Source organism: Haloprofundus halophilus, assembly GCF_003439925.1.
GTDB lineage: Archaea > Halobacteriota > Halobacteria > Halobacteriales > Haloferacaceae > Haloprofundus > Haloprofundus halophilus.
In genome coordinates this window covers 1841596-1898101 of record NZ_QQRR01000001.1, presented here as the reverse complement: position 1 = coordinate 1898101, position 56506 = coordinate 1841596, and the positions used below count along the sequence as shown (strand labels likewise).

Below are 56506 nucleotides of genomic sequence, written 5' to 3'. Positions count from 1 at the left end.
CGTGTCTTGTCTTTCCGCATTACCTCCGAATGCCCTGATACACTTAAGGGCATCGGATGCCGGTCGTCGCCGAATCGATATCCGGCGACGACCTGAGCGTACTTCGACGTGAACGCCCTTAGCATATAAGGGCGTCGTCTCGGGACTGCCACAGGGTTCGTGCAGAGCACGACTTCGGGGCAACCCCGGCCGCCCTGTCGGGGGCGACCTTCGCATTACCGGCAACGGCAGGGTCACATAAAAGACCGTCGAACCGAGTGCTCCCCGTCATGCGGTTTCACACCGCGAGAGAGTCAGAGACACGCGAGAGTGTCGAACGGCGACGTGACTCCGAAAGGAGTGTCGCACGGCAGGAGGTCGACCGGTCATCCCACGCATCGCACGTGCGGTCTGGTCGAGTGGTAGCCGCGCAGTTGTGCCTCTGAGCACGCGATAAAAAATCCTGTCGGAGAGCAGCGGCTTCAAAAGATGTCCGGACGGCGAATCTCCTACTCTTCGATGTGTTCGATGCCCTTCTTCGAGACGTTCGCCTCGGTGATGTCGTCGGGCATCCAGTCGGGTTTGTTGTCGGGTGCGGTCTCGTTCCACGCCCACCCGTCGTAGATGTGGACCTTGTCCGTCCCCTTCTCTCGGAGCCGGAGCTCGGTCCGGTCGGCGTCCTCCTCGGAACTCCCCGGTTCGAGCCGCCTCGCGGCCTTCAACGCCGCTTGTCGGGGGGTGTTACCCGAGAACACGCTCGACTCTGTTCCACTCGTATCTCGAAGGGCAAAATTGCGTTTACCGTCTTCACGTACCATGGTTTTCTGTTCTCCATGGCAACCGAACGCACGGTCCGATATAAATATATCGGCTAAATGAGCACTATCCGACGAAACTGTTAAATATTATCCCCGAGCGTGCTGGCGATTAGTGGCGGGTCGACCATCGTCGTCGCCGAATACTCCGCCTCTGTGTCGTGTTTTCCGCTCGCGCGCACGCGAGGCGCGGTGAGACAACACTTATGTATATCCTACGGCGAAGTTCGAGTAGACAACCGCGATGGTTCGGAAAAAGAAGCTCAGCCCGAGTGGTGCCAAAGACGAAAACGGCGAATACCACAACGTACACGTGAACCTCCACGAAGACGAACTCGCGGTCGCTGGTCTCGAGATCGGTGACGAAGTGTTCGTCCGCGTCCGCGACAACAAGATCATCATCCAGAAAGCCGACCCGGACGAAGTAGAACACGACTTCTGAGAGCGTCCAATTCTCGATGAGCCCACCCGTCGAGCGACGCGTCCGGCGGATTAATGCGCCAGCGTCGACAGGGTACGCACGATGCGACTGTACGACGCGACGAAACCGGCGCTGTTCACGCTGCCGCCCGAGACGGCCCACCGAACCACCCACCGTTTGCTCCGCGCCGTACAACACACCCGAGTGGAGGACGCTCTCGCGCGTCGGTACACCGTCGACGACGCCCGTCTGCGCGTGGATCTGTTCGACGAGTCGTTCCCCAACCCCGTCGGCGTCGCCGCCGGATTCGACAAGAACGCCGAGATTCCCTCGGTTCTCGCCGCCCTCGGCTTCGGCCACGTCGAGGTCGGCGGCGTCACCGCCGAGCGCCAACCCGGCAACCCCCGCCCGCGGATGTTTCGTCTCCCCGAGGACCGGGCCATCGTCAACCGGATGGGCTTCAACAACCACGGGGCCAACGCGGTGGGCGAGCGACTCGAATCGGGAGAACTCCCGGACGTACCCGTCGGCATCAACATCGGGAAGTCGAAGTCGACGCCGCTCACCGAGGCGGCCGACGACTATCTGTACACCTACGAACGCGTCGCCGACGCGGGCGACTACTTCGTTGTCAACGTCTCCAGTCCGAACACGCCCGGACTCCGTGACCTCCAGAACCGCGAGTCCCTGGAGCGTATCCTCGGCGGACTCGCGGACGCCGGCGCGTCGCCGCTGCTCGTCAAACTCTCCCCGGACTTGCCGGAACCGGCTATCGAAGAGGCGCTCGCCGTCGTCGACGACCTGTCCCTCGACGGTGTCGTCGCCACCAACACGACGACGGAGCGACCCGCCTCGCTGCGGAACCCGAACCGGGCCGAGCGCGGCGGCCTCTCCGGGAAACCCATCGAGAACCGCGCGACGAAGATGATACGGTTCGTCGCTCGCCGAACCAGTGTTCCAATAATCGGCGTCGGCGGCGTCTCCGATGCGGAGGGGGCCTACGAGAAGATACGCGCTGGCGCGAGTCTCGTCCAGTTGTACACGGCGCTCGTCTACGAGGGGCCGAGCGTCGCCTGCGACATCAACGCAGGGCTGCTGGAGTTGCTGGAGCGCGACGGTTTCGACAGCGTCGAAGCGGCCGTCGGCGTCGACCACTGAAGGAGCAGCGCCGCGCGGCGTCCGATTCAGTCGCCGGCCTCGCGCGCGCCTCTCACCTGCGCGACGTGGGTGAGGGTGACGAGTCCGAGTCCGCCCACGAGGTTACCCGCCGTGACCACGGCCGTGGTCGCCGCCAGCGCACCGAGGCCGATATCGACGCCGAAGAACATGCCGAACAGCACGTGCAGCACGGTGACGATGACGTGGTCGAAGGGGCCCAAAGCCAACAGGACGCCGACGATGTAGGCCAGGGAGATACGGCTTCCGACGCTGTTGACGCCCTGTAGGAGAAACGACAGCAGGGTCACGAGCGCGCCGCCGGTGAACGCTTTCACGAACTCGGCGACCGTCCCGCGGTGGATTATCTCCTCGGCGACTGTGCTCAGCGCCTCCGCCGAGCCCGCCGGCAGCGCGCCGTCGACGGAGAGGAGGAACACGAACGGGGCACCGCCGACGAGGTTGAACGTGAACGTGACGACCCACAGCCGAAGGAGCGGCCCGATAAGCCACGAGTCGGGGTCGAGGGCCGCCTTCGCCGCGGGGTCGAAGAAGTTCTCGTTGAACAGTTCTGCCCGTCCGACGATGAGGAACACGAGGCCGACGCCGAAGGCGAGCGCGCCGGCGAGGTGGCCGAGCCCCGGTCCGACCGCCGCGCGGACGATGCCGAGCGCGGCCAGGCCGAAGACGATGGTGAACCCGGCGATGAAACTCGTCGAGACGAGTTCGAGCAACGACTGGTCGAGGCGTCGGGCGCCCTCTTCGGCCGCCCGGTCGAAAATCTCGTCGGGAGCGGGAGCGACGGTCACACGTTCACAGTCGTCGGACGGCAGGAAAAAAGTGAGGTGAGGTTCTGCGCGCTCCGACACCGAAAGAAGCGGCGGGGACAGAAACGGGAGTGAAACGGGAGCGAAACCGGATGCGAGAGCGAGACGCGACCGACTCAGTTCCGCACGATGACGATTGCGTCGCCCGCTTCGAGCATCTCGCCCTCCCCGGTGTACCGGCGCTCGCGGTCGACCTCGAACATCTCCGAGTCGAGTTCGAGCCCCGCGACCGAGAGCGAGTTCTCGCCGAGTTCGTACTCGCCGGCTTCCAGTCCGGCTTCGATATCCGGAACCTGACTGCCGTACTCGGGGCCGACGACGGAGTAGTCGAGGTCGATGCCCGTCACGACGGACTCGATTTCGGGTTCTTCTTCGAGCGTCGACAGCGACTCGACGTGCATCACCCGCTGTATCTCCTCCTCGAAGCCGGCGACGTTACCGTACACGTCGACGGTGTCGATGGACGCGTTCAGCGACAACTGCGCGTCGCTCTTGTACTTGCGTAGCGCGCCGACGACGGCCATCGCCGTCTCGCCGGCCTCGTGGTCGGCGTCGAGGCCGAGCGGTTCGGGCCACTCGGTGTTGTGGACGCTGCGGTCGTCGTACATCTCGCGCCACAGTTCCTCGGCGATGTGCGCGAGGAACGGAGCGAACAGCTTCAGGAAGCGTCGGTGCGCCGTCTGGAGCGCGTACGCCGCCGACTCGTCGTCGCGCTCTTTGGCGATTTCGAGGTAGTCGTCGCAGAACGTGTGCCAGAAGAAGCTCCGGAGGTGATCTCGGGCCTTCGAGAACTCCCGGGCTTCGAGCTTCTCGGTGACGAATCGGACGGTGTCGTCCATCTCCGCGAGCAGCCAGCGGTCGATGGCCCGCAGGTCGTCGGGCTCGTCGAGTCGCTCGTCGGGGGTGAGGCTGTCGACGAGCTTCGAGGCGTTCCACAGCTTCCGCAGGAGCTTCTCGCCCGCGACGATGCCCTTCTCGTTGTACGGCAGGTCGTCGCCGACGGCGCTGCCGGCGGCCCAGTAGCGCGCGGCGTCGACGGGGTACTCGTCGAGCACCTCGTCGGGCGAGACGATGTTGCCCAGGGATTTGGACATCTTCACGCGGTTCTCGTCGAGCACCATCCCGTTGATCATCACCGAGTCGAACGGCACTTCGCCGGTGTGCTCGTAACACTTGACGACGGTGTGGAACAGCCAGAAGGAGATGATGTCGTGGCCCTGCGGGCGCACGTCGAACGGATATATCTCGGGTCGCTCCATCGCGTACTCTTCGCTCTCGGCGTCCCAGTCCCAGCCGGCGTTGATGAGCGGCGTCAGCGAGGAGGTGGCCCACGTGTCGAACACGTCGTCCTCGGCAACGAACTCGTCGTGGCCGCACTCCGAACAAGCGTCGACCGGGGGGTCGTCCGACAGCGGGTCGACCGGCAGGTCCTCCTTGCGGGCGATGACCTCGTGGTCGCACTCCGCGCAGTACCAGACGGGGAACGGAATCCCCGAGGAGCGCTGTCGGGAGATGGACCAGTCCCACTGCAGTCCCTCTATCCAGTTCTTATATCGAGTAAACATCTTCTCGGGGAACCACTCCATCTGGCGGCCCGCCTCCAGATACTCGTCGGTCTTGTCGAGCAGTTTGATGTACCACTGCTCGGTGACGAGGAACTCGACGCTCGTCCCGCAGCGCTCGTGGACGTTCACGACGTGGGTGATGCTGCGGCGGTCCAGAAGGACGCCCGCGTCGTCGAGGTCCGAGACGATAGCCTCGCGGGCCTCGTCGCGGTCGAGGCCGGCGTACTCGTCGGCCACCTCGGTCAGCGTGCCGGACTCGTCGATGGCGATGCGGAGGTCGAGGTCGTGCGCCTGGTACCACTCGATGTCGTTCTGGTCGCCGAACGTACAGCACATGACGATGCCCGACCCCGTCTCCATGTCGACGCGGTCGTCGGCGATGATCGGGACGGACTGACCGAACAGCGGAATCGTCGCCTCCTCGCCGACGAGGTGCTGGTTGTCGTCGTCGTCGGGGTGGACGAAGACGGCGACACAGGCCGGGAGGAGTTCCGGCCGCGTCGTCGAGATGACGAACGACTCGTCGGAGTCGGTCACCTCGAACTCGATGTCGTGGAAGTGACTCGGCTGTTCGTCGTCCTCCGTTTCGACCTGCGAAATCGCCGTCTCGCACTCGGGACACCAGATGGCGGGGGCGCGCTGGCGGTACTCGCGGCCCTGTTCGTACAGTTCGATGAAGGAGAGCTGCGAGGCGCGCTGGACGCGCGGCTCGATGGTCCGGTAGGTCCGGTCCCAGTCGATGGAGATGCCGAGCGCCTGCATCTTCTCGGTGAACTCCGACTCGTACTCGGCGCAGACCTCGCGGCAGAGCTGTTGGAACTCGCGGCGCTCGTAATCCTGGTGTCGGATACCGAGTTCGTCCTCGGTCAGTCGCTCGGAGGCGATGCCGTTGTCGTCGTAGCCGAACGGGAAGAAGATGTTCTCGCCGCGCATCCGCTCGAAGCGGGCGACGAAGTCCTGTAGCGTGAAGCCGTACACGTGGCCCCAGTGGAGACTCCCCGACACCGTCGGCGGCGGCGAGTCGATGGAGAAGACCGTATCCCCGTCTACCGCGGCGTCGTCGTAGTCGTACGTCTCCTCGTCGAGCCACCGCTCCTGCCACTTTCGTTCCGTGGCCTCCGGGTCGTATGCTCCACTGGGCATTCTCGTCGGAGTCTACTCCCCGGACCGCTGTTAAACGCCTCGGTTGGCAGACGGAAATCCCGGCCGCGCGGGGCCGAGACGGACGCGACCGGATTGTTTTGTGTTGCCACGACGTACGCACGGTATGCAGGGAATCCGCTGGGTGCAACTGAGCGCCGACGAACTGAACGAGTTCCTCGGGTCCGGGGGTACAGGCGTCATCTCCTTCGGCGAGGGAGTCGACGAGTCGCCGTTCACCGTTCCGGTGTCGTACGGGTACGACGCGGAGACGCGGAGCTTCTACTTTCGGCTCTCGTTCCGACCGGAGAGCACAAAGGAGGAGGTCGTCGACAGGCCCGTCACGTTCGTCGCGCACGCCCAGACCGACGATGGCTGGCGAAGCGCCGTGGCGACCGGCACGCTCGAAGACGTGACCGAGGCGTCCTACGAGTCGAGCGCCGTCCAGGGGTTGTGGGCGGTCGAGATTCCGGAAGTGGACATCTTCGAGCGGCCGCCGGAGGAGATCACGTTCAGGGAGTACCGCCTCGACCCGAAAACGCTCACGGGGCGAAAAGAGGTCGGAACCGACGAGTGACCACGGGAAAGCGAAGCGGGAAATCGAGACGGGAGAACGAAACGGGAAAGCGAGACGGGAGAACGAAGCGAGAGAGCGAAACGGCGAAGCGAACCGAGTTAGTCGTCGTCCGACGTCGCCGCCGCGTCGCTTCCCGCCGTCGAGTGTGACGCCAGCGCCGCGAATCCGGCCTCCAAGTCCGAGACGAGGTCGTCGACGTGCTCGACGCCGACCGAGATTCGAATCAGCGAGTTCGAGATGCCGAGTTCGTCGCGTTCGGCCTGCGACAGCGGCGAGTGAGTCATCGTCGCCGGGTGTTCAACGAGCGACTCCACGCCGCCCAAGCTCACCGCCAGCGAGAACTCCGAGAGGTGGCCGAGGAACTCGGCGGTGCCGTCGAGGTCCGCGTCCAGTTCCACCGAGAGCACGCCGCCGTAGCCCGACATCTGCCGATTCGCCAGCTCGTGCTGCGGGTGGCTCTCCAGGCCGGGGTAGTGAACCGCCCGAACGCGGTCGTGGTCCTCCAAGAACTCGGCGACTTCCATCGCGTTCTCGTTGTGCTGGCGCATCCGCAGCGGGAGCGTCTTCGTCCCCCGCAACACGAGATACGAGTCGAACGGCGAGAGCATGTTCCCCATACCGACGCGCTGGAGGAACGCGATCTCCTCCGAGAGGTCCGGACAGTCGGTGACGGCCGCCCCGCCCAGCGAGTCGCTGTGACCGTTCAGGTACTTGGTCGTGCTGTGGACGACCACGTCGGCGCCGAGTTCCAGCGGGTTCTGACACGCCGGACTGAGGAAGGTGTTGTCGACGCCGAGAAGCGCGCCGTGTTCGCGCGCAACCTCGACGATGGCTTCGATGTCGCAGAGACGCAGGAGGGGATTCGTCGGCGTCTCCATCCAGACCAACGTGGTTTCCTCGCGCATCGCGTCTGCGACGGCGTCGACCTCGCGGGCGTCGACGAACGACACGTCGACGTGGAGGCGTTCCTCGAACAGTCGAGTCAGCATCGTGCGCGTCCCGCCGTAGAGGTCGTCGAAGGCGACGACGTGGTCGCCGGGTTCGACGGCGGCCATCACCGTGGCGACGATGGCCGCGGTACCGGAGGCGAAGGCGAACCCGTGTTCGCCGCCTTCGAGCGCCGCCAACCGGTGTTCGAGCGCGTTCCGCGTGGGGTTCGAGAGCCGCGAGTAGAGGAACTGCCCCTCGTCGGGGTCCAGATCTTCGAGTCCCACGTCGGGGTTGATGTCGGAAATCTCGTACGTCGAACTCAGGTGGAGGGGGACGACGACGTCCTCGACGCCCTCGGCGGGGCGCTGGTCGCGTTCGCCGTAGGTCACCGACAACGTCTCGAACTGTTTTTCGTGAGGGTTCATGACGACTCGATGTGCGACAATCAGCCACATATACCCTTCGGAGCCTGACATTCCCAAGAAGAATAACGCAAAAATAGATATTCTTTCGAGTTATTTGTGTTCAGCCGAAGAGAATCGAGGTCGGATATACGGCAGACGCTGCGAGAACGAAGAGAGCGGAGAGAGCGGAGAGAGAGAACGAAGGGAGAACGAAGAGAGGAGAGAGAGAACGAAGGGAGAACGAAGAGAGGAAACGGAGATGTGAACGGCTTACTCCAGCGCCGCCAACTCGAACTCGAACGCGACGACGGGCAGTTCGAGGTCGTGTTCGACGAGCACCTCGGGGTGCACTTCGCCGACGACACCGACTTCCTCGCCGTCGACGACGACGGCGGCGGTCCGCCCGTCGATGAACGACGGGTGTTCGGCCGCGGGCGTCGCCAGTTCGACGCCGAAGTCGCGGCAGAGCGCCTGCAGTTTGGCTTTCGCGTCCTCGTACGTCGCGTCGTGGCGAGCGAGCACGCCCGCGACGCGGTGGCTCTCGGCGACGCCGGTGTTCTCCTCGCTATCCTCGTGGGCGACGAAGCCGACTTCCGAGAGGTCCTGCGGGTACGCGCGGTGCGTGTTGTTCTCCAACACCGTCATCAGCGACGGCAGCGCCCACGTCCGCAGCATCGTGTAGTCCTCGCTGTAGGGTTCGACGATGCGGACCGGCGGCGTCGCGCCGAGTGGGGTCTCGGCGTCGCTCTCCGAGTCGGATTCGATGCTCATCCGGTCGTAGTTCGTCGCCTCGTCGGTCATGTGGAAGTTGAGCATGTCCTCGAAGCCGAGGCCGACGAGTCGCTCGCGCACCGCGCGTTCGAGGTCCGAGCGCTCGTGGCGGCCGCCGACGGTCCCCACGTCGGGGTAGCGCGGTTCGAGCGTGTTGAACCCGTAGGCGCGGCCCACGTCGTCGACGAGGTCCACCGGGTGAAGCACGTCGACGCGGTACGGGGGAATCTCGACGTCGTAGCTCATCTCCTCGCCGAGATTCGTGGTGGCGTCCAGTCCGGAGCGCTCGAACAGGTCGACGACCGCCTCGAACTCCAGCTCAGTTCCCAAGAGCGTCTCGATGCGGTCGTGCTTCACGGTCTTGGTGTCGACGTCGAAGTCGGGGCGGACGAGCGTTCCGTCCGGCGTCTCGACTTCCACCTGCTCGACGGTCCCGCCGCGCGCCGACAGCGCGTAGCAGATGATGTTGCACATCTTGTCGATGGTCCACTGGTCGGTGCCGGTGAGTTCGACCAGCAGGTCGGTCGAGTCCTCGTCGACCTCGGTGCGGCGGCCGTTGATGACCGGCGGGAACGAGAAGAGACCGAGTTCGTCGTAGATAGCCGGGTAGCGCTCGTAGTCGGCGACGATGTCGGCGTACTTCTCGCCGGTCGGGTGCCGTTCGAGCACCTCGGCGGGCGTCAGTTCGGCGTCCGAATCGAGCGGGACGAACCGTTCGCCGTCGGGGTCGACCCCGCGGTAGGTGATGGAGTTCCCCCTCGTCGACGGACTCGACTCGCGCCGCTCGTTCACCTCCTCCGGGCCGCTGTCGGCTCCGACGTCGCGCTCGCCGAGGTTCGCCCCCTTCAACATCACCAGATCGTGGATGCCGATGGCGCCTTTGGCGCGCTTTCGACCCATCGTCGCGTGGAGTTTCTCCTGCAGTTGGATGAGCGAGTCGAGGGCGTCCGCGTCGAGGTCGACGCCGCGGACGACCGCGCCCGTCACGTACGGCCGCTGCTCGGGCACCGACTCGTCGACCTCGATGGTCCAGTCCGGCGCGTTCGTCTGCGGGACGTACACGCCGCGGTCGTCGCCGTACTGGTAGCGGAGCGACCGGGCGACGCCCTCGACCGAGAGGCGGTCGAGGCGGTCCGGACCGAACTCGAACTGGAGCAGGCCGTCCTCGGTCTCGCCCTCGTACTCGAGTCCGAGCGCGAACAGGTCCTCTTTGAACTCGTCGTCGGATTTCTCCTCGTGGCCGGTCAACCGGCGAAGTTCGTCGGTGTCTACGTCTACGACTGGCATTAGCGAATCACCTCCGCGTTCCGCAGGAAGTCGAGGTCGGCGAGCGTTCCGTGCAGGTCTCGGATGTCTTCGGCGCCCGTGACGAGCATGGCGAGACGTTCGAGCGCGAGCCCCCACGCCATCACGTCGCAGTCGACGCCGAGCGGTTCGAGCACTTCGGGACGGAACACGCCCGAGTTGCCGATTTCGATGAGTTCGCCCGTCGTCGGGTGGCGGCCGAACAGCTCGAAGCTCGGCTCCGTGTAGGGGTTGTAGTGCGGCTTGAACTGGACGTCCGTGATGCCGAACTGGCGGTAGAACTCCTCGAACGTCCCCATCAGGTCGCGCACCGAGAGGTCTTCGGCCATCACCCACCCCTCTATCTGGAAGAATTCGAGCAAGTGGGTCGCGTCCAAGGTATCGTTGCGGTACACCTTCTCGACGGAGAAGTACCGCTGCGGCGGTTCGAGGTCGCCCTCGGCGTAGCCCGAGAGGTAGCGCATCGACAGCGACGTGGTGTGTCCCCGGAGGTCGATTTCGCGCGCGACGTCCTCGGTCCACGGCGAGTGGTAGCCGTCGCCGTCGTCGCCGACGCCCTCGCGGTGCGCCGACTCGACGCGGTCGAGGAGGTCTTCGGGAATCTCCTTCATCGGCGGCACGTCGAGGGCGAACTGGTCCCAGTGGGTGCGCGCCGGGTGGTCCTGCGGCATGAACAGGCAGTCGTTGATCCAGAACTCCGCGTCGGCGTGCGGCCCCTCCATCTCCTGGAAGCCCATGCCGACGAGCGTGTCTTTGACGCGTTCGGCGGTCTGGCGGAGGACGTGGACCTTCCCGCCGCGCTCCTCGGGCGCGTCGGCTTCGACGTTGTACTCGGTGAACTCCACGTCGCGCCACTCGCCCGACGTGAGCAGTTCGGGAGTCAGGCGGTCGACCGTCTCGGCGACCTCCACGCCTTCCATCATCGCGGTGACGCCGTCGTCGGTGAGCGAGACGGAGCGAACCGTCGACTCGTCTCTATCGACGAGGCCGCGGCGGTCGAGTTCGTCGAGCGTCGCCTCGTCGTCGACCCTCTCGCCGGCGGCGAGGGCGGCCAGCGCGTTCGCTTCAGCGTCGGCGTCGGGGTCCGCGTCGGCGTCGACGACCAACTCGCCGCTGTCGATGCGGCCGTAACCCTTCCGCGCGAAGTTCGACAGCGCGATGTCGACCTCGGGGCCTTCGAGGCCCGACGCGCCGACGACCTGTCCCATCGGCACCGCGCCGTCGGCACCGCCCGCGTCGACGGCGGCGCGGTAGAGGCGAACCTCGGGGAGGCCCGCCTCGACGTACTGTTCTCCTTCGTCGGTGAGCGTCGTCGTCGTCTCCGTCCGCTCGTCGATGGCGACGAGGCCGTCGTCGCGCAGGTCGAAGGCGGCGCGCGTCACCGCCTCCGGCTTGAGTCCTGTCTCGTCGGCGAGTTCGCCGACGGGCTTTTCGTCCGTACTCGCGGCTTCCAACACCGCGACCTGTGATTCCGGGAGTCGCATACTGAGTGCTGATTGTCGTGGACACCGTTTGCCCGCCTGTTAGCAGTTCCGAACGCGCTTCGTCCGTCGGCGGTCCACCGCCGGTCGGCGGAAAGCCGGCGGATGGTCGGCGAACGGCCGACGAACGACCGGCCGACGCGAGCGGTTTCGTCGCCGCCGACGCCCTCGCGCCGGCGGGGAGTCCGCCGCTCTCAGGCGGCCGTAAAGAAGAAACCGAACCCGCGAAGCGACTGCGCTGGGCGTCTCCTCTGTCCGAGTCGGGGTTCGGATACCATGTGCGAGAGGTTGTGACACCCGAGTAAAAGCGTTGCGAGGTCGACGGGAGAGCGGCGTGGTCGACGGGTGAGCGGTGTGGTCGACAGGAGAGCGGTGTAGTCGACGTGAGAGCGACGGGAGAGTGCCCGCGAGCGGCGCGAACGTATCCGCGAGCGACGGGTCGAATCAGCCGCCGAGGAACTGGCGGCGGACCTCCTCGTCGTTCAGCAGCGCGTCGCCGGCGTCCTCGTAGCGGTTCTCGCCGCTCGCGAGCACGTAACCGCGGTCACAGCGCCGTAGCGCCTCCTTCGCGTTCTGCTCGACCATCAGCACGGCCGTCCCCGCCTCGTTGACCGCGTCGATGCGGTCGAACATCTCGTCGACGAGGTCCGGCGCGAGACCGGCCGAGGGTTCGTCCAACAGGAGGAGATCCGGGTCGAGCATCAGCGCACAGCCCATCGCGAGCATCTGCTGCTGTCCGCCGGAGAGCGCGCCCGCGGTCTCGTCGAGGCGGTCGGCGAGAACCGGAAACCGGTCGAACACGGCCTTGCGGCGCTCCTCCGGCGTGCCGTCGAGGATGTACGCGCCGATTCGGAGGTTCTCCGCGACGGTGAGCGAGGGGAAGACGTTCGCGGTCTGCGGGACGTAGCTCAACCCCTGACGGATGACGGTTTCGGGCGGGAGTTCCGCGATGTCGGCGCCGTCGAACGTGATCGAGCCGCCCATCCGGTCGGCGATGCCGAAGATAGCCTTCATCGCCGTAGACTTACCGGCGCCGTTCGGACCGACGACGGCGACGTACTCGCCGGAGTCGACCCGGAGGTCGATTCCCGACAACACCTGCAGGTCGCCGTAGCCGGCGTCGAGATTCGAGACGTCGAGCAGGCTCACGCCGCCACCCCCGTCGGCCGTCGGTCGGTGTTCAGCTGTCGGTCGGTGTTCGGCCGTCGGTCGGTGTTCGGCCGTCGGTCGGTGTTCGGCCGTCGGTCGGTGTTCGGCCGTCGGTCGTTTCCCGGCTGCCGGTCGGTAACCGACCGGCGGCCGCCAGTTCGGCTGTTCGTCCAGCGACCGGTGACGCAGCGCCGGCACGGACGAATCGTCGTACTGTCGTCTGTATCGTGTTCCTGCATGCTCACTCTCCAAGGTAGGCGTCGATGACGCGCTCGTCGGACAGCACCGCTTCGGGCTCCCCCTCAACGAGGAGGCTCCCCTGCTGTAGGACGACGAGGCGGTCGACGAGTTCGGTCAGCGTCTCGAGTTCGTGTTCGATGACGACGACGGTCATCCCCTCGTCGTTGAGGTCGCGGATTCGGTCCGCAATCTCGCGGGTCAGCGTGGGGTTGACCCCCGCGAACGGTTCGTCCAGCAGGAGCAGGTCCGGTTCGAGCATCAGCACCCGAGCCAGCTCCAGCAGTTTTCGCTGGCCGCCGGAGAGGTTGCTGCTGTACTCGTCGGCGAGGTGGCCGAGTTCGAACGCCTCGATGAGTTCGTCCGCGCGCTCGCGGACCTGACGCTCGCGCTCCCGCATCGAGTCGGTGTGCAGGAGGGCGGGGACGGTGCGTTCGCCCGGTTGGTCGGGCGCAGCGAGGCGTACGTTGTCCCGGACGGTCATCGTCTCCAGTTCCCGCGTGAGCTGGAAGGTGCGGACCATGCCGGCTCGGGCCAGGAGCTCCGGCGAGTCGCCGGTCACGTCCTCGCCGTTCAGAGTGACGCGACCGCTGTCGGGCGCTACGACGCCGCTCACGCAGTTGAAGAACGTCGACTTGCCGGCGCCGTTCGGTCCCATCACCCCGACGAGTTCCCCTCGGTCGACCGACAGTGACAGTTCGTCGAGCGCGCGAAGGCCGCCGAACTCCTTGACGAGACCGTCGGCACGGAGCAGGCTCACGAGTCCACCCCCAGCTCTCTGGCGTCGCCCCAGATGCCGGCCGGCCGGTAGCGGATGATCGCCACCAGAATCAGTCCGATTACGACGAGGCGAACGGAGGCGAACGCGTCGGCGGAGAGGGGCGCGACGTCGAGAGCGAAGCGCGACACCAGACGGAGACCCATGATGACCGCGAGCCCCGCCAACACCGCGCGGTGGTTCGACGCGCCGCCGAGCAGCATCCCGATCCACACTGTCACCGTCACGTTGATAGTGAAGAAGCCGGGCGAGATCGCGCCGGTGTAGAGCGCGAACAGACCGCCGGCGAACCCCGCGAGCGCGGCGCCGTAGACGAACGCCTGCATCTTGTAGGTGAACACGGACTTCCCGACCGAGCGGGTGACGAGTTCGTCGGCGCGGATCGCCCGCAACACCCGGCCGTACGGCGCCTCGGTCAACCGAGTCACCAGAGCGAACGCGAACGCGGTGATGCCGCCGAACAGCAGCAGCGTGGCCACGAGCGTGGTGTCGCCGTCGCCGGCGAGGTCCGCAATCGGCTGCGGAACGCCGAGAATGCCCGTGTCGCCCCCGAAGATTCCCCGGAAGTTGGCGAACAGCGTGTGGAAGATCTCCGCAGTCGCCAGCGTGACGATGGCCAGAAAGTCGTCGCGCAGTCGGAGTGAAGTGGCCCCGACGGTCGCGCCGAGGAGCGCCGCGACGAGGACGCCGGCCACCAGCGCCAGCGGCCACGGGTAGCCCAAACTGAGGCCGGCGAAGGAGTCCTGCGCGGACAGCATCGCGACGGTGTACGCGCCGACGGCGAAGAACACCACGTGGCCGAAGTTGACCAGCCCGGTGTGGCCGTACTGGAGGTCGAGTCCCAGCACCAACATCCCGTACACGACGAAGAGGATGCCGACCTCGAAGAAGACGTACAACACGCCGGGTACCGACGCCACCAGCGGCGTCAGCGCGAACAGCGCGGCCAGCAGAACGCAGCCGGCACCGAACAGGAACGCCCGCCCGGAGTCGTCCTCGGGGAGGCGGTCGGCGAGGCTCACGCCTCCCGCACCTCCTGGCCCGCGATGCCGCTCGGCTTGACGAGCAGGACGACTATGAGAATCAGGAACGCCACCGCCGAGGAGATACCGGTCATCCCCGTGGGGAGAAACGCAACGGAGAGCGCCAGAACCAGTCCGATGATGTAGGAACCGGCGATCGCGCCGTAAACGCTCCCGGCGCCGCCGAGGATGGCTGCCGACAGGATCTGCAGAATGTAACTGAAGCCCGTGTCGGCGTTGACGTTGGTCTGGATGCCGACGAGCACGCCCGCAAGCGCCGCGAGCACCCCGGCCAGTATCCAGACGCTGTCTCGAATCCGTTGGGTGTCGATGCCGCGGACCCGCGCGAGGCTCTCATTGTCCCCCATCGCGCGCATGGCGATGCCGACGTCGGTTCGTGTCAACAGCGCGTGGAGCGCGAGGAAGACGACGAGCGCGCTCACGACGACGACGAGTTGCTGGGAGGTGACGAACACGTCGCCCAGGAGGTTCACCGGGCCGACCGGAAGCTCCGGCAGGCCGTCGAACCGGTAGGTCGTGGTCTCGGTGTCGAAGTAGCGAGCGCTCCGGCCGGCCGAGAGGCGGATGGCGTTTCGAAGCGCCAGTCCGAGACCGATAGACGTCAGCAGCATCGGCACCGGGCCGGTGTCGTTGATCGGCGTGAAGAACGCGCGAGCAAGGACGAGGCTGACGAGACCGCCGCCCGCCATCGCCACGACCGCCGCGACCGGCAGCGGCAGCGGGAGCACACCGACGGTGAGGATGGCGATGAACGCGCCGACGGTGAGATACTCGCCGTAGGCGAAGTTGATCATGTTCACGATACCGTATATTAGCGTGAATCCGATGGCGGCGATGGCGATGTACGAGCCCGTAACCAGGCCGAAGACGAGGTTCTGTGCGAGCCCCATAGATCAGTATTCGTCCTCGGGGACGAGTTCGCGCACGTCCTCGGCGGAGATGGTCGCCTCCTCGGAGAACTCACCGCCGCGTGCGGCGCTTATCACCACCGGGCCGAACACGTTTCCGAAGTTAGTGAAACTCGCCGGCGTCGCAGCGCCCTGGTAGCTGATCTCGTCGCCGTTGGCCAGCGCCTCCTTCCCCTCTGCGAACGTGGCGACCTCGGTTCCGCCGTCGCGGCTAACCGGACCCAGATTCCGTTCGATGGCCTCGGGGGTCGCCTCGCCAGCCCGCTCGACGGCCAGCGCGGTCAGCTGTATGGCGTCCCACGCCGGCGGCGTCCACCCGTTGATCTCGGCGTCGCCGCCCTCCTCGTACGCGTCGAGGAACGCGTCGTAGGACGGTCCGCCCATGCCGGGGCTGGCCGCCCACGCGCCGTCGAGGTCGCTGCCGACCTGTTCGGCGAGGTCGTTCTGGGCGAGCGGGTCCGAGAGAATCGGTTGGCGGCCGTAGCCGCCGTCGGCCCAGTCGCTCAACAGCGTAATCGCGTCCTCGAGCGGGATGCTCACCGCGAACGCGCTGAAGTCGGACTGGAACAGGCGGTCGAGCGCGGACTGGTAGTTTGACTCGCCCAGGCTGACCTCGACCTGCTCCGCGACGGTGCCGCCGCCCTCCTCGTAGGCGCTGATGAAGCCGTCCGCCCAGCTTCGCGCCCCCTCGGTGTTGCCGTTGATGACGCCGACGGTGTCGTGGTCCTGGTCGAGCGCGCGCCGGGCGCCGCCGCCGGTGTGGACCGTGTCGCCGATGACGGTCCGCCAGACCCAGCCGTCGTCGTCGAGGTTCTCCGGGGTCCCCTTGTCGCCGCCTTGCGTGTCGAGGAAGCTCGACCCGGGCCACGGCGTTACGATCGGCGTCGCCTGCTCCTGCAGGAAGTCGAACAGCGGGTTGATCTCGCTGGAGAACAGCCCCAGTATCGCCGCGGCGTCGTCGTTTTCGATCAACTGCGTCACCACCGACCGCGCCTCTTGGGGGTTGACGGCGGTGTCGCGGCGGGACACCTCGAGCTCCCTGTCCAAGGGTCCCCCGGCGTCGTTGATCTGCTGGAGGGCGACGTCGGTCGCCTGCGAGACGCCCGGCTGGAGGAAGTCCCACTGCCCGGTCAGCGCCGCCGGCTGTCCGAACACGATGGGGCCCGACCCGCCGCCGCCGCCGCTGCTGTTGCCCCCGAATCCGACACAGCCCGCCGTAGCGACGAGTCCGCTCGTCCCGGTGACTTTGAGAAATGCCCTCCGATTTACGCGGTTCGTGTTATTAGATACCATGGGAGTGGCTACTCTTTACCACATCAGGTTATATATCTAACCGTCCGCAGTCTGGGCATCGTGTCGGCACGAGTTCAGCTTCGGCGACTCCGCCGATTCGTCGAGAACGTCCGGCTCGTCGACTCCGCTGAGCCGTCGAAAACGCTCGGCTCGTCGACTCCGCCGACCCGTCGAAAACGCTCGGCTCGGGCACTCGCCTCCCGGGATATCCCAGCCCCGACGGAACGCGGTCGAATCGAGGAGAGGCGACGACGAGGTCGAGCACCGTTTCGGAAGCGGGCGTCGTTCAGGTCTCCTCGGACGGGGAGGCGTCGTCCGAAGCGGGACGCTGTCACGCCACGTTTCGTTCCGCGAGACCGCCGCCGCGTTCGAAACGGTCGCTTGCGAGCGCCGACACGTCGACGTGCGACGCTTCGCCGTCGAGACAGAGTTCGGCGACGACGCGGCCCGTCGCGGGCGCGTGCTGAAAGCCGTGGCCCGAGAAGCCGGCGGCGGTGACGACGCCCGGCGCGCTCTCCTCGACGATGGGATGGTGGTCGGGCGTCACGGCGTAGAGACCGGCCCACCCGCGGACGATGCGCGTCTCGGGGCCGAAGTAGTCCGCGCAGTCGCCGGCGCGCTCGACGGCCGTCACCGCCCAGTCGAGGTCCATCGACTCCGAGAACCGGTCGGGGTCGACGTCGGGGTCGTCCTCGTCGAACTGCCCGCCGACGAGCGCCTGTCCCTCGCGTTCGGGACGGAAGTACGACCCCGTGTCGAGGTCGATGGTGAGCGGCTCGGCGTCCGCGACGGGAGTTTCGGGTTCGACGACGGCGATCTGTCGTCGCCGCGGCGAGATGGGGAGGTCGAGTCCGACCATCGCGGCCACCTCACCGGCCCACGCGCCCGCCGCGTTCACGACGTAATCGGCGTCGAGCGTCTCGGCTCCCCCCTCGTCCGACTCACCGCCCGTCTCGACGCGGAAGCGGCCTCCGGAGCCGGAACCGACGCGCTCGACCGACTCCACCGGCGTCTTCGTCCGGATATCGACGCCCGCCTCCCGGGCCGCGGTGGCGTACCCCTGCAGCGCGAGGTACGGGTCCGCGAAGCCGTCGAGCGGCGAGTAGGTGGCGGCGACGAACCGCTCGTGGCGGACGTGGGGCCACCGCTCGGCCACCTCCGCCGGCGAGAGGAGTTCGCTCTCCGCGCCGCAGTCGTTCTGCATCGCCACCTGCTCGCCGAACGCGTCGGCGGTGTCGCTCTCGCGGGCGAGAAACAGGTAGCCCGTCCGGTTGTAGGCGATATCGACGCCGAACCGCTCCTCGAACGACTCCCAGACCGGGAGGCTCGAAAGCGAGAGTTCGACGTTCACCCGCGTCGAGAACTGCGTCCGAATTCCCCCGGCGGAGCGGGCGGTGCTGCCGCCGCCGAGCGTCCCCGACTCGCAGACGGTGACCGCCGCGCCGCGGTCTGCGAGCGCGTACGCACAGGAGAGACCGACGATTCCGCCGCCGACGACGACTACGTGCATGGCGTGCGCATCGGTGTCGTAACACAAGCGTGTTTCGCCTTCGGCGGCGCACTCTGTCCGCGAAACGTTCACCACGCCGCCGGGAGAACTGCCGCCATGACTCCCAGCCCGGTTCGCGTGCTCTCGGACGACAACGTCTCTCAGTTACTCTCGCTCTCGGCGCTCCTCCCGGTCGTCGAAGCGGCGTTCGTCAAACAGGGCCGCGGCGAGGTCGAGCGCCCGCCGCGACCGCACTTCCCCGTCGGAACCGGCGAAACGGGTGAGAACCCCGCGGGAACGGCGCTGACGATGCCCGCGTACCTCCACGGTTCGGACACCTACGCGACGAAACTCGCGGCGGTCCACGGCGGCAACGCCGAACGCGACCTGCCGACCGTCAACGCCCAGATCGCGCTCACGGACGCGGAGACGGGACTCCCGCTGTCGTACATGGCCGGGACGCGCATCACGAATGCCCGAACTGGCTGTATCGGCGGCCTCTCGGCGAAGTATCTCGCGGCAGACGACGAACCGATTCGGCTCGGCGTCGTCGGGGCGGGAACCCAGGCGCGGTGGCAGACCCGCGCCGTCGCGGTGGCGACAAACCTCGACTCGGTACGCATCTACTCGCCGAGCGAGTCTCGCGAAGCGTGCGCGGCGGACCTACGGGACGCGAACGAACTCGACGGCGTCGACGTGCAGGCTGTCGATTCCCCCGAAGCGGCCGTCGCGGAGGCGAACGTCGTCGTCACCGCGACGACGAGCGAGGAACCGGTGTTTCCGGGGTCGGCGCTCGATTCGGGGACGCTCGTCGTCGCCGTCGGAGCCTACACCGCAGAGATGCGAGAACTCGACTCGGAGACGATGGAGCGCGCGGCGCGGGTGTTCGCTGACGTCCCCGAGGAGGCGGCGGAGACGGGCGACGTTTCCGGTGCTGGACTGTCGGCGTCGGAGCTCACGCCGCTGTCGGACGTGTTCGAGGGGAAATCGGGGCGCGAGAGCGACGAGGAGATACTGGTGGTCGCGAGCGTCGGGACCGCGGTTCTGGACGCGGCGACGGCGGCGCACGTCTACGAGGCGGCGGAAGAGGAGGGCGCGGGAAGAGAAGTCGGATTGTAGCTGACTGGAGTCGCTGGCGGTCGACGCTCAGGGGGCGATGCGGCCGATGGTGAGGTCGTTGCGGTCGACGGTCACGTGCGACATCAGCGGCTCGGAACGAAATTCGACGGATTCGCTCAGTTCGGGACCGTTCTCGACGGCGGCTTCGACGGTGTAGACGCCCGTCCCGGGGTACACCTCGTCGACCGTCTGCTGACGCTCGTCGTGGTTCGACGGGACGGTGAACCGGCGGGAGAACAGTTCGTCCTCTCCCCGAGTGACTCGGACGCGTACGGTTCGGTCGTAGCCGGAGAAGTTTCGAATCCGAAGCTGTGGCGGCGGGTCGGCCGCGCAGCCGCCGAGTGCAGTCGAAACGACGGCGACACCCAGCCGGAGGACGTGTCGACGGTTCATTCGAAAAGCGCTAGAACGCGAATAAATATAATTTTAGCTGTAAATCAAGTGTATTGGGAAGTTCGAGCGTCGGGCGTCGACCCGCTCAGTGCTCGCCGCCGGGACCCCTTCGCTTCGAGTCGAGGTCGATATCCAGCGAGTCGAGCAGTTCCTCGGCCTCCTCGCGTTTCTCCTGGTGGTCTTCGAGGAACTCGTACATCAGTTCGGCCGCCTGCTCCTTGCAACCGCCGCAGAGGCGTTCGCCGCCGACGCACTCGTCGTACACCTTCTTGGCGAACTCGTCGTCGTCGCCGGAGAGGAGGTAGGCGTACAGTTCGTAGACGGGACATTTGTCGGCCTCGCCGCCGAGTTCGCGCTGGAGTTCGGCCGTCTCGCGGCCGCCGGTCGTCGCCGACCGGACCTTGTCGTACCCCTCCTGCGGGTCGTCGAGCAGGCTGATGTGGCTCGCCGGAATCGACGAGGACATCTTCCCGCCGGTGAGGCCGGTCATGAACCGGTGGTAGATGGACGAGGGCGGCAGGAAGCCGTAGCCGCCGTTCTCGATTTCGACCTGCCGGGCGAGCTCTTCGGCCTCCTCGGCGGAGAGTTCGAACGTGTCGACGTGCTCGTCAAAGACGCGCTTCTCGCCGTCGATGGCCTCGACGAGCGCGTCGAACGCTTCTTCGGTGGCGTTGCGGTCGAGGAACCGGACGCGCGGACGAAGGGGTTCCATCCCAGCCTCGTCGAGTTTCGCCCTCGCCGAGTCGACGGTGGCCGAGTCGACGACGACGCCGAGTTCGTCGAGCGTCTCGGGCGTCGCGTCCTCGAGGAACTCGGCGACGTGGACGCAGCGCAGGTCGTGGTCGTCGAATTCGGCGGGGTCCAGCGCGTCGTAACAGGCGGCGACCAGCGTCTTCTCCTGCTCGTCGAGTTCGAAGCTCGCGTAGGCTTCGGTGACGCCGAAGAAACGCATCCGCGACGCGAGGTCGCGGGCGAGGCGGACGTGAGGGTCCTGGTCGGGGCCGACCGGGATGACCGTCGGCTTCGGGCTCTCCAACTGCGGGTAGAGGATGTCGGCCATCTGCGTGACGACCGACTGCATGTGGGAGACGCTCGTCTCGCCGCCGAAACCGTAGATGGCCTCGAACTCCGAGAAGTTCGCTTTCGAGCCGAGTTCGAAGGCGAGGTCCTGCAGTTCGCGGTTGTCCGACTGTCGGTACAGGTCGCCCGCCTCGGCGTCGAAGCCGAGCGCGATGAGCGACAGCAGGTAGTCGCGGGCGTGTTCGTCGATCTCGCCCCACGAGAGGCCGCGCGCGGAGTGGGCTTCGAGGTCGGCGATGAGGCCGTAGGCGTCGCCGCCCTGCCGTTGGTGCCAGATTATCTCGTCGAAGACGAGTTTGTGCCCGATGTGGGGGTCGCCCGTCGGCATGAACCCCGACAGGACGGCGAACTCGTCGCCCTCGCGCATCGCTTCCGCGACGGGACGGTAGTCGCGGTGGCCGAAGATGACGCCGCGGCGCATCAGGTAGTGGGGGTTCGGCACCTCGTCGAGCAGTTCGTCGAACTCCTCGATGCCGAACTCCTCGAACAGTTTGCGGTAGTCGGAGACGGTGGAGGAGCCCCACGGGTCGAGCGCGACGTCGTCGGCTCCGGCAGTGTCCGTCTCTGTCTCGCCTCCGTCTGTTCGTGCGCGTTCGTCGTCGGATCGCGCCCTCGTCTCGGACAGTTCGGGCGTCTCGTGCGTCTCGGGGTCGGTGTCGCGTGTCATGGAAATCGAACTCGTGAACGTCGGTGTCCGTCAGTGAACCCGGTGAGGTCGGTCGCCGAAGATCACGGCGTCAGGCGAGCGACCGACAGCCACTCTATGCCTTCGTTGGCGTCGGTCAGCGCAAAAACCATTCGCTTCCGGACCCCGCCCGCGAGGCGAACGTCCAGCGAGAGGTCGCGCGGCGCGAAGACGTGGTCCGGCTGTACCACGCGAACGAGCGTCTCCGAGTGACCGAGGTCGTCGACGGAGTCGACGGTCGCGTACGTCCGGAAGTCCGCGCCGAACTTGAACCCCGTCTTCGGGACGACGTTTCGCTCGCGCAGCGCCTCGTACACGCGCAGTCGACGGTCGAAGCGCTCGCCCTCGACCGTTCGACCGCGCTCGACGACGGCGGCGTAGTCGTCGTCGGTGCCGAGCGAGAGCGCGCCGTCGGCGGCCAGCGACGCCGCTTCGAGCAGCGAGAGCTGAATCGCGTCCTCGATGGCCGCGTCGCGACCCGTCAGCGGTTGGCCGTAGAACCCCGACTCGAAGAGCTCTTCGGGCGCGTTCCAGCAGACCGCTCGGTCGTCGAGGAGGTCTCCCTTCAGATTCGTCGGCGGGTCGAACGCCGTTCCGCCGTCGTAGGTGTGCTCGGTCGCCTCCAGATACGTCAGTTCGCTCTCCTCGTCGACGACGGCGAACACGTAGCCGGCCATCTCGGCGGCGGCGACGGCGGCGCGTTCGCCGACGACGCGGACGCGGTGTTCGACGACGCCGTCGTCGGCGTCCTTCCCGCGGGGGAAGACGACGAAGTCGCAGGCGGAGTCGGCCGCGGCGTCGGTCTCGACCCAGGGGTCGCGAGCGGGCGAGAGGTAGAACCCCCGCTCGCGGAGGTCCGCGTAGACGAGAAACTGGAGCGCAAACCGCGGCCTTTCATCGGCCGTCGAGACGAAGAACTCCCGGAAACCGCCGTCGTCGACGCTGTCGAGGTCGCCCCGATAGAGGAGGTGAGCGGCTTCGACCGGCGCGAGGTCAATCTCGTTGCCCCCGACCGGAGTGCCGTAGCCGCGCGCGTCGTGGAACTGCTGGCGAGCGTTCCCGCCGACGCGGACGGCGTCGTCGCGTACGTGGCCGTGCATACCCTACGGGCGGCGCGGCGACGACATAGGGCCTGCGGTCGGACAGCGTCGCCTCCCGACACCGGGTCAGGTCTCGGCTCGGAATCGCTCGCACGTGCCGTCGAGACAACGCCGGCCGCGCGCCGTCTCGAACACCGGGAGTCCGCAGTCGCAGTCGGCGACGACGACGCCCGCCGGAATCGTGAACGCGGTGTCACAGGCGGGATAGTCGTCGCAGCCGGCGAGCAGGGGACCGCCGCCCGCGCGCCGCACCCGGAGGTCCGACCCGCAGTCCGGACAGGTCCACTCGCGGTCGAACTCGTCGCGGACGAGGTCGTCCAGCGACTCGCACGAGTAGTCGATACAACACTCGAAGGTGGTTCCGCGCTCGACGCGCATCAGCGGGAGACCGCAGTCGTCGCACGTCTCGTCGAGCACCGCCGCTCCGGCGGGCAGCGAGTACGACGCTTCGCAGCCGAGACAGCGAACGTCGCCGCCGGCTCTGACGAGCGCGCCGCCGCAGGCGGGGCAGTCGCCGACCGGAATCCCGGCCGAAGTAGTGGGGTAGCTCGCGCGACCGGTCGCCTCGTTCGAGACGACGCGGAGCGTCTGGTCGTCGGTTCGAGCGGTGACAGCGAAGCCGGCGTCGTCGGCTTCGACGGTGACGGCGTCGGCGCGGGTGAGCCATGCGACCGGTTGGTAGCCGTCGGCGTCGTGCACGAGAACGGTCCCGTCGGATTTGACGAGGACGACGACGTGCCCCCGCTGGGTCTGCTCGCGTGCGCCTTCGAACGTCGTGGTACAGTCGCCGGCGAAGAGTCGCGTCTCCTCGGACATACGCCGGGTTGGTCCCGTCATCGGATTTGAACGCTCGCCCGGCCGCCGCCCCGAGTCAGTTCCGCCGGTTTTCGGCGGAATAGACGCCTCAAAGCCGTAAAAACGAGCGGTTCATACGTTCGTGGGTTGTACTGTCACGGATAGCTATGCCAGCAATCGAACTCCGCGGCCTGACGAAACGCTACGGAGGCGGAAGCCGCCTCCTGCAACGGGGGCGACGCGGGCAGCGAGGACGGCGCGGGCAGCGCGGGCAGCGAGGACAGCGCGAGCAACGAGAACGGCGTGGCCAGCGCGACGGCGAGGAGACGAGCGGAACGCTCGCTGTCGACGACCTCTCCTTCAGCGTCGAGTCGGGCGAGGTGTTCGGGTACCTCGGGCCGAACGGGGCCGGGAAGACGACGACCATCAGGACGCTATTGGGCTTTCTGTCGCCCACCTCCGGGTCGGCGTCGGTGTTGGGCGCGGACGTGACCGACGAGTCGGCGCTGCTGGAGGTGAAGCGGCGCGTCGGCTACCTCCCGAGCGAAGTCGAGTACGACCCCGATGCGACGGGGCGCGAGATCATCGACTACCACGCGGCGTTGAAAGGGGATGTACGGAGCGAGGCGTTGCTCGAACTGTTCGACGCACCCGTCGAACGCCGCGTCGAGGAGTACTCGACCGGTAACAAGCGCAAACTCGGACTGGTGCTGGCGTTCATGCACGACCCCGAACTCGTCGTGATGGACGAGCCCACCGCGGGGTTAGACCCGCTGATGCAGGAGCGCTTCTACGACTTTCTCGCCGACGAGAAGGCCCGCGGTGTCACCGTGTTCTTCTCCTCGCACGTGCTCGCGGAGGTCCGCCGCGTCTGCGACCGGGTCGGCATCCTCCGTGACGGGCGACTCGTCGCGCTCGAAGACGTCGAGACGCTGCTGGACCGCAGCGGCAAACGCGTCCGGGTCCGAACCGCCGACACGCTCGACGCGGACGCGTTCGCCCTCGACGGCGTCCACGACCGCGAGCGGTACGACGAACGGGAACTGGCGTTCACCTTCACGGGCGAGTACGACGCCCTCCTGACCGAGCTGACGCGTCATTCGGTCGTCGACCTCGACGTCCGCGAAGCGCCGCTCGAAGACGTGTTCATGCGCTTCTACGGCGAGGTAGACGCGGGTGAGAACGGGGGCGAGGGCGAAGGCGAGAGCCCACGGCCGCAAACGGCGACGGCCGAAGGTGAGTTCGATGACTGACGCCGAGACGGGGGTCTCTGCGGAGTCCGAACTCGGGGGCGGTCGAACGGCGAGCGGGAACCGTCTCCTCGCCGTCGCGCGATACGAGGCCGGTCGGAAGGTTCGCGGGAGCGTCGCGCTCTCGGCGCTCCTCACGCTCGTGACCGCGATGTACGTCGGTCTCTACCCCTCTATCACGTCCTCGGGCGTCGACCTGGACGCCTACATCCAGTCGTTGCCGCCGGCGTTCCAGGAGGCGTTCGGCGTCTCGACGCTCACCACCATCGAGGGGTTCCTCGCCGTCGAACTGTACCAGTTCGCGTGGGTGCTGCTGTTGGGCGTCTACTTCGCCTACAGCGCGGCGTCGCTCGTCGCCGACGACGTCGAACACGACCGGATGGACCTCCTCCTGTCGACGCCGACGCCGCGCGGAACCGTCGTCGTCGGCAAGTTCCTCTCGATGCTCGTGCCGATTCTCGTCGTCAACGCCGTCGTGTTCGCGGCCGTGTTCGTCGGAACGGCGCTCGTCGACGAGCCCATCGCCGTGATGGACCTGCTGGCCGCGCACGCGCTGTCGGTGCCGTACCTGCTCGCCTGTTCGGCTATCGGCCTCCTGCTGTCGGTGACGCTCGACCGTGCGAGCACGGCCCAGCGCGGTGCTATCGGCGTCGTTTTCGGTCTGTTCCTGTTGGAGACCGTCACCGCCAACACCGACTTCCAGTGGGTCGGCGCGCTCGCGCCGACGCGGTACTACGACCCGACGGCGATTCTCGTCGACGGCGAGTACGGCTTCGTCGGCGCGGCGGTGCTGCTCGGGGCCACCGCCGTCCTCGTGGCCGTGGCGCGGGCGTGGTTCCGACGGAGGGACCTCGCGTGAACCGCCCCGAGCGCCCTCGGGCGAATCCGGGCGAGAGACGACGCGGAGGACGCGGAGCGGCGGAGGCTGGGGAGTGAGAGGCTTCACCGACGCCGAGCGCGAGCGAATCGAGCGTGAACTCGTCGCCGCCGGACGCGAACTGTTCGCACAGTACGGTCTCGGAAAGACGACCATCGCCGAACTGACCGACTCGGTGGGCATTGCCCCGAGCACGTTCTACCAGTTCTTCGACTCGAAGGAGGCGCTCTACCTTCACATCCTCGAAGGCGAGGGAGAGCGACTCGTCGGGACGCTCCACGAATCGCTCTCGGACGTCGACGACGCCGAGTCCGGGGTTCGGACGCTGTTGGACGTACTCATGCGAGAACTGGAGACGAACCCGCTGGTTCGCACACTCGTCAGCGAGGAGGAACTAGGTCGACTCCGGGCGCAGTTCACCGACGAGGCCGCCGCCGACGCCCGCGCGCGGAAGACGGCGTTGCTACGGTCGTTTATCGAGCAGTGGGAGCAGACGGGACTGCTGGCCGAGGAGGACCCGGACGTCGTCGCCGATGTCCTCCGCGCGGCGACGTTCGTGACGCTGTACCGCGAGGAGTTCGACGACTACGACCGGGTCCGCGACGCGCTCGTCGACGTCGTCGCCGTCGGAGTGACCGCCGACCGCCGGTAGGTCGACGGGCGTGTCGACCTCCGCGAGCCGACTTCGATATCGTCACCGGGCTCACTCGCGCCGGAGCGCGAGCGCTGCAACCGCCAGCAGCGCCGCGAGCGCGACGCCGACCCCGAATCCGGGGACGCCCGTCGAACTCGTCGTCTCGGGTTCGTCGGTGGCGACCTGGGACTCGGTGACGGAGACGGTGGCGGTCTGATCGCCGACGCGAGCGGTGTGCTCGCCCGTCGCGAGGATGGTCCGGGTGAACTGAACCGTCACCGTCTCGCCCGCGGGAACGGTGACCGTCTTCACGTCCGCGATCTCACCGAACAGCCGGAGGCGGACGGTGTGGTTCGCCGGCTGCGGAGTCGGATTCTCGAGCGTCGCGACGAACGTCACCGGCTCGCCCGAGGGGACCGGCGATCGGCTCACCGAGAGGTTGACGACCCTGACGGCGTCCGAGGAGCTCTGATTCGGGTCGGCGGTCGTGGTGGGAGGGGGCGACTCGGTGGCCGTCGCGGTACTCGTCGACGTCGGTGTGTTCGTGGGAGTCGACGTGGCGGTACTCGTCGGTGTGCTCGTCGGCGTCGACGTCGGCGTACTCGTCGGAGTGGACGTCGGTGTCGACGTAGGCGTACTCGTCGGAGTGGACGTCGGTGTCGACGTCGGTGTCGCCGTAGGTGTACTCGTCGGAGTGGAAGTCGGCGTCGACGTCGGCGTTTCCTGCTGTTCCGGCGTCGACTGTAACGAGTTCGCCTGCGACTCCGTCTCGGCTTCTATGGGCGCTCCGACGGCGGTCGACTCGTCATCCCCCTCGTCTGCCGCGGCGGCTCTGTCGTCCTCGTCGTCGGGGTTGTTGGCGTGGTCCGGCGGGCCGTTACCGTTTCCGTTGGACGCTGCGTTCCCCGGACCCTCGCCTTCGTCGTCCTCGTCGTCACCGTCGTCGTCATCATCCTCGCCGTCACCGCCCTCGTCATCGCCGTCACCGCCCTCGTCATCGTCGTCACCATCGTCCTCCTCATCGTCGTCTTCGTCCTCTTCATCCTCTTCGCCCTCCTCGTCGTCTTCGTCCTCTTCGTCCTCTTCATCCTCTTCGCCCTCCTCGTCGTCTTCGTCCTCTTCGTCCTCCTCGTCCTCGTCGTCACCCTCGACTTGCTGTGCCACGGAGTCGCCGTCCATCCCGGGGCCGAGCGCCGCCGCCGACACTGCGGGCGAGAGCGAGACGGTCAAGCAGAGCAGCACGACGAGACAGACCGTTACGAGACGTGTTCGTGTCATTGATAGGGAGCGGTTGTTCGGCACGGGTCGCCGTACCGACCGGCAGTCAACTGTCGGAACGACCGTTGGCACGGGCTTTGTTATGGGCAACCCCACACCGTCGAACGGTCCCCAGAATCGCTTCGAGAGTGCGTCTCGTCCTCTGTCTCGGCTTTTTCGATAGAGAGATGTTGTTGGGGAACACTGTCTCGGACGAACGAACGAGTAAGGGCGGCTTATCACGGCCCCCAGAGCTATCACTTCGGGCCGTGTCCTGAGCGGTATGGATGCGGTTCTGTTCGACATGGACGGAGTCATCGTCGACTCCGAGGAGTTCTGGCACGAGATCGAAGACGAGGTCATCTTCGCCGACGTCGTCGCCGGCGCGCCGCCGCCCCGCGACGAGATTACGGGGATGAACTACCGCGAGATATACGACTACCTCGCCGCCGAGTACGAGGTGACCGTCGACAAAGACGAGTTCGTCGCCATCTACCAGGACGCCGCCGAGGAGATTTACACCGAGAACGTCTCCGTGATGCCGCGGTTCGACGCGCTGCTGGACACGCTGCGGGACCGCGGCGTCGCCGTCGCTATCGTCTCCTCGTCGCCGCAGTCGTGGATCGCGATGGTCCGCGAGCGCTTCGGTATCGAGCCGCTGGACCTCGTGCTGAGCGCCGAGGACATCGACGGCCCCGGCAAGCCCGAACCGGCTATCTACGAGACCGCCGCCGAGAGACTGCGTCTCGACCCAGAAGACTGCGCCGTCGTCGAGGACTCGACCAACGGCGCGCGGTCGGCTCGGCGCGCCGGCACGTACGTCGTCGGCTACCGGACGGAGACGAACGCCGACGCCGACCTCTCGCCGGCCGACACGGTGGTCGAAGGGCCGACCGAACTCAGAAAGGAACTGCTCGCGCGGACCGACTCCGAGCGCTGAGCGGCGAAGAGAGCGGAACGAAGCTACTCGACGACGACAGTCCGCGAGTCGACGACGGGCGCGAGCGGCAGTTCGGGAAACGCCGCTTCGACGCGGAACTCCAGTTCGTCCTGCGCGCCGAAGACGGCGACCGGAACCGTCGTCTGGTCCGAGAGATACGTCGTCTTCTGGCTCATCTCGACGCCGTTGACCGTGACGCGGAGCCCCGTCCGCGCCGCGCCGCCGACGTTTTTCACTGTCACCTCGTGCATCTCGTTTTCCCCTCTCGCGATGGACTCGGGGAACGCCCCCCACTCTATTTCGAGTCGCGGGAGCGACTTCGCTCGCTCGACGACGCGTTCGGCGACGCCGTCGGAGAGCCCCGCGCGGGTCAGTTCCTCGACGCCGGCGTCGACCACGTCCGCCGGCGACGCCAACCCCCCGGTCGCCAACTTGCTCGCGCGGGTCGGCCCGATGCCGTCGACGGCCGTCAGCGCCGCCGCGTCGCGGCTGACGCCGTGCTCGACTCTGGCTTCGATGCGCCGGGCGAGATTCGCCGCGCGCGGCCCGACGAACTCGTCGAGGAACTCCCGCAGCGCCGCGAGCAGTCGCAGCGCGTTCTGTCTGATGACCCACGCGTCGCTTCTGAGGTCGGCGGGCGTCGACCCGGCCATCCCCGCGTGGAGGATGGCGAGCACTTTCCGGTTGCCGTCCTCGAGAGTCGTGTCGACGCCGGCGAGCACGGAGTCGACGGCGTCCTGTTCGGCCTGTCGCGCCGACACGCTGTCGAACTCGGACGCGCCCGCAACGGCCTCCAGCACGTCGTCGACGGCGATCCGGTCGCGCTCGGCGAGGTCCGCGAACCGCCGCGAGGTCTCCAACCGGAGGTAGTACTTGGAGGCGAGGCGGCCGAGCGTCGTCGGGTTCACGGCGAGACTCTCGTCGGTCTCGACGAAGCCGCGGTCGACGAGCGTCTCCAGCGTGTCGCGGACGCGGTCGCGGAGCCCCTCGAAGTCGTAGTCCGCCGGTTTCGACCCCGCACGGACGTAGTAGAAGGTCGTCTCCAGCCACGACATCACGTCGTCCAAGTCCGCGATGGTGCCCATCGCTATCTCGGCGTTGAGATGCGAGTCGAGGTCCGAGGCGAGCCGCGACTCTATCTCCTTGCCCTCCTCCAGGAGCCGTCGGTACTTGTCGGCGTCCCCGCGGTCGCAGACGACCCAGCCGTAGCCGACGTCGTCGTACCCGGGCCGCCCCGCGCGGCCGAGCATCTGGAGCACGTCGAGCGGACTGATATCCACGTCGCCCTCCAGCGGGTCGTGGTGTTTGGTGTCGCGGATGACGACGCAGCGGGCGGGGAGGTTGACGCCCCACGCCAGCGTCGACGTCGAGAAGAGGAGCTGAATCTTCCCCTCTTTGAACCACTTCTCGACGCGGTTCCGGTCCTCCTTGGCGAGGCCGGCGTGGTGGAAGCCCACGCCGTCGAGCACTGCCTTCCGGAGGCTGTCGTTCTTCAGTTCCTTCGCGTCGGTGTGGAAGTCGTAGTCGCCGCGGGAGCCGATGGGGATGTCGCGCTGGCCGATTTCGTCGCGGGCCTTCGCGGCGGCCATCACGGCGTCCTGTCTGGAGGCGACGAAGACGAGCGACTGGCCCCCGTCGCGGATGTGCGGTTCGGCCAAGTCGAGCGCGCGGTAGAGACGGCGGTACTTGTCCTGAAACGGGTTGTCGCCGGGGCTGTACGTCTGGACGTTCGCGTGCAGGTCCACCGGGCGGTAGTCGTCGCCGAACTCGAACGTCGTCTCGGGGACGGCGTCGAGCCACGCCGCCACGTCGCCGACGTTCGGCATCGTCGCCGAGAGCGCGACGACGCGCGGGTCGCAGATGCGGCGCAGCCGGGAGATGGTCACTTCGAGGACGCCGCCGCGGGACTCGGAGTCGAGCAGGTGGACCTCGTCGATGACGCAGCAGGAGACGTCGGAGATGAACGAGTAGCGCGCGGAGTCGTGTTTCCGCGTCGCCGAGTCGGTCTTCTCGGGCGTCATCACGAGGATGTCGGCGCGCTCGGCGCGGCGCGGGTTCAGGTCGCGCTCGCCGGTGACGACGTACACCGAGTAGCCCATCGACTCGAAGCGGTCCCACTCGGCTTCCTTCTCGTTCGTCAGCGCGCGAAGCGGGGCGACGAACAGCGCCGTCCCGCCGTCGCGCAGGCACTTGCAGATGGCGAGTTCGGCGAGGGCGGTCTTGCCGCTGGCGGTGGGCGCGCTCGCGACGAGGTTCTCGTCGCGCTCCATGATGGCGGGCAGCGCCTCCCGCTGCATCCGGTTGAACTCCTCGAACCCGAACGCGTCGGCGAACTCCGGTATCGCCTCGGCGACCTTCATTCGGCGCTCACCAACGAGTTCGGGCGGCGGGCCGACTGTGCCGAGGGACGCGACGAGCGGGTCATAGCCGGAATCCGGCGCCGTGGCGACAAAGGCGTTTCCTTACTCGAATCGTCCACTCAGTCGGCACCGCCGGAGCCGGCGGCGGCCGAGGCCGCACGCTCGAACATCCCGTCGCTCGTCGTGTAGTAGTAGTACGCACCCGCGCCGACGGCGGCGGCGACGTTCGAGAGCGTCACCGCCCAGAAGACGGCGGAGACGCCCACGTCGAACACGTAGACGCCGAGTGCGGCGACGGGCAGTCGAACCCCCCAGTACTGGACGAGCGAGACGACGAGACTCGTCTTCGTCTTCCGCGCGCCGTTGAAGCCGCCGAGAAAGATGTACGTCGCGCCGAGCGCCCAGTAGCCGAGCGCGAGAATCTGGAGGTACTGCACGCTCAGCGTGAGCGCGGCCTCCGAGACGTCGGGGACGAACAGCGTCGTCAGCGGCTCGGGGACGACCCACTGGACGGCGCCGACGAGACCCAGACCGACCGCGGCGATGGCGACGCCGGTCCACGTCGTCCGATTGGCGCGCTCGGGGTTCTCCGCGCCGAGATTCTGGCCGATGATGCTCTGAGAGGCCTGCTGGAGGCCACCCGCGGGGATGAACGCGACGCTGGCGATTCGAGCGCCGACGGTGTAGGCGACGAGTCCGGCCGCGCCGCCGGCGACGGCGACGATGCCGACGACGAAGACGCGGACGGCGTCCTGTGCGATGCGCTGACCGACCAGCGGTCCGCCGACGTCGAGAATCTCGCGGTACTCGGCGGGGTCGAAGCCGACGTCGGCCAGCGACAGCGAGAACGTGTCTCGCGGGCCGACCGCCAGCGCGACGGCGAGCGTCATCCCGGCGGCGAACCCCGCGACCGTCGCCAGCGCCGCTCCTTCGACGCCCAGCTCCGGGAACACCCAGAGGCCGAGGATGAGAAACGGGTCGAGAACGAGGTTCGTCACGACGGTGACGAGGGTGACGTAGAGGGCGGCGCGGGAGTCTCCCCACCCGGTGAACGCGCCTTCGAGCGTGTCGCTGACGGCGACGAACGGCATCCCGAGCGCGTACGTGGCGAGGTACACCGCCGCCATCCCGGCGAAGGCGGGGTCGGCACCGACGAGTCGCACGATGGAGGGTGCGGCGACGTACGTGACCGCGCCGACGACGAAGGCGAAGGCGAGCGCCATCGTCGTCCCGTGGAAGGCGACGCGTCTCGCGCCGGCGGCGTCGTCGCCGCCGACGCGCTGGGAGACGATGACCTGCGTGCCGACGAACGGCGCGAGGGTGACGAGGATGACGACGATGCTGATTATCGGGTAGTTCAGTCCGACGGCGGCGACGGCGTTCTCGCCGTAGCGGCCGAGCCAGAACACGTCGACCAGTTGCTGGACGACCTGCGTGAAGCTCTGGATGACGAGCGGGGCAGCGAGGACGACCAATGCACGGGATATCGACCCCTCCGTGATGTCCTCTGTCGTGAGGTCGAACATCGTATTATCGTTCTCTCATTCTTCATGCATAATAAATCTCTGCCGGTCCGTGAGTAACCGTCTCGAATTGTGGAATAAAACACTGTGTCGAAAAGAAGACGATTCCCGACTCAGGAGTCGTCACCGAACGACGAGTCGCCGACGCGGAGTGCGCTCTCGACGAGCGTCTTGTGACCGCGGCGGAGCCGTTCGGAGAGCGCCTGCTGGGAGACGCCCAAATCGGCGGCGAGTTCGCTCATCGTCACGTCGCGCGGGACGTCGAAGTAGCCCCGCTCGGCCGCCGTCACGAGCGCGGTGTACTGGTTCTCCGTGAGTCCGAACTCGCCGCGACCCGTCGACTGCTTCAGGTCGTAGATGTTCTTGATGGAGAACGTCAGTCCCTTGTCGGTGCAGAACTCGTGGGTCGCAGAGAGCGCGTCCCGGGTCGGGAAGAGGATGCGGAGGTGCCACCGGGTTCCCTGTCCGTACATCTCCATGACCGTCCCGCCCTCGTCGAGGAGGACGTGCATGATGACGCGGATGTTGTCGACCCAGTTCATCCGGTAGAGCAGTTCGTCGTCGAGGTCGTCGAGCAGTTCGGCGTTCTCGATGCTCGGGTCCGCTTCCAGCGCCTCGGTCATCGTGTCAGCGTCGGTTCCGGAGACGCGGACGTACGGCATCACGTGGTCGGCGTCGTGGGCGGCGAGTCGGACGATCTCGAACTCCGCCTCCGGAACAGAGGAGAGTGCGTGACGAAGCGCGAACTCGTCTGCGGGGAATTCGACCTCCGCGATAGTGCTCATGTAGGGTCGGTAGGCGTGGACGGAATTGAACTTACTGGCGGACCCCTGCAACCGACGAGTATCGCCCGGCCGGACAGTCACGAAGACATATATTCACGATTGTTCTATGTGGTTGAAAGGGCGCGTATATACAGGCACAATCAGCATCCCCTTCGTCGGTGTGTTATAAAGTACCGTAATGGACGCGCTCAGAGAGTTTATCGAGGGACGAGTGCCGAACGAGTGGGTACGTGTGCCGGGCGAGGCGGTAGCGTTCGAACGAGACGGTCTCCGGGTGGAAATCGAACGGGTCGCGACGCCGCAGCGCTTCGGGCGGCGGTGGGAGATTCGGTGTCGCGAGTCCGCCGGGGAGGCGGTCGGCCAGCGGACGGTCCGATACGCCTCCTCCTGGGAGGGAGCGCTCGACGCGGTGTACGACTGCATGCGTCGACCGGAGGACGGAACGCCCGTCGGTGTCCTCTCCGACGGAAGCGTCGCGAGCACGACGACGGCGAAGTCGGACGCCCGAACCGCCGCAAGCACCGCGAACGTCGCAAGCACCGCGAACGCCGCAAACACCGCGAACACCGCGAACACCACGAACGCGTCGCCGCGGGTGGAACGAGGATGAGCCCCGACGAATCCGAGTCGGCGGGCGTCGCCGACACGCCTATCGACGCCTTCGAGTCCTCTCTGGTGTTGGTCTCGAACCGCCAGCCGTACAGCCACCGCCACGAGGACGGCGAAATCGTCGTCGACCGCCCGGTCGGCGGCCTCACGGCTGGTTTAGACCCGGTGATGCAGCAGATCGACGGCACCTGGATCGCCTGGGGAGACGGCGACGCCGACGCCGAAGTGACCGACGAGAACGACTGCGTCCGCGTTCCGCCGGACGACCCCAGCTACACGCTCCGTCGGGTGTGGCTCTCCGACGACGCCGTCGACGAGTACTACTACGGCTACAGCAACCAGGTGCTGTGGCCGCTCTGTCACGACCTCGTCGGTAAAACGAACTTCGAGGACCGCTTCTGGTCGCGCTACCAGGAGGTCAACGAGCAGTTCGCCGAGGCCGTCGTCGAGCAGGCCGACGAGGAGTCGGTCGTCTGGTTCCAAGATTATCATCTCGCGCTCGCGCCTTCGCACGCGCGGAAGGCGCTGCCGGAGACGACGCTGTTTCAGTTCTGGCACATCCCGTGGCCGACGTGGGACACGTTCCGCGTCTGTCCGAACCGCCGCGAACTGCTCGACGGTCTGCTCGCAAACGACCTCATCGGCTTTCACACCGAGCGCTACGTCGAGAACTTCCTCGCCTGCGTGGACGCGTGCTTCGACGACGCCCGCGTCGATACCGACAGCGGTGAGGTCGAGTACGACGGCGAGACGACGCTCGTCCGCGCCTTCCCGCTCGGCGTCGACGCCGAGCGCATCGGCCGGTTGGCCGGCGAGCGAGACGAGTCGTTCTGGTCGGAGTTCAAAACCGAGTACGGGATTCCGGACGACTCCCGCGTCGCCGTCGGCGTCGACCGACTCGACTACACGAAAGGGATTCCCGAGCGCCTCGACGCGCTCTATCACCTGTTCGAGACGCGTCCCGAGTGGCGCGAGCGGCTAACGTACGTCCAGAAGGCGACCGAGAGCCGCTCCGACATCCCCGAGTACCAGCGCCTCCAGTCGGAAGTCGACGAGCGAATCGACCGCCTCAACGAGCGGTTCGCCACCGACTCCTGGCGGCCGGTCGTCCGCATCGACGAGCACCTGACGAATCCGGAACTGTACGGCCTGTACGCCCACAGCGACCTCGCGCTCGTCACGCCGGTGCGCGACGGGATGAACCTCGTCGCCAAGGAGTACGTCGCCGCGCAAGCCGACGGCGACACCGACGACGGGGTGCTGGTGCTGAGCCGGATGACGGGCGCGCACGGCGAACTCGGCGACACGGCGGTGACGATCGAGCCGTACGACGAAGCGATGCTGGCCGACAGGATAGAGGAGGCGCTGACGATGCCGGACCACGAGCGGGAGCGGCGGATGGACGCGCTCAGGGAGTCCGTGTTCGAAAACGACCTCGACACGTGGCTGGCGTCGCTTCTGGGCACCGTCCAGGGGCTTCGACGGATGAACACCGAGCAGACCGACGACCGAAACCGACAGGAGACGAAATCGTGAGCGACCCGAACGGTACGGAACGGTTCCGACCCGAGGACGGCGTGACGGAGACGATAGGCGTGCTCCAGACGCGGTTGCCCGACCACGAGGGGCTCCTGCTCTGTCTGGACTTCGACGGGACGCTCGCGCCCATCGTCGACGACCCCGAGGAGGCGACGATAACGCCGACGAACGCGGAGTTAGTCGAGCGGCTCCGCGGGGCTCCGGGGATAAAACTCGCCGTCGTCAGCGGCCGCGGGCTCGAAGACGTGCGCGACCGCGTCGACGTGAGCGACGTCACCTACGCCGGTAACTACGGCATCGAGACCGACCACGGCGACGGCGACATCGAGGTCCACCCCGAGGCCGAGGCGGCCGAACCGGTCGTCGAGGAGGTGCGGACGCGGCTCGAAGACGAACTGGCCGACGAGGACGGCGTCGCCGTCGAAGACAAGCGCTGGACGACGACGGTCCACTTCCGACGCGCTCCCGACCGCGCCGAGGCGGTCACGGAGCGAGTCGAGGCGGTCGTCGACGAACACGGCGACGACCAGTTAGTGACCGCGTCTGGACGCGCCATCGTCGAGATAAAGCCCGACGTCGAGACGAACAAGGGCGAGGTCGTCGACGCGTTCGCCGCCGCCGCCGACGGCTACCTCCCGATGTACGTCGGCGACGACGTCGGCGACCGGTCGGCGTTCGAGGCTATCGCGTCCGCGGGCGGCGTGAGCGTCTACGTCGGCGACGAGGACATCGGCGCGACGACGACCGTCGAGAGCCCCGAGGAGGTCGCGGCGCTGCTCCGGTGGCTCGCCGACGACGGCGTCTCCTACATCGGCGGGAACGACTCGGACCGACCGCAGTAGGTTCCGAACGACGCTCGACGTACCGACGACACCCCGAGTATCATCACGTTTTTGCACGCCCACCCGTAGGGGTACGTATGGCTTACAGGCGGAAACCGGACTGGCTGAAGATGCGCCCGCCGTCCGGTCGCCGGTTCACCGAGATCAAGCAGACGCTTCGGGACCGCGACCTCCACACGGTCTGCGAGGAGGCGAACTGCCCGAACCTCGGCGAGTGCTGGAGCGGCCGAGACGGCCCGGGGACGGCGACGTTCATGCTGATGGGCGACCGCTGCTCTCGCGGCTGTAACTTCTGCGACGTGCAGACGGGAGGAATGGAGTCGCTCGACCCCGACGAGCCCGCGAACGTCGCCGAGGCCGTCGCCGAAATCGGCCTCGACTACGTGGTCCTCACCTCCGTCGACCGCGACGACCTCCCGGACCAGGGCGCGGGTCACTTCGCGCGGACGATTCGAGAGATCAAGCGACGCGACCCCGAGGTGCTCGTCGAGGTGCTGATTCCGGACTTCCAGGGCGAGGAGCGACTCGTCCGGAAGATAATCGACGCCGAACCGGACGTCATCGCGCACAACATCGAGACGGTCGAACGCCTCCAGTGGCCGATTCGTGACCGCCGGGCGAACTACGAGCAGTCGCTGTCGGTGCTCGAACAGGTCGAGCGCGAGTCCGACATCTACACGAAGACGAGTCTGATGCTCGGCCTCGGCGAGTACCACCACGAGATCTACCAGACGCTGTCGGACCTCCGCGAGGCCGACGTCGACATCGTCACCTTCGGCCAGTATCTCCAGCCCTCGCGCTCGCACCTCGACGTGTTCGACTACGTCCACCCCGACGCCTTCGAGACGTGGCGGCGCGTCGCCGAGGACGAGTTCGACTTTCTCTACTGCGCCTCGGGACCGATGGTCCGGTCGTCGTACAAGGCGGGCGAGCTGTTCGTCGACGCCCTCCTGCGTGACGGGAAGAGCGTCGACCAAGCGCGGGCGGAAGCGCGCGCGGCGGCCGGGAACTGAACCACCTCGAAGCCGCTCCCGCGCACCAACGGTCATATGCGTCGGGACCGAAGCCGAACCATGGCACGCACCCTCCTCCGCGTCGCACTCGTTCTCCTCCTGCTGTTCGTCGCCGTGAGCGTCCTCGGCTTTCTCGTCGGCCTCGTGGCGACCATCGTCAGAGCGACGCTGACGCTGCTCGTCGTCGGCGCGGTGCTCTACGGCTCGTACCGGCTGTTTTCGAGCGGTGGGCGGTCGAAGAGCCGACTCTGAGCCTCGCGGGAAGCGGACCGAATCGCCGGCGCGTGAGTGCTTATCACGGCCCGGCGCGAGCGTAGCGGCAGATGACGAACGAACCCGGCGAGTACGTCGGCGACGGCGAGCCGACGGTCGACGCCAGCCTCTGTGACCGCCCGGCCGAACTCCTCCAGGAACTGATTCGCTTCGACACGACGAACCCGCCCGGTGCGGAGCGCGCGTGCATCGAGTGGGCCGCCGACCTGTTGGCCGACGCCGGTATCGACTCCGAACTCTACGCGCAGACTCCGGACCGACCGAGCCTCGTCGCTCGCCTCCCCGGCGGCGACGCGCCCGCGCTGATGCTGTACGGCCACGTCGACGTGGTGCCGACCAGCGACCAGTCGTGGACGCACCCGCCGTTCGCGGGAGTGGAAGAGGACGGCTACGTCTGGGGTCGCGGCGCGCTCGACATGAAGTCGGGCGTGGCGATGTTCGTCGCGGCGTTCCTCCGCGCGGCCCGCGACGACGTCGACCTCGCGGGCGACCTCGTGCTCTGCCTGCTCGCCGACGAGGAGGCCGGCGGCGACGAGGGCGCGGCGTTTCTGGTGGACGAGCACCCCGAACTGTTCGAGGGCGTCGACTACGCCCTCGGCGAGTTCGGCGGTTACCCGATGGAGTTGGCGGGCGCGCGCCTCTACCCAGTGCAGGTCAACGAGAAGCAGGTGTGTTGGGTCCGCGTGAGCGCGACGGGGCAGGCGGGTCACGCCTCGCGGCCGAGTCGCGGCGACGCCGTCGGCCGTATCGGCGAGGCGCTCGTGACACTCGACCGCGAACGCCTCCCCTACCATCTGACGCCGCCGGTCGAGGAGATGCTCGACCGGATGGCCGAAGCGGTCGACGACGAGACGGCCGCGGTCCTTCGCGGGCTGAAAGAGCCGGAAACCGTGGACGACTCCTTGGCGGCGCTCGGCGACGAGGCGGGGACGTTCGAGGCGCTGCTGCACAACACCGCGAACGCGACGATCCTCAGCGGCGGCGACAAGATGAACGTCGTCCCCGCGAGAGCGGAGTTCACCGTCGACAGTCGCCTGTTGCCCGGCCAGACCGGCGAGGACGTGGCCGCCGAACTCCGCGACCTGCTTGGCGACGGCGTCGACGTTAAGGTGGAACGTTTCGAGGAGGGCCCCGAGGAGACGGATTTGGGACTCTTCGGTCTCTTGGACGACGTGCTCCGCGACGCCGACGAGGACGCGGTCCCGGTGCCGTACGTCCTCCCGGCGGCGACGGACGGGCGCATCTTGGCGCGAATCGGCGTCCAGAGCTACGGCTTCACGCCGATGAGTTTGCCGTCCGACTTCGACTTCCAGTCGCTGGTCCACGCCGCCGACGAGCGCATCCCCGTGGAATCCGTCGAGTTCGGTACCGACGCCGTCTATGACGTCGTTCGCCGGTACGACGGAGTTGCGGAGTAGCGACCGGAGCGAAAGTCGCGTACCAACGGCGCCTGACGCGCCGAATCGGCCGCCGCGAGTCGGGGCGTCAAGGGCGAAGACCGAGTAACCGTCTTCGGCCGGTAAGGGCCGTGAGAGGGTGTCACGCGGGAACTGCTGTCGTAGCACCTCGCAGATGCGAATCAATCTTTCCCATTTGTCCATTATACTCCGGAATGTGGTGAGATAATCACGCGAAGCGGCTAGTTACCCCCGAGAATATTTTGAAAGGGAAATTTTACTGCGTCGTCGTGGACAGATTCGGCGTGGGCGGCAGAATTTCTGACTATAGTAAATTATTTACGAAAACCCTATAACTCGGGCGGGAGACTGTTCGACCATGTGCAGGTGGGTACTCCCGTGAGCACGCTTCAGCGTGACCCCGACGAGATGGTTCGGGTACTGGACGAAGACGGTTCCGTCGTCGGCGAGGTGCCCGACCTCGAAGACGAGGAGTTCGTCGAGATATACCGGCAGATGCGGTTGGCGCGGCATTTCGACCAGCGCGCGGTGAGCCTCCAACGGCAGGGGCGGATGGGGACGTATCCGCCGCTGTCGGGACAGGAGGGCGCGCAGATCGGCAGTTCGTTCGCGCTCGCCGAGGACGACTGGATGTTCCCGAGTTACCGCGAACACGGCGCGGCGGTCGTCCGCGGCCTGCCGTTGAAGCAGACGCTCCTCTACTGGATGGGCCACGAGGCCGGCAACGAGATGGGCGAGGGCGTCAACATCTTCCCCGTCGCCGTCCCCATCGCGAGCCAGATTCCGCACGCGACGGGTGCGGCGTGGGCCTCGAAACTCAAAGGAGAGAACAACGCGTTCATCTGTTACTTCGGCGACGGCGCGACGAGCGAGGGCGACTTCCACGAGGGCGTCAACTTCGCGGGCGTGTTCGACACGCCGAACATCTTCTTCTGTAACAACAACCAGTGGGCGATTTCGGTGCCCCGCGAACGCCAGACCGCCAGCGAGACCATCGCTCAGAAGGCCGTCGCCTACGGTATCGACGGCGTACAGGTCGACGGCATGGACCCGCTCGCGGTGTACCAGGTGACGAACGCGGCCGTCGAGAAGGCGAAAAATCCCGAGGAGGGCCAACTTCGCCCGACGCTCATCGAGGCGGTGCAGTACCGTTTCGGCGCGCACACGACGGCGGACGACCCGACGGTGTACCGCGACGACGACGAAGTCGAGAAGTGGAAAGCGAAAGACCCCATCCCGCGACTGGAGGCGTTCCTCCGCGAGACGGGGCGACTCGACGACGAGTCCGTCGACGCCATCCGCGAGGAGGTCGAAACGGAAGTCGCGGAGGCCATCGAGGCCGCCGAGTCCGTCGAACGTCCGGAGCCGACCGAGATGTTCGAACACGTCTACGCCGAGATGCCCGCGGACCTCCGCGAGCAGATGGCCGACTTCGAATCGATTCGTGAACAGTACGGCGACGAAGCTTTCCTCGAAGACTGATGGCACAAGCAACACAATCGCAGAATCTCACGCTCGTTCAGGCGGTACGGGACGGTCTCTACACCGAAATGCAGGCGGACGACGACGTAATCGTCATGGGCGAGGACGTCGGCAAGAACGGCGGCGTCTTCCGCGCCACCGAAGGACTCTGGGACGAGTTCGGCGACGACCGCGTCATCGACACGCCGCTCGCGGAGTCAGGCATCATCGGCACCGCGGTCGGCATGGCCGCCTACGGCCTGAAGCCGGTCCCCGAAATCCAGTTCTCGGGGTTCATGTACCCCGGATTCGACCAGATAGTGAGCCACATGTCGCGGCTCCGAACCCGCTCGCGCGGCCGCTACACGCTACCGATGGTGCTTCGCGCCCCGTACGGCGGCGGCATCCGCGCCCCGGAGCACCACTCCGAGTCCAAAGAAGCGTTCTACGCGCACGAGGCGGGCTTGAAGGTCGTCATGCCGTCGACGCCGTACGACACCAAGGGCCTCCTCATCTCCGCGATTCGCGACCCCGACCCGGTCATCTTCCTCGAACCGAAACTCATCTACCGCGCGTTCCGCGGCGAGGTGCCCGAGGACGACTACACCGTCCCCATCGGCGAGGCGGCGGTCCGCCGCGAAGGCACCGACGTCTCCGTGTTCACCTACGGCGCGATGACTCGCGCGACGATGGAGGCCGCCGAGAATCTCGAAGGTGAAATCGACGTGGAGGTCGTCGACCTCCGAACCGTCTCGCCGCTCGACCGCGAGGCCATCGTAGAGTCGTTCAAGAAGACCGGCCGCGCCGTCGTCGTCCACGAGGCCCCCAAGTCGGGTGGCCTCGGCGGCGAAATCACCTCCATCATCCAGGAGGAGGCGCTCATGTACCAGGAGGCACCGGTCGAACGCGTCACCGGCTACGACGTGCCGTACCCGCTGTACGCGCTGGAGGACTACTACCTCCCGAACGCCGCGCGCGTCGAAGAAGGTATCCGCAACGCGGTGGAGTTCTAACCGATGGGAGTCAAGGAGTTCAAACTGCCCGACGTGGGCGAGGGCGTCGCCGAAGGCGAACTCGTCTCGTGGCTCGTCGAGGCCGGCGACACCGTCTCCGAGGACCAGGCTGTCGCCGAGGTGGAGACGGACAAGGCGCTCGTCGAAGTGCCGTCGCCGTACAACGGCACCGTGAAGGAACTGCTCGCCGAGGAGGGCGAAATCGTCCCCGTCGGCGACGTCATCATCACCTTCGAGGTCGAAGGCGAGGGCGACGACGCGTCGGCGGAGAAAGCCCCGGAACCCGAGACGGAAGCCGACGAGTCCGGCGACGACGAGAGCGACGACGACGAGAGCGACGACGAGAGCGAAGCCGTCGCCGGCGAGTCCGCCGAGAAGGGAGCCGACCAGCGGGCCGAGACGCCGAAAGGTCGCGTCTTCGCCGCGCCGAGCGCCCGACGCCTCGCGCGCGAACTGAACGTCGACATCCAATCGGTCGACGGCAGCGGCCCCGGTGGGCGCGTCACCGACGCCGACGTGCAGGCCGCCGCCAACGGCCAGGTGGAGAGCGGGGTCGAAGAGACCGAAAGCGAGAGCGACGCCGGACCGCGCGAGGTCTCGACCGACGAGAAGAAATCCGCCGTGAGCCGACGCGACGACGGTCAGTCGGCCGCGAACGGAGCGGCCGCGAGCGCCGAAGCCGCCGGACGCGACCGGACACTCGCCGCGCCCGCGACGCGCCGGATGGCCGAGGAGGAGGGCATCGATATCGACGACGTGCCGACCGACGAAACCCGCGACGGGCAGGCGTTCGTCACGCCCGAGGCCATCACGCAGTACGCGCAGGCCCAGCGCGAGGCCCGCGAGGCCGAGGTGCAGGCCGACGCCGAGGCGGCGGAAGCGGGCGGGGCCGAGTCCGCGACTGAGGCGGCCGAAGACGGTGTCGCCGAGCGAATCCCCTACCGGGGCGTCCGCCGCACCATCGGCCAGCAGATGGAGAAGTCGCTGTACACCGCGCCGCACGTCACCCACCACGACACGACGGTCGTCGACGAACTCGTCGACGTGCGCGCGGAGTACAAGGAACTCGCCGCCGAACGCGACGTGAAGCTCACGTACATGCCGTTCGTGATGAAGGCCATCGTCGCCGGGCTGCGCGAGCATCCGATACTGAACTCGACGCTCGACGAGTCCGACCCCGACGACGCCGAGATTCTCGTCAGAGACGAGTACAACATCGGCATCGCGGTGGCGACCGACGCCGGACTGATGGTACCCGTCGTGAAGAACGTCGACGAGAAGTCCATCCTACAGCTCTCCCGCGAGGTCAACGACCTCGCCTCGCGCGCCCGCGACCGGAAGGTGACCCGCGAGGAGATGCAGGGCGGCACGTTCACCATCACGAACTTCGGGGCCATCGGCGGCGAGTACGCCACGCCGATTATCAACTACCCCGAGACGGCTATCTTGGGACTCGGTGGCATCGAAAAACGGCCGGTCGTCGAAGAGAGCGAGGACGGCGACGACGTCGTCGCGAAGGAGACGCTCCCGCTGTCGCTCTCCATCGACCACCGCGTCATCGACGGCGCGGACGCCGCAGCGTTCACGAACACGGTGATGGAGAACCTCCGTAACCCCAAACTCCTGCTACTCGAATAACACAATGGTCGTCGGAGATATCTCAACCGGAACGGACGTACTGGTCATCGGCGGCGGACCGGGCGGCTACGTGGCCGCCATCCGCGCCGCACAACGCGGACTCGACACGACGTTGGTCGAGAAGGACGACTACGGCGGCGTCTGCCTCAACCGCGGCTGCATCCCCTCGAAGGCGCTCATCACCGGCGCGGACCTCGCCCACGAGGCGGGCAACGCCGAGGAGATGGGCATCCACGCCGACCCCGCCGTCGACATGGCGCAGATGGTCGGCTGGAAGGACGGCATCGTCGACCGCCTGACGGGCGGCGTCGAGAAGCTGTGTAAGGCGAACGGCGTCAACCTCGTGAAGGGGACGGCGAGGTTCAAAGACGAGAACAGCGTCCGCGTCGCCCACGGCGGCGAGGGTCAGGGGAGCGAGAGCATCGAGTTTGACTCCTGCATCGTCGCGACGGGGAGTCGCCCAATCGAGATTCCGAACTTCAGCTACGCGGACGACCCCGTCATCGGGTCGCGCGAGGCGCTCGACATGGACACGATTCCGGAGCGTCTCGTCGTCGTCGGCGCGGGCTACATCGGCATGGAGCTCTCGACCGTCTACGCCAAACTCGGTACCGACGTGACGGTCGTCGAGATGCTCGACGACGCGCTGCCGGGCTACGAGGACGACGTGGCGAACGTCGTCAAGCGCCGCGCGAAGGAACTCGGCATCGAGTTTCACTTCGGCGAGGGCGCGTCGGAGTGGCGCGACTCCAGCGACGGCGGCATCACCGTCGTCACCGAGACCGAAGACGGCGAGGAGTCGACGTACCCCGCCGACAAGGTGCTCGTCGCCGTCGGCCGCTCGCCCGTGACGGACACCTTGGGTCTCGACGCCATCGACCTCGAACCGAACGAGCGAGGGTTCCTCGAAACCGACGACTACGCGCGGACCGACATCGACCACGTCTTCGCCGTCGGCGACGTCGCCGGCGAACCGATGCTCGCGCACAAAGCGTTCAAGGAGGGCATCGTCGCCGCCGAGGTCATCGCGGGCGAACCCGCGGCGCTGGACTATCAGGCAGTCCCGGCCGCGGTGTTCACAGACCCCGAAATCGCCACCGTCGGCATGACCGAGGCGGAGGCCGAGGAGGCCGGCTTCGAACCGGTCGTCGGCCAGATGCCGTTCAACGCCAGCGGCCGCGCGATGACGACGGGTCACACCGAAGGGTTCTGTCGCCTCGTCGCCGACGAGGACTCCGGGTTCGTCCTCGGCGGCCAGATCGTCGGTCCCGAGGCGTCGGAGCTCATCGCCGAGGTCGCGCTCGCCGTCGAGATGGGCGCGACGCTCGAAGACGTCGCCGCGACCATCCACACCCACCCGACGCTCGCCGAAGTGGTGCAGGAGGCCGCCGAGAACGCCGAAGACCAGGCGATTCACACGCTGAACCGCTGAGCGAACACGCAGTTTTTTGACGGGTCGGTGCGCGTATCGCGCATGGGCCTGTTTGGTTCCCCCTCCGAAGCGGACGAAGACGTGAGCGGTCAGTTTCGACCGGTCGAAGAGGAAGAGACGGACGAGACAGACGAGCGCCAGCCCCAGTGGTGGGTGTCGGCGAACCCGCGCGACGACCAGTTCAACGGCACGCTCAAACGCGTCGTCGACGAGGACGCGGGCGTCGTCATCTACGCGTACACCAACGGCAACGCGGGCGGCGTCACGGCGGTTCCGCTCTCACAGACGGAACTCGACATCGGCGGCGACGAGGAGTCCGGCAACGAATCACGGTGACTCGCGGCACGGCACGCAGCGAGGGCCGGTGACGGACAGTCTGGTGAGTCGTCTCCGGAACGGCTTTCTTTCTGCCCGCAAGAGCAACCGCCAATGAAGTTGTTCGGGTCGAGTGGAACGCGCGGGGTGGCGAACGAACAGCTAACCCCCGAGTTCGTGCTCCGGGTGGCGAAAGCCGCCGGGACGGTGTGGAACGTCGACCGTGCCGCCATCGCACGCGACACCCGGACGACGGGCGAGCTGTTCTCGAACGCCGCCGCCAGCGGGCTGGCGAGCGTGGGCGTCGACGTCGACCGCATCGGCGTGACGCCGACGCCCGCCGCGACGCGCTACTGCGAAGTCGAGGGGATTCCGGGAATCGTCATCACCGCCTCGCACAACCCGCCGGAGTACAACGGCGTGAAACTGGTCGGCCCCGACGGCGTCGAACTCGTCGTCGAGCGCCTCGAACGCATCGAGGGCCACATCCTCGCCGAGGAGTTCGACACCGTCGCGTGGGACGAGGTCGGCGAGACGCGCCGCGTCGAGTCGGCGAACCGCGACTACGTCGAGGAGATGCTCGCCACCGTCGACCGCGAGAAGATCGCCGCCGGGAACCTCAAGGTCGCACTCGACCCCGGCCACGGCGCGGGCGCACTCACGAGCCCCGGATTCTACCGCGAACTCGGCTGCGAGGTCGTCACCGTCAACGGGCAGGCCGACGGCCACTTCCCGGGACGGAACCCCGAACCCGTCGAGAAGAACCTCGGCGACCTCGGGCGACTGGTCCGCGCGACCGACGCCGACGTGGGAATCGCCCACGACGGCGACGCCGACCGGGCCATCTTCTTCGACGAACGCGGCGAGTACATCGAGGGCGACGCCTCGCTGGCGGCGCTTTCGGCCGCCGGCCTCTCGGCGGGCGACACGACCGTCGCCGCGGTCAACGTCTCCCAGCGCCTCGTCGACGTCTGCGACGAGGTGGGCGCGACGCTGGAACTGACGCCCATCGGCAGCACGAACCTCATCACCCGGATTCGAGAGCTGTGGGCCGAGGGCGAGACCGTCCCCGTCGCCGGCGAGGGCAACGGCGGCGTCTTCTTCCCCGACTACCGCCTCGTCCGCGACGGCGCGTTCATCGGCGCGAAGTTCCTCGAACTCGTCGCCGAACGGCCGCCCTCCGAAATCGTCGAACCGTACACCGACTACCACAACGTCCGCGTCAACCTCGTGTACGACTCGGAGGCGGAGCTGAACGCGATGCTCGCCGCCGCCGAGACGTACGCCGAGGAGGCAGACGCGCAGCCGAACACTATCGACGGCTACCGCCTCGACTACGGCGACGCGTGGGTGCTCGTCCGCCCCTCGGGGACCGAGCCGAAAGTCCGAATCTACGCGGAGGCCCGCGACGCCGCCCGCGCCGAGCGGTTGGCCGAGGACGCCCGCGCGACGCTGACGGCCGCGCTCCCGGACCCCTGAGTCGAGCGACGGCCGCGAGGGACGCCGAGGAGAGACGAAGAGAACGGTGCCGACCGGGTCACGCAGACGGAGGGACGTCGAGCGGCGCTTCTGAGTCGTACCCGCACCGGTCCAGCGTGGTACGCAGGCGGTCACGAACTGTACTGAACGCGTCGAGCGACGCCGACACCTCGCCGCGCTGGATTCTCGACCGCTCCGCGTCGGTGAGCGACTCGCGGGCCTCCGCCGCCGTCCGGAGACGTTCGTAGTCGTCGCTCTCGGGGAGATAGCGGAGCTCTCGGCACCGAGCGACGACGTCCTCGGGGGCGAACCGCGAGACGACCGAGACGAGTTCGGGAACCAGACACCGGAGCTCGGCGGCCGACGGTGGCGGCCACGACACCGTCAGCGGCCCGCCGTCGAGGCGACTCAGATAGGTTCGGTTCACCGCGACGCGCGCCTTCAGTTCCGCCGGGTCGGAGACGAAGTGCGAGAGCTTCGAGTTCGAGTAGTCCGCGTACTCCAGCAGGTCCGGAATCGGCTCCCCGCCCACGTCGGCCGAATCGACGTACTCGCGGACGTCTGCGGGCGGCGTGTTGTAGTCGACTAACGGATAGCCGGCGGCCGTCTCGACGAACGAGAGCACCTCCCGGGCGCTCGCGTCGCGCTTGTACGTCTCGAACGCCGCTTCGACCGCGTCGCTGTACGCCCGAATCGGGTCACGGAGCCGGTCGACGGGCGCGTCGAGGTCGGCCTCGCCGAGCCGTTCGAGGCGTCGGAGCTCCGAGAGGCGGTCGTCGACGTTCGAGAGGCACCGTTCGGCGTCCCTCGTGGCGTTTCGGTGCCGCTCGCGGGCGGCGTCACGTTTCTCCAGGAGCGCGGCGACGTCGGCGGCGGGGGCGAGCGCGTCGCGGGCGGCGTCGAAGTGCTTCTCGCTCAAGCGGCGGCGGTCGAGGATGTCGTTGGCCGCGCCGAACGCGTCGGCGGCGGGCGCGTCGTCCTCGACGTCCTCGACGAGTTCGGCGAACTTCCGTTCGAACTCGACGAACGCGCTGAAGTCGCCGGTTCCGGTGGCGCGGCCCTCGTAGCGGTCCAGGAGCGTCAGCGCTCGGTCGTAGGCGTCGGCGACGAGTTCGACGGTTTCCGCACCTTCGTCGACGACGGCCGCCTCGGCGCGTCGGCGGTCCTCGAAGGCGGCCTCCAGTTCGTCGGCGACCGCCCCCGCGTTCGAGGGGTCCGAGGGGTCGACGGTCGGTTCGACGCTCTCACCGCTCTCGGAGTCGGCCGCAGAGTGGTGTGCGTCGGTCATGGGTCAGTAGACGTCGTCGGGGTCGAACACCCGCTCGCCGACGTTCTCGTCGTCGATAGTCCGGTAGAAACAGGAGCGGTGGCCGGTGTGGCACGCGCCGCCGGACTGGTCGACGAGGTACAGCAGAGTATCGGCGTCGCAGTCGACGCGAATCTCTCTCACGTCCTGGGTGTGGCCGCTCGTCGCGCCCTTCTCCCAGAGTTCGTCGCGGCTGCGCGAGTAGTAGTGCGCACGCCCCGTCTCCCGGGTGCGTTCGAGCGCTTCGGGCGAGACGTACGCCAGCATCAACACCTCGCCGGAGTCGGCGTCCTGGGCGACGGCGGGGACGAGGCCGTCCTCGCCGAAGTCCACGTCGACGGTCATACTCGCACAGAAGCGGGTCCGGCCGATATGTCTTGTGCGTTTTCGACGGTCAGACCAGTCCGACTGCGCCCAGCACTCCGAACAGGATGTCGCCGTAGAGGAGCGCAACGAGCAGGCCGACGAACATGGGGACGACGAACGGGAGGCCGGGCATCACCCACACCCGCTCGCGGGTCGTCACGAGGTCGAGGCCGTCGCGGAGTTTCTCGGGCGTCGTTCCGTAGGCGCTCCAGTCGAGCGAGTCGAGAAACGCCTCGGCGGCCCACGGGTCGTCGTACGCCGCCGGGGAATCGCGGTCGACGCTCCCGTCGTGGTGTTCCGCGAGCGTCGTTCCGCCGTCGGCGACGGCGGGACCGTCGCCGACCGACCCGTCGCCGACGGGGTGCGTCTCGCCGACGCTCGCCGGGTCGCGGTGTGCGTCGGGGTCGGCGCGGAGTTCCGAGAGCGTCGTCCCGCGCCAGCGTAGGTACATCCGGAGCGCGTCGAGGTCGAGGCCGTCGCGGGTGTAGCCGCGCGGCGTCTCGAACAGACTCCCGTGACGGGTCGGCAGCGAGGAGACGGTGACCTCCTGGCCGACGAACATCACCGACGAGAACCGCCGCGCCGCGAGGTTTCGCAGACCGAGCGCGACCGGATACGCGACGGCGACGAGCACGGCGTTCGTGAGGATGGTGAACGAGAAGACGCCGAGCGTCGTCTCCACGAGGGGGAGTTCGACGCCCGAGACGAGATACGAGGGGAACGTCGGGAACAGGAGCGCGAGGACGATGAGCGCCTTCGCGTCCGCCGCGCCGAAGCCGCCGACGTACCAGAACGCGTAGCCGAGAGGCGCGACGAAGAAGACGCTGATCGCGACCTGGAGGAGGAACAGCGAGTCGAGCGGACCGAAGGGGTACGCCGCCAACAGGTCCCACCCGAGCAGGACGATGCCGAGCGCCGCCAGCGGGGGCCACATGCGGTTCGGGAGGCGGCGCGTCTCTACGTCCCGCCACGCCGCCCACGCGAAGACGGGAACGACGAGCAGACGCAGCAGATCCGGCATCGTACCGAGCATGATTCGCCCTTGCGGGTAGGGAAAATAGGTGTTGTGGTCGTGACGAGTCCGTCAGTAGAAAAAACCGTCCGCCGAACGTCGGTCGGCGAGCAGAGACCGTCCGCCGAACGCTCCTCGACGAGTGGAGACCGCCCGCCGAACGTCCCCCGACGAGACGGAACTCCCTGCCGACTTCAGGCCAGCGGGAAGAACGTCGAGAGAACGATTACCGTCAGCAGACCGGTGACCGAGACGATAGTCGTCAACGCGGTCCACGTCTTCAGGGTCTCCGTCTGCGTGAGGCCGCCGATTTCCTTGACGAGCCAGAAGCCGCTGTCGTTGTACCACGAACAGATGTTACCGCCCGCGCCGATGGCCATCACGAGGTACGCCGGGTTGACCGACAGCGAAGCGACCGCGCCGGACCCGGCCATGATACCCGCCGTCGTGAGCATGGCGACGGTGGCCGACCCCTGCGCGATGCGGACGGTGGCGGCGATGAGCCACGCGGTGACGAGCACGCCGATGCCGAGTCCCGAGAGGAGATTCGTGATATAGTCGCCGATACCGGCGGCGGCGAGCATCGCGCCGAACGCGCCACCCGCGGCGGTGATAGCGGCGATGTTACCCCCGGATTTCAGCGCCTCGGTGAGTTCGTCGCCCCACGCCTCGTCGGAGAGCGCGCGCATCCGACGGTACGTGAGCGCCGCAGCGATGGCCGCGGCCGTCAGCGCGAAGTTCGGGTCGCCGAAGAAACCGGTGATAGAACGGATGGGCGCCTCCTCGCCGAGGAACGTCGTCGCCGCCGTGTCCGAGGCGACGAGGGCGACGGCGAGGAGAATCGGCAGCGACGCCTCGAGCACGCCCGGAAGTTGACTGTTCGACCGCTCGGCGAGTTCGCTCAGTTCGTCACCGGTCGTGTCCATCGCGTCGCGAAGCGGGATGTCCATCCGCCTGTTTATCCACCGGCCGTAGACGATGCCGCCGACGAACGCCGAGGGGCCGGCGACCGTGAGACCAACGAGAATCGTCATCCCCAGATTGGTGCCCGGAATCTCCTCGGCTACCGCCAACGGACCGGGCGTCGGCGGGACGAACACGTGCGTCGTCGCCGCGCCCGCACCGACGACGACGAGGTAGAGCGCGTAGTTCTTGCCGACGCGGGCGCGCATCGACCGCGCCAGCGGCGCCATCAGGTAGAACACGTTGTCGAAGAACACCGGGATGGCGAGGAAGGAACTGCTCCCCCAGAGCGCGAAGTCGGAGTTCTCGCTACCCGTCAGTGAGGTGAACCCGCGAACGATGCGTTCTGCGGCACCGCTGGCCATCATTGACTTCCCGATGACCGCCGCCATCAGGATGGGGATACCGATACCCGCCATCCCTTCGCCGAACGATTCGGCGACCCGCGCTGGAACCTCCGCGAACGCGACCTGAGGCGCGACGATGCCGACGACGAGCGTCGCGATGACCAGGCCGACGAACGCCGGAAGATCCCAGTACACGAGTAGAAGGATGACCGCGACGAGTCCCACGAGAAAAGCGATTAGCGGACTGTGCGCACCGCCGAGTTGTGCCACGTGTGGATTCGCGAAAACGTTCATGGGAAACTACGAGCGTAGTGACCACCCCCTTCGCACTTATTGATTGGGAATCGTTGAATACTGGTAAGGAACAAATATCATTGATTACTATTTTATTATCTTATACGACAAGTGGACAAGGCGTCGAACTGAGCGGCGGTGACGTGTCGAAGAGTCGTCGCCCGGTGTGGAAGCTCCGTTCGCGGGTGCGAGAAACACGACCGCTCTTCGCCGGAGAGCGGCGGCTACGACGGCTGATTCGGATAAAATATGCTGGGTGAGAACGGTCGACCGCTCAGATGACGCGGTTCTGCAGGTAGTCGAGGTGCTTCGCGTTGTACACGATGCGGACCTCCTCGGCCTGCGGCGAACCGATGCAGGTGAGACGGACGTTCTTCTCCTCGACCTCTTCGTCGGAGAGGATCTGCTGCATGTCCATCTCGATTTCGCCCTCGTACAGGATGGCGGCGCAGTTCGCACAGGCGCCTGCACGGCAGGAGAACGGCCAGTCGTAGCCCTGCGCCTCGGCGGCTTCGAGGATGTACTCGCCCTCGTTGACGTCGAGCGAACCGTAGTCCTCTTCGTCGAGGCCGGCGTCTGCGGCGTTGTCGAAGAGGTCGTCGTCGTCCATCTCCCAACCCTGGTCGTCCAGTACTTCGTAGTTAAGGTATTCTACCGTGGGCATCAGGCACAGGTTCGACACCCATACCATTAGACTTTGCTGTTCAGCCCAGAGTCGTGTGGTGGTTCGGGCCACAGGAACCGGAACTCGGAGTCGACCGGCGGTTACAGCGGGGCGAACGTAAAGAGCAGAAACGACGCAACCGCCGACAGCGACGGGGTGAGAATCCAGAAGAAGATGACCCGTCCGGTCGTCCCGGGGTCGAACAGGTCGTTGGCGGTGAGGTCGTCGCTCTCGTCGCCGACGCGCGGGACCTCCTCCTGCCGTTCGGCCGCCAGCGCGTTCACCGACACCTTCGGGCCCTCGCCGCGAACCGCCTGCCCGAGCGTCACCGTGCGGGTCGCCCGTCCCCACCCGAGTCCGACGATGCTCATCGTCGCGCTCACCGCGAGACTCGCCGGGATGCCCAGAGCCGACAACACGGTGATGAGCGTGGCGCTGACGACTTCGACGATGAGCGCCGCCAGGATGGGGAGGTCGGTGAGGTCGTTGCCGACGGTGTCGAGCGTCCGCCGCGCGATGGTGAACGCCCCGAGTGCTATCGCGCCGCTCGCCAGTAACACGCCCTGGTCGATGGGGACCGCGCCGTTGCCGACCAGCGGGGCGACGGCGTTCGCGACGTTCGACGCGCCCGCCGAGAACGCCATGTAACAGGCGATAACGACGACGAGCACCGCTCCGACGAGTTCGCGCAGCGTCGTCCCCGGGCCGAGGCGAGGCAGCGGCGTGTACTCGACGAGCGGCCCGTCGCTGCTGTCGATGACGAACCGGGCGTCGAGGTGCGGGTAGACGTAGCGACCGATGACGGCGCAGACCCAGAAGGCCAGAATCGGCGCGACGATCCACCACGAGACGATTTCGAGCATCTTGGGCTGGTTCAGCGTGTCGGTCGCCAGTCCGAGTCCGGCGATGGCACCGACGGCCGTCATCGACGTGGAGGCGGGAACGCCGAAGGTGTTCGAGACGAGCAGCGCGAGTCCGACGAACAGCAAGACGGCGACGCTGGCGGCGAGGGTGAACTGGCTCTGCGGGACGATTTCGCCGCCCATCGTCTCGACGACTTCCCGCCCGACGGTCCAGCCGCCGAGCAGCGCGAACACCGCCATCAACGCGGCGGCGACGAGTTTGTTCACCACGCCGCTGCCGACGGCGGGACCGAACGCGACGCCGGTGGAGGAGCCACCGATGTTGAAGCCGACGAAGACGGCGACCAGAACGCCGACGACGAGAAGCGCTTCTACCACGGTAGGGGGATACTCCCGTTCGACTGTTAAGCCGTCCGCATTCGAGCGAACGACGTGAGAGCCGAGTTACACGAAGGGCACGAACCGGAAGACGATGTAGGCCGCGGCGGTCGCGAGCGCCGGGACGAGATTCTGTAGCAAGACGATTCGAGCTGTCGTCGCCGGTCGGTACAGTTCGGCCGTCGCCGCCGTCTCCGTGGGCGCGAGCGGCGGTTCCTCGGTCAGTTCGCCGGCCGTTCCGAACCCGGTCGCGGCCGCCGCCGACTGCGCGGACACCTCCGTCGACCCGGTCGCCCCAGGTGTTCCGACGCCGGTGGGGGGCGTACCCGGGAGCGTCGTCCCTTCGGCGCGGGTCGCTCGCCCCCAACCGAGTCCGACGATGCTCATCGTGGCGATGACGACGAAACTCGCCGGGATTCCGAGCCCCGAGAGGACGGTGACGAGACTCGCGCTGACCGTGGCGACGACCAGCGCCGCCGCCAACGGGAGGTCGGTGAGGTCGTTGCCGACGGTGTCGAGCGTCCGCCGCGCGATGGTGAACGCCCCGAGTCCGATGGACCCCGCCGCGAGCAGGATGCCCTGGTTCATCGTCAGCGACCCGTTGCCGACCAGCGGGGCGACGGCGTTCGCGACGTTCGACGCGCCCGCCGAGAACGCCATGTAGCAGGCGATGGCGACGACGAGCGCCGTTCCGCCGAGTTCGCGCATCGTCGTGTTCGGTCCTAACTTCGGTCGGGGGGCGAACTCCAACAGCGGCCCTTCGGACTGTCTGACGGCGATTCGAGCGGCGATTTCGTCGTAGGCGTAGCGGCCGACGACGGCGCTCACCCAGAAGCCGACGATGGGTGCGACGAACCACCACGAGACGATCTCGAGGACGACGCCCGTGTTCAGACGGTTGGACGCGAGGCCGAAGCCGGCGATGGCGCCGACGGCCGTCATCGACGTGGAGGCGGGAACGCCGAAGACGTTCGAGGCGAACAGCGCGAGCCCGACGAAGAACAGCATGGCGATGCTCACCGACAGCGTGAACGGGTCGCCGGTGACGATGTCGCTGCCGAGCGTATCGACGACGCGACGGCCGACGGTCCAGCCGCCGAGCAGCGCGAACACCGTCATCAGGCCACCGGCGGCGAGTTTCGACACCGCACCGCTGCCGACGGCGGGTCCGAACGCGACGCCGGTGTTGGAGCCGCCGATGTTGAAGCCGACGAAGACGGCGACGAGAATCCCGGCGGCCAAGAGGAGGGTCGACACGCTACGATGGTTCGCGTGAAACCCACATAAGCGTCCGGTTCCGGCGCGCTCGTCGTGTTCGGGCGCGAACAGGTGTCCGACTCGGTCGGCCGAGTGTCGTCGGCCGAGTGTCGTCGACCGAGGCGTTTTACTCGCCGTGGCCCGCAGCGTCGGCTATGAGACAGTTTCCCGAGTTCGAGGTCGTGCCGGCTGTCGACGTGCAGGACGGCGAGGTCGTCCAACTGGTCCAGGGCGAACGCGGCACGGAGAAGCGATACGGCGACCCCGTCGAGGCGGCCCGCCGATGGGTCGACGAGGGCGCGGAGACGCTTCACCTCGTGGACTTGGACGGCGCGTTCGAGGGGCAGCGCGAGAACGCCGCGGCCATCGAAGCCATCGTGGAAGCGACGGACGTCGACGTGCAGGTCGGCGGCGGCATCCGAACCGCGGCGGACGCGCTCTCGCTGCTGGACGGCGGCGTCGACCGGGTCATCCTCGGCACGGCGGCCGTCGAAAATCCCGACGTCGTCGGCGAGATAAGCGACGAGTATCCCGACTCGGTGATGGTGAGCCTCGACGCGAAAGACGGCGAAGTCGTCGTCTCGGGGTGGACCGAGGGGACCGGATTGGACCCGGTGGAGGCGGCGGGCCGCTACGAAGCGCTCGGCGCCGGAGCCGTCCTGTTCACCGACGTCGACGTCGAGGGGCGGTTAGAAGGCGTGCAGGCGGACCGAGTCCGCCGTCTCGCCGACGCGGTCGACATTCCGGTCGTCGCCAGCGGCGGCGTCGCCACCGTCGACGACGTGCGGGCGCTCCGCGAGGCGGGTGCGGCGGCCGTCGTCGTGGGGACGGCGCTGTACGAAGGACAGTTCACGCTCCGCGAGGCGATGTCGGCGTAACGTTGTCCGTCAGCGGCGGAACCGACAGCGTCCGTGACGGAACTGGCAGTGTCAGCGACGGAATCGGCAGCGGCGGCGACGGAGCCGGCGCTGCCAGCGATGGCACCGTCAGTGACGGAACCGGCAGCCGACGCCGCGTTCGAGCGCGTCGACGGTGCCGACGGCCGCGAGCAGGACGAGGACGACACCGAGCACGACGCCGGTGAACGTCATCGAGGAGACGAACAGCACCCCCACGACGAGTGTGAGCGCTATCGTCAGTTCGCGCTTCATCGGTGCTCGCCGAGAAACACTTCAGACATATCAAAAGGTAGCAGACGGCCGTCTGCCTCGCGTCAGACGAGTGTAATCTCGGTGTCGGGTTGTGAGCGTGGCCGCGGTGACGCGTCGCGGGTGTGTGAGAGCGCAACGGTGATACGCGCGGCGTCCGAGGTGCGAGCATGAGCGACCGCACGGCCGCCGTGTTCCGCGAGACGGCGGAGACCACCATCGACCTCACGCTCGACGTCGACGGCACCGGCGAGGCCGACGTCGACACCGGCATCGGCTTCTTCGACCACATGCTGACCGCGTTCGCCAAACACGGCCTCTTCGACCTCGACGTGGAGTGCGACGGCGACCTGCACGTCGACGACCACCACACCGTCGAGGACGTCGCCATCGTGCTCGGCGAGGCGTTCGAGGACGCCCTCGGCGACAAACGCGGCATCGTCCGCTACGCCGACCGGAAGGTGCCGCTGGACGAGGCCGTCGTCGGCGTCGTCGTCGACGTGAGCGGCCGGCCGCACTTCGACTTCGAGGGCGAGTTCTCGCAGGACCGGATCGGCGACTTTTCGAGCGACATGGCGCGGCACTTCGCGTACTCGCTGGCGATGAACGCCGGCCTGACGCTCCACGTCGACGTCGAGCGCGGCGTCAACGCCCACCACGAGGTCGAGGCGCTGTTCAAGGCGCTCACGCGGGCGCTCGACGACGCGACCCGCATCGACGAGCGCCGCGCCGACGACACGCCGAGCACGAAAGGCGAACTGTGAGCGCGGAACCGGAACGTCCTCCTCAGTCGGTCCGTCGGAACAGGTCCGGGTAGTCGCGGACGACCCCCTCGGAGTCGACCGGAATCTCGGCCGAAAAGCCGCTCGTCAGGCTCTCGTAGCGGAAACGGCCGCCGTCGGCGTCGACCGGGTCCAGACAGGTGTACCGCTGCTGGACCGCTGAAACCTCGAACGCCGGAACCGAGACGTACACCATCGAGAGCGTCGCCGACTCGCCGGAAGCGAGGTTCAGCCGGCGAATCGGAAGCGCGTTCGTAAACGGCGTCGCCGAGATGTCCACGTCCAGACAGCCGTCGAGTTCGGGAATCGGCGCGCCGTCGCCGTCGGTCCACCGACCCTCGCCGTCCGCGGCGAGTTCGAGACCCGCCTCACCGTCGAACGACTCGACCGACACCGAGCGGACGCGTCCGTCGGCGTCGCAGTCGAGCGCGTACCGAATCCGGAAGCGGCCTCCCTCGTCGACGCCGAGGACGACCGAGTCGGCCGACAGCGGCCCGGTTTCGTACCGCAGATGTTCGAGTCCAGCGCCGTCGTCGGGTTCCCACAACACGTCGTTCATACTCGAATCGCGCGGACGAGCGCGAAAACGCGTTCGGTCCGTCGCGGGAGGGGGACTCGGGGCTCAGTCGCGGTGTAACTGTCCGTTTCGCTCGGCGAGCACGCCGCGGTCGACGGCGTGGTCGAGAATGTCGCGGACCTGCGAGTCGTCGAGGTCGTACGCGCCCGAGGCGAGCGACTCGATCTCCGCGCGGTCGACGGGGAACTCCCGATTGGAGAGCAGCCGCATCACGGTTCTGAACTCGGCGGGTTCCTCGGCGCGTGCGGCCGCGTCGTTCTCGTCGTAGTCAGCGTCGTCCTCGTCGTAGTCAGCGTCGTTCTCGTCGTGGCCGGCGTCGTCGCGGTCGTTTCCTTCACTGCCTTCGTCGGGGTCGACGCTCGCATCGCTCCCGTCGCTGTCGGGAGCGGACGTGGCGTCGTCGCCATCGTCGTCGTCGTTCGTCCCCTCGCCGACCGGCGTCCCGATAGTAA

Annotated in this window: 52 protein-coding genes (1 of these 52 cut by a window edge); 22 read left to right on the top strand and 30 right to left on the bottom strand. The window is 67.3% G+C overall.

Annotated elements, in window-relative coordinates:
* Positions 1–488: 488 nt before the first annotated feature.
* Positions 489–797 carry a non-histone chromosomal MC1 family protein gene (locus DV709_RS09535; RefSeq protein WP_117593992.1) on the bottom strand — a complete coding sequence of 103 codons (309 nt, stop codon included), beginning with the start codon at positions 795–797 and terminating at the stop codon, positions 489–491.
* Positions 798–1038: 241 nt separating this feature from the next.
* Between DV709_RS09535 and DV709_RS09530 the strand changes: the two genes are divergently transcribed.
* Both DV709_RS09530 and DV709_RS09525 read left to right on the top strand, forming a co-directional pair.
* A complete protein-coding gene (locus DV709_RS09530) occupies positions 1039–1236 on the top strand; it encodes an AbrB/MazE/SpoVT family DNA-binding domain-containing protein (RefSeq protein ID WP_117593990.1) in 198 nt (65 codons plus the stop codon).
* Between the two features lie 81 nt (positions 1237–1317).
* Positions 1318–2373 carry a quinone-dependent dihydroorotate dehydrogenase gene (locus DV709_RS09525; protein ID WP_117593988.1) on the top strand — a complete coding sequence of 352 codons (1056 nt, stop codon included), beginning with the start codon at positions 1318–1320 and terminating at the stop codon, positions 2371–2373.
* Between the two features lie 26 nt (positions 2374–2399).
* On the opposite strand, the gene DV709_RS09520 is transcribed toward DV709_RS09525, so the two are convergent.
* Positions 2400–3179 (bottom strand): formate/nitrite transporter family protein, encoded by a 780-nt coding sequence (locus tag DV709_RS09520; protein WP_117593986.1) that lies wholly within the window; start codon positions 3177–3179, stop codon positions 2400–2402.
* Positions 3180–3313: 134 nt separating this feature from the next.
* A complete protein-coding gene (locus tag DV709_RS09515) occupies positions 3314–5905 on the bottom strand; it encodes a valine--tRNA ligase (RefSeq protein WP_117593984.1) in 2592 nt (863 codons plus the stop codon).
* Between the two features lie 124 nt (positions 5906–6029).
* Between DV709_RS09515 and DV709_RS09510 the strand changes: the two genes are divergently transcribed.
* Positions 6030–6479 carry a pyridoxamine 5'-phosphate oxidase family protein gene (locus DV709_RS09510; RefSeq protein WP_117593982.1) on the top strand — a complete coding sequence of 150 codons (450 nt, stop codon included), beginning with the start codon at positions 6030–6032 and terminating at the stop codon, positions 6477–6479.
* A gap of 98 nt (positions 6480–6577) precedes the next feature.
* On the opposite strand, the gene DV709_RS09505 is transcribed toward DV709_RS09510, so the two are convergent.
* The 9 genes from DV709_RS09505 to DV709_RS09460 form a co-directional block, all read right to left on the bottom strand.
* On the bottom strand, positions 6578–7834 hold the full coding sequence (locus tag DV709_RS09505) for a trans-sulfuration enzyme family protein (protein WP_117594219.1): 1257 nt from the start codon (positions 7832–7834) through the stop codon (positions 6578–6580).
* Positions 7835–8083: 249 nt separating this feature from the next.
* Positions 8084–9871: a phenylalanine--tRNA ligase subunit beta gene (gene pheT, locus DV709_RS09500; RefSeq protein ID WP_117593980.1), complete on the bottom strand. Its 1788-nt coding sequence runs from the start codon at positions 9869–9871 to the stop codon at positions 8084–8086.
* Complete coding sequence (gene pheS, locus DV709_RS09495; RefSeq protein ID WP_117593978.1) at positions 9871–11373, bottom strand: phenylalanine--tRNA ligase subunit alpha; 1503 nt, start codon at positions 11371–11373, stop codon at positions 9871–9873. The genes pheT and pheS overlap by 1 nt, the downstream gene beginning before the upstream one ends.
* A gap of 441 nt (positions 11374–11814) precedes the next feature.
* Positions 11815–12519: an ABC transporter ATP-binding protein gene (locus DV709_RS09490; RefSeq protein ID WP_117594217.1), complete on the bottom strand. Its 705-nt coding sequence runs from the start codon at positions 12517–12519 to the stop codon at positions 11815–11817.
* Positions 12520–12760: 241 nt separating this feature from the next.
* Positions 12761–13516 carry an ABC transporter ATP-binding protein gene (locus tag DV709_RS09480; RefSeq protein ID WP_117593976.1) on the bottom strand — a complete coding sequence of 252 codons (756 nt, stop codon included), beginning with the start codon at positions 13514–13516 and terminating at the stop codon, positions 12761–12763.
* The gene (locus DV709_RS09475; protein ID WP_117593974.1) at positions 13513–14556 is read right to left on the bottom strand and encodes a branched-chain amino acid ABC transporter permease; all 1044 of its coding nucleotides are present in this window, start codon (positions 14554–14556) and stop codon (positions 13513–13515) included. The genes DV709_RS09480 and DV709_RS09475 overlap by 4 nt, the downstream gene beginning before the upstream one ends.
* Positions 14553–15467 carry a branched-chain amino acid ABC transporter permease gene (locus DV709_RS09470; RefSeq protein WP_117593972.1) on the bottom strand — a complete coding sequence of 305 codons (915 nt, stop codon included), beginning with the start codon at positions 15465–15467 and terminating at the stop codon, positions 14553–14555. The genes DV709_RS09475 and DV709_RS09470 overlap by 4 nt, the downstream gene beginning before the upstream one ends.
* Before the next feature lie 3 nt (positions 15468–15470).
* A complete protein-coding gene (locus tag DV709_RS09465) occupies positions 15471–16778 on the bottom strand; it encodes an ABC transporter substrate-binding protein (protein ID WP_117593970.1) in 1308 nt (435 codons plus the stop codon).
* A gap of 331 nt (positions 16779–17109) precedes the next feature.
* Positions 17110–18288, bottom strand: a complete 1179-nt coding sequence (locus DV709_RS09460; RefSeq protein ID WP_117593968.1) for an NAD(P)/FAD-dependent oxidoreductase — start codon at positions 18286–18288, stop codon at positions 17110–17112.
* Positions 18289–18384: 96 nt separating this feature from the next.
* On the opposite strand from DV709_RS09460, the gene DV709_RS09455 reads away from it, so the two are divergent.
* The gene (locus DV709_RS09455) at positions 18385–19386 is read left to right on the top strand and encodes an ornithine cyclodeaminase family protein (protein ID WP_117593966.1); all 1002 of its coding nucleotides are present in this window, start codon (positions 18385–18387) and stop codon (positions 19384–19386) included.
* A 27-nt stretch (positions 19387–19413) separates the two neighbouring features.
* On the opposite strand, the gene DV709_RS09450 is transcribed toward DV709_RS09455, so the two are convergent.
* The 4 genes from DV709_RS09450 to DV709_RS09435 form a co-directional block, all read right to left on the bottom strand.
* Complete coding sequence (locus DV709_RS09450; RefSeq protein WP_117593965.1) at positions 19414–19779, bottom strand: hypothetical protein; 366 nt, start codon at positions 19777–19779, stop codon at positions 19414–19416.
* An 85-nt stretch (positions 19780–19864) separates the two neighbouring features.
* Positions 19865–21526 (bottom strand): tryptophan--tRNA ligase, encoded by a 1662-nt coding sequence (locus DV709_RS09445; RefSeq protein WP_117593963.1) that lies wholly within the window; start codon positions 21524–21526, stop codon positions 19865–19867.
* 62 nt (positions 21527–21588) lie between these two features.
* On the bottom strand, positions 21589–22644 hold the full coding sequence (gene endA / locus DV709_RS09440) for a tRNA-intron lyase (protein WP_117593960.1): 1056 nt from the start codon (positions 22642–22644) through the stop codon (positions 21589–21591).
* Positions 22645–22710: 66 nt separating this feature from the next.
* Positions 22711–23460, bottom strand: a complete 750-nt coding sequence (locus DV709_RS09435) for a topoisomerase DNA-binding C4 zinc finger domain-containing protein (protein WP_117593959.1) — start codon at positions 23458–23460, stop codon at positions 22711–22713.
* Positions 23461–23606: 146 nt separating this feature from the next.
* Between DV709_RS09435 and DV709_RS09430 the strand changes: the two genes are divergently transcribed.
* From DV709_RS09430 to DV709_RS09420, 3 genes are all read left to right on the top strand, one after another.
* The gene (locus tag DV709_RS09430; RefSeq protein WP_117593957.1) at positions 23607–24692 is read left to right on the top strand and encodes an ABC transporter ATP-binding protein; all 1086 of its coding nucleotides are present in this window, start codon (positions 23607–23609) and stop codon (positions 24690–24692) included.
* Positions 24685–25548, top strand: a complete 864-nt coding sequence (locus DV709_RS09425) for an ABC transporter permease subunit (protein WP_117593955.1) — start codon at positions 24685–24687, stop codon at positions 25546–25548. The genes DV709_RS09430 and DV709_RS09425 overlap by 8 nt, the downstream gene beginning before the upstream one ends.
* 73 nt (positions 25549–25621) lie before the next feature.
* A complete protein-coding gene (locus DV709_RS09420) occupies positions 25622–26218 on the top strand; it encodes a TetR/AcrR family transcriptional regulator (protein WP_117593953.1) in 597 nt (198 codons plus the stop codon).
* Between the two features lie 51 nt (positions 26219–26269).
* On the opposite strand, the gene DV709_RS18310 is transcribed toward DV709_RS09420, so the two are convergent.
* Positions 26270–27478, bottom strand: a complete 1209-nt coding sequence (locus DV709_RS18310; protein WP_157972699.1) for a PGF-CTERM sorting domain-containing protein — start codon at positions 27476–27478, stop codon at positions 26270–26272.
* 262 nt (positions 27479–27740) lie between these two features.
* On the opposite strand from DV709_RS18310, the gene DV709_RS09400 reads away from it, so the two are divergent.
* Positions 27741–28397 carry an HAD family hydrolase gene (locus tag DV709_RS09400; protein ID WP_117593951.1) on the top strand — a complete coding sequence of 219 codons (657 nt, stop codon included), beginning with the start codon at positions 27741–27743 and terminating at the stop codon, positions 28395–28397.
* Positions 28398–28420: 23 nt separating this feature from the next.
* Here DV709_RS09400 and DV709_RS09395 read toward each other — a convergent pair whose 3' ends face one another.
* The 3 genes from DV709_RS09395 to DV709_RS09385 all read right to left on the bottom strand — a co-directional run bounded on the left by DV709_RS09395 (position 28421) and on the right by DV709_RS09385 (position 33065).
* Positions 28421–30757 carry a DEAD/DEAH box helicase gene (locus DV709_RS09395; RefSeq protein WP_117593949.1) on the bottom strand — a complete coding sequence of 779 codons (2337 nt, stop codon included), beginning with the start codon at positions 30755–30757 and terminating at the stop codon, positions 28421–28423.
* A 119-nt stretch (positions 30758–30876) separates the two neighbouring features.
* Positions 30877–32283, bottom strand: a complete 1407-nt coding sequence (locus DV709_RS09390; RefSeq protein ID WP_117593947.1) for an MATE family efflux transporter — start codon at positions 32281–32283, stop codon at positions 30877–30879.
* A gap of 110 nt (positions 32284–32393) precedes the next feature.
* Positions 32394–33065: a helix-turn-helix domain-containing protein gene (locus DV709_RS09385; protein WP_117593945.1), complete on the bottom strand. Its 672-nt coding sequence runs from the start codon at positions 33063–33065 to the stop codon at positions 32394–32396.
* Positions 33066–33243: 178 nt separating this feature from the next.
* On the opposite strand from DV709_RS09385, the gene DV709_RS09380 reads away from it, so the two are divergent.
* The 12 genes from DV709_RS09380 (at position 33244) to glmM (ending at position 46097) form a co-directional block, all read left to right on the top strand.
* A complete protein-coding gene (locus DV709_RS09380) occupies positions 33244–33675 on the top strand; it encodes a hypothetical protein (RefSeq protein WP_117593943.1) in 432 nt (143 codons plus the stop codon).
* Positions 33672–35210 carry an alpha,alpha-trehalose-phosphate synthase (UDP-forming) gene (locus tag DV709_RS09375; RefSeq protein WP_117593941.1) on the top strand — a complete coding sequence of 513 codons (1539 nt, stop codon included), beginning with the start codon at positions 33672–33674 and terminating at the stop codon, positions 35208–35210. The genes DV709_RS09380 and DV709_RS09375 overlap by 4 nt, the downstream gene beginning before the upstream one ends.
* Positions 35207–36055, top strand: coding sequence for a trehalose-phosphatase (gene otsB / locus DV709_RS09370; protein WP_157972698.1), 849 nt, complete (start codon positions 35207–35209; stop codon positions 36053–36055). Before DV709_RS09375 ends, otsB begins: the two co-directional genes overlap by 4 nt.
* Positions 36056–36132: 77 nt before the next feature.
* Positions 36133–37068, top strand: coding sequence for a lipoyl synthase (gene lipA / locus DV709_RS09365; protein WP_117593937.1), 936 nt, complete (start codon positions 36133–36135; stop codon positions 37066–37068).
* Positions 37069–37128: 60 nt separating this feature from the next.
* Positions 37129–37320 (top strand): hypothetical protein, encoded by a 192-nt coding sequence (locus DV709_RS09360; RefSeq protein WP_117593935.1) that lies wholly within the window; start codon positions 37129–37131, stop codon positions 37318–37320.
* Positions 37321–37391: 71 nt separating this feature from the next.
* On the top strand, positions 37392–38759 hold the full coding sequence (locus DV709_RS09355; RefSeq protein WP_117593933.1) for a M20/M25/M40 family metallo-hydrolase: 1368 nt from the start codon (positions 37392–37394) through the stop codon (positions 38757–38759).
* A gap of 378 nt (positions 38760–39137) precedes the next feature.
* Positions 39138–40241 (top strand): pyruvate dehydrogenase (acetyl-transferring) E1 component subunit alpha, encoded by a 1104-nt coding sequence (gene pdhA, locus DV709_RS09350; protein ID WP_117593931.1) that lies wholly within the window; start codon positions 39138–39140, stop codon positions 40239–40241.
* Positions 40241–41233 (top strand): alpha-ketoacid dehydrogenase subunit beta, encoded by a 993-nt coding sequence (locus tag DV709_RS09345; RefSeq protein ID WP_117593929.1) that lies wholly within the window; start codon positions 40241–40243, stop codon positions 41231–41233. The genes pdhA and DV709_RS09345 overlap by 1 nt, the downstream gene beginning before the upstream one ends.
* A gap of 3 nt (positions 41234–41236) precedes the next feature.
* Positions 41237–42871, top strand: coding sequence for a dihydrolipoamide acetyltransferase family protein (locus DV709_RS09340; protein WP_117593927.1), 1635 nt, complete (start codon positions 41237–41239; stop codon positions 42869–42871).
* A 4-nt stretch (positions 42872–42875) separates the two neighbouring features.
* On the top strand, positions 42876–44303 hold the full coding sequence (lpdA, locus tag DV709_RS09335) for a dihydrolipoyl dehydrogenase (RefSeq protein WP_117593925.1): 1428 nt from the start codon (positions 42876–42878) through the stop codon (positions 44301–44303).
* A 42-nt stretch (positions 44304–44345) separates the two neighbouring features.
* Positions 44346–44639, top strand: a complete 294-nt coding sequence (locus DV709_RS09330) for a hypothetical protein (RefSeq protein WP_117593923.1) — start codon at positions 44346–44348, stop codon at positions 44637–44639.
* A 93-nt stretch (positions 44640–44732) separates the two neighbouring features.
* On the top strand, positions 44733–46097 hold the full coding sequence (glmM, locus tag DV709_RS09325; protein WP_117593921.1) for a phosphoglucosamine mutase: 1365 nt from the start codon (positions 44733–44735) through the stop codon (positions 46095–46097).
* Between the two features lie 58 nt (positions 46098–46155).
* Here glmM and DV709_RS09320 read toward each other — a convergent pair whose 3' ends face one another.
* From DV709_RS09320 to DV709_RS09290, 7 genes are all read right to left on the bottom strand, one after another.
* On the bottom strand, positions 46156–47385 hold the full coding sequence (locus DV709_RS09320) for a DUF7118 family protein (protein ID WP_117593919.1): 1230 nt from the start codon (positions 47383–47385) through the stop codon (positions 46156–46158).
* 3 nt (positions 47386–47388) lie between these two features.
* Complete coding sequence (gene hisI / locus DV709_RS09315; RefSeq protein ID WP_117593917.1) at positions 47389–47748, bottom strand: phosphoribosyl-AMP cyclohydrolase; 360 nt, start codon at positions 47746–47748, stop codon at positions 47389–47391.
* 49 nt (positions 47749–47797) lie between these two features.
* On the bottom strand, positions 47798–48802 hold the full coding sequence (locus tag DV709_RS09310) for an A24 family peptidase (RefSeq protein ID WP_117593915.1): 1005 nt from the start codon (positions 48800–48802) through the stop codon (positions 47798–47800).
* Between the two features lie 173 nt (positions 48803–48975).
* Positions 48976–50385 (bottom strand): GntP family permease, encoded by a 1410-nt coding sequence (locus tag DV709_RS09305; protein ID WP_117593913.1) that lies wholly within the window; start codon positions 50383–50385, stop codon positions 48976–48978.
* A 274-nt stretch (positions 50386–50659) separates the two neighbouring features.
* Entirely contained in the window at positions 50660–51049 is a 390-nt protein-coding gene (gene fer / locus DV709_RS09300) for a ferredoxin Fer (RefSeq protein ID WP_117593911.1), read from the bottom strand.
* A gap of 101 nt (positions 51050–51150) precedes the next feature.
* Entirely contained in the window at positions 51151–52290 is a 1140-nt protein-coding gene (locus DV709_RS09295; RefSeq protein ID WP_117593909.1) for an inorganic phosphate transporter, read from the bottom strand.
* A gap of 66 nt (positions 52291–52356) precedes the next feature.
* Positions 52357–53547 (bottom strand): inorganic phosphate transporter, encoded by a 1191-nt coding sequence (locus DV709_RS09290; protein ID WP_117593907.1) that lies wholly within the window; start codon positions 53545–53547, stop codon positions 52357–52359.
* A 155-nt stretch (positions 53548–53702) separates the two neighbouring features.
* On the opposite strand from DV709_RS09290, the gene hisA reads away from it, so the two are divergent.
* Positions 53703–54425 carry a 1-(5-phosphoribosyl)-5-[(5-phosphoribosylamino)methylideneamino]imidazole-4-carboxamide isomerase gene (gene hisA, locus DV709_RS09285; RefSeq protein ID WP_117593905.1) on the top strand — a complete coding sequence of 241 codons (723 nt, stop codon included), beginning with the start codon at positions 53703–53705 and terminating at the stop codon, positions 54423–54425.
* A gap of 108 nt (positions 54426–54533) precedes the next feature.
* Here the strand turns inward: hisA and DV709_RS17720 are convergent, their stop codons facing one another.
* A complete protein-coding gene (locus tag DV709_RS17720) occupies positions 54534–54698 on the bottom strand; it encodes a hypothetical protein (RefSeq protein ID WP_157972697.1) in 165 nt (54 codons plus the stop codon).
* A gap of 167 nt (positions 54699–54865) precedes the next feature.
* Between DV709_RS17720 and hisB the strand changes: the two genes are divergently transcribed.
* Positions 54866–55459 carry an imidazoleglycerol-phosphate dehydratase HisB gene (gene hisB, locus DV709_RS09280; protein WP_117593903.1) on the top strand — a complete coding sequence of 198 codons (594 nt, stop codon included), beginning with the start codon at positions 54866–54868 and terminating at the stop codon, positions 55457–55459.
* 22 nt (positions 55460–55481) lie between these two features.
* Here hisB and DV709_RS09275 read toward each other — a convergent pair whose 3' ends face one another.
* Both DV709_RS09275 and DV709_RS17715 read right to left on the bottom strand, forming a co-directional pair.
* Positions 55482–56036: a putative glycolipid-binding domain-containing protein gene (locus DV709_RS09275; protein WP_117593901.1), complete on the bottom strand. Its 555-nt coding sequence runs from the start codon at positions 56034–56036 to the stop codon at positions 55482–55484.
* Between the two features lie 63 nt (positions 56037–56099).
* Positions 56100–56506, bottom strand: the end of a protein-coding gene (locus tag DV709_RS17715; protein ID WP_157972696.1) for a hypothetical protein. It continues 439 nt past the right edge of the window; 407 of the gene's 846 nt are visible here — the last part of the coding sequence; its start codon lies off the right edge, out of view — the gene reads right to left on this strand; the stop codon is at positions 56100–56102.

What these genes read in the sequence shown, in the direction of transcription:
- DV709_RS09535 (WP_117593992.1), bottom strand. Translation starts at nt 797, where the DNA reads ATGGTACGTGAAGACGGTAAACGCAATTTTGCCCTTCGAGATACGAGT.
- DV709_RS09530 (WP_117593990.1), top strand. Translation starts at nt 1,039, where the DNA reads ATGGTTCGGAAAAAGAAGCTCAGCCCGAGTGGTGCCAAAGACGAAAAC.
- DV709_RS09525 (WP_117593988.1), top strand. Translation starts at nt 1,318, where the DNA reads ATGCGACTGTACGACGCGACGAAACCGGCGCTGTTCACGCTGCCGCCC.
- DV709_RS09515 (WP_117593984.1), bottom strand. Translation starts at nt 5,905, where the DNA reads ATGCCCAGTGGAGCATACGACCCGGAGGCCACGGAACGAAAGTGGCAG.
- DV709_RS09510 (WP_117593982.1), top strand. Translation starts at nt 6,030, where the DNA reads ATGCAGGGAATCCGCTGGGTGCAACTGAGCGCCGACGAACTGAACGAG.
- DV709_RS09505 (WP_117594219.1), bottom strand. Translation starts at nt 7,834, where the DNA reads ATGAACCCTCACGAAAAACAGTTCGAGACGTTGTCGGTGACCTACGGC.
- pheT (WP_117593980.1), bottom strand. Translation starts at nt 9,871, where the DNA reads ATGCCAGTCGTAGACGTAGACACCGACGAACTTCGCCGGTTGACCGGC.
- pheS (WP_117593978.1), bottom strand. Translation starts at nt 11,373, where the DNA reads ATGCGACTCCCGGAATCACAGGTCGCGGTGTTGGAAGCCGCGAGTACG.
- DV709_RS09470 (WP_117593972.1), bottom strand. Translation starts at nt 15,467, where the DNA reads ATGGGGCTCGCACAGAACCTCGTCTTCGGCCTGGTTACGGGCTCGTAC.
- DV709_RS09465 (WP_117593970.1), bottom strand. Translation starts at nt 16,778, where the DNA reads ATGGTATCTAATAACACGAACCGCGTAAATCGGAGGGCATTTCTCAAA.
- DV709_RS09460 (WP_117593968.1), bottom strand. Translation starts at nt 18,288, where the DNA reads ATGCACGTAGTCGTCGTCGGCGGCGGAATCGTCGGTCTCTCCTGTGCG.
- DV709_RS09455 (WP_117593966.1), top strand. Translation starts at nt 18,385, where the DNA reads ATGACTCCCAGCCCGGTTCGCGTGCTCTCGGACGACAACGTCTCTCAG.
- DV709_RS09450 (WP_117593965.1), bottom strand. Translation starts at nt 19,779, where the DNA reads ATGAACCGTCGACACGTCCTCCGGCTGGGTGTCGCCGTCGTTTCGACT.
- DV709_RS09445 (WP_117593963.1), bottom strand. Translation starts at nt 21,526, where the DNA reads ATGACACGCGACACCGACCCCGAGACGCACGAGACGCCCGAACTGTCC.
- endA (WP_117593960.1), bottom strand. Translation starts at nt 22,644, where the DNA reads ATGCACGGCCACGTACGCGACGACGCCGTCCGCGTCGGCGGGAACGCT.
- DV709_RS09435 (WP_117593959.1), bottom strand. Translation starts at nt 23,460, where the DNA reads ATGTCCGAGGAGACGCGACTCTTCGCCGGCGACTGTACCACGACGTTC.
- DV709_RS09430 (WP_117593957.1), top strand. Translation starts at nt 23,607, where the DNA reads ATGCCAGCAATCGAACTCCGCGGCCTGACGAAACGCTACGGAGGCGGA.
- DV709_RS09425 (WP_117593955.1), top strand. Translation starts at nt 24,685, where the DNA reads ATGACTGACGCCGAGACGGGGGTCTCTGCGGAGTCCGAACTCGGGGGC.
- DV709_RS18310 (WP_157972699.1), bottom strand. Translation starts at nt 27,478, where the DNA reads ATGACACGAACACGTCTCGTAACGGTCTGTCTCGTCGTGCTGCTCTGC.
- DV709_RS09400 (WP_117593951.1), top strand. Translation starts at nt 27,741, where the DNA reads ATGGATGCGGTTCTGTTCGACATGGACGGAGTCATCGTCGACTCCGAG.
- DV709_RS09395 (WP_117593949.1), bottom strand. Translation starts at nt 30,757, where the DNA reads ATGAAGGTCGCCGAGGCGATACCGGAGTTCGCCGACGCGTTCGGGTTC.
- DV709_RS09390 (WP_117593947.1), bottom strand. Translation starts at nt 32,283, where the DNA reads ATGTTCGACCTCACGACAGAGGACATCACGGAGGGGTCGATATCCCGT.
- DV709_RS09385 (WP_117593945.1), bottom strand. Translation starts at nt 33,065, where the DNA reads ATGAGCACTATCGCGGAGGTCGAATTCCCCGCAGACGAGTTCGCGCTT.
- DV709_RS09380 (WP_117593943.1), top strand. Translation starts at nt 33,244, where the DNA reads ATGGACGCGCTCAGAGAGTTTATCGAGGGACGAGTGCCGAACGAGTGG.
- DV709_RS09375 (WP_117593941.1), top strand. Translation starts at nt 33,672, where the DNA reads ATGAGCCCCGACGAATCCGAGTCGGCGGGCGTCGCCGACACGCCTATC.
- lipA (WP_117593937.1), top strand. Translation starts at nt 36,133, where the DNA reads ATGGCTTACAGGCGGAAACCGGACTGGCTGAAGATGCGCCCGCCGTCC.
- DV709_RS09360 (WP_117593935.1), top strand. Translation starts at nt 37,129, where the DNA reads ATGGCACGCACCCTCCTCCGCGTCGCACTCGTTCTCCTCCTGCTGTTC.
- DV709_RS09355 (WP_117593933.1), top strand. Translation starts at nt 37,392, where the DNA reads ATGACGAACGAACCCGGCGAGTACGTCGGCGACGGCGAGCCGACGGTC.
- DV709_RS09345 (WP_117593929.1), top strand. Translation starts at nt 40,241, where the DNA reads ATGGCACAAGCAACACAATCGCAGAATCTCACGCTCGTTCAGGCGGTA.
- DV709_RS09340 (WP_117593927.1), top strand. Translation starts at nt 41,237, where the DNA reads ATGGGAGTCAAGGAGTTCAAACTGCCCGACGTGGGCGAGGGCGTCGCC.
- lpdA (WP_117593925.1), top strand. Translation starts at nt 42,876, where the DNA reads ATGGTCGTCGGAGATATCTCAACCGGAACGGACGTACTGGTCATCGGC.
- DV709_RS09330 (WP_117593923.1), top strand. Translation starts at nt 44,346, where the DNA reads ATGGGCCTGTTTGGTTCCCCCTCCGAAGCGGACGAAGACGTGAGCGGT.
- glmM (WP_117593921.1), top strand. Translation starts at nt 44,733, where the DNA reads ATGAAGTTGTTCGGGTCGAGTGGAACGCGCGGGGTGGCGAACGAACAG.
- DV709_RS09320 (WP_117593919.1), bottom strand. Translation starts at nt 47,385, where the DNA reads ATGACCGACGCACACCACTCTGCGGCCGACTCCGAGAGCGGTGAGAGC.
- hisI (WP_117593917.1), bottom strand. Translation starts at nt 47,748, where the DNA reads ATGACCGTCGACGTGGACTTCGGCGAGGACGGCCTCGTCCCCGCCGTC.
- DV709_RS09310 (WP_117593915.1), bottom strand. Translation starts at nt 48,802, where the DNA reads ATGCTCGGTACGATGCCGGATCTGCTGCGTCTGCTCGTCGTTCCCGTC.
- DV709_RS09305 (WP_117593913.1), bottom strand. Translation starts at nt 50,385, where the DNA reads ATGAACGTTTTCGCGAATCCACACGTGGCACAACTCGGCGGTGCGCAC.
- fer (WP_117593911.1), bottom strand. Translation starts at nt 51,049, where the DNA reads ATGCCCACGGTAGAATACCTTAACTACGAAGTACTGGACGACCAGGGT.
- hisA (WP_117593905.1), top strand. Translation starts at nt 53,703, where the DNA reads ATGAGACAGTTTCCCGAGTTCGAGGTCGTGCCGGCTGTCGACGTGCAG.
- DV709_RS17720 (WP_157972697.1), bottom strand. Translation starts at nt 54,698, where the DNA reads ATGAAGCGCGAACTGACGATAGCGCTCACACTCGTCGTGGGGGTGCTG.
- hisB (WP_117593903.1), top strand. Translation starts at nt 54,866, where the DNA reads ATGAGCGACCGCACGGCCGCCGTGTTCCGCGAGACGGCGGAGACCACC.
- DV709_RS09275 (WP_117593901.1), bottom strand. Translation starts at nt 56,036, where the DNA reads ATGAACGACGTGTTGTGGGAACCCGACGACGGCGCTGGACTCGAACAT.